Genomic DNA, 45,301 nt, shown 5'->3' with positions numbered 1-45,301 from the left:
AGTGACTTTCATTTGCTTGTCCAAATGAAAGTAACCAAAGCAAAGGACACCCTGTCTTGCGCCGATGCTGCGCATCGGTTCACTGCGCGGCTCCGGCCGAACGCGGGCCAGCCGGAAACTCGCTTCGCTCAGACATCCGGCCGGCTTTGTCCGCGTTCGGCCTCCACTGCTCGGCGCTACGCCCAAGGGACTGAATACAGGCAAGCGTCGCGGGCGCTCGCTCAAGGTCATGTCTTTTGTAGGTCGGATTAGCCACGGGCGTAATCCGACAAGAACGTAGGCACCTGTGCTGATTCCGGCGTGTAGCCGTCGCGACTCACCGCTATGGGCTGGGTGCCTGCTTTGACTCTCGGGTGGAGCGAACGCGAAGCGCAGGGTGGAAGCGTTGCCGGTGCACTGCGCCGCTGTGGCCGGTTTTAGGTGTTTTGCAATCGCTGAGCGGCGTGGTTTTTTAACACTAAGTGTTTGCGAATCAACGGTGCGGGTGAATTTTGGCTTGGGGTTTCGCACTGCTGTGCGAGTGACTTTCATTTGCTTGTCCAAATGAAAGTAACCAAAGCAAAGGACACCCTGTCTTGCGCCGATGCTGCGCATCGGTTCCCTCCCATCACGAATCGCGAGCGGGACGGCCGGAAACTCGCTAACGCTCAAACATCCGGCCGTCTTATTCCGCTCACGATTCGTGCTGCTCGGCGCTGCGCCCAAGGGACCCGAATACAGACAAGCTCGCTGTCGCTCGCTCAAGGTGATGTCTTTTGTAGGTCGGATTAGCCGAAGGCGTAATCCGACAAGAACGTAGGCACCTGTGCTGATTCCGGCGTGTAGCCGTAGCGACTCAACGCTATGGGCTAGCTGCCTGTATTGAGCCCCGTATGGAGCGAACAAGAAGCACTGGGCCGAAGGGTTGTCGGCGCACTGCGCCGATGTGGCCAGCCTGTTCGAGGATCGCCAAAGCGATCCGAGTTCTGGCCACACCCTTCGGCTCGCGCATCGCAGTGGTTCGGCGCTTTGCGCCGACGCGTAACCTGGGTGTCTTTTCTTTTGCCCACTTTCGTTTGGACAAGCAAACGAAAGTGGGTCGCGCTGCAGTGCGAAACAGTGGGTTCGACAAACTTGTGAGCGTCGAAGGGGAAGTAGTCCGAGACTGGCGAGTTTGGAATCGACTGCGTTAGTGAGGTTTGGCTTGGGGTTTCGCACTGCTGTGCGAGGTACTTCTCTTTGCTTGTCCAAAGAGAAGTACCCAAGAGAAAAGACACCCTGTCTTGCGCCGATGCTTCGCATCGGTTCCCGCCCAGCGAAGGCCGCAAGCGGGGCAGCCGGAAACTCGCTGCGCTCAAACATCCGGCCGCCTTGTTCCGCTTGCGGCCTTTGCTGCGCGGCGCTGCGCCCAAGGGGCCCGAATGCAGCCCAGCTCGCTGCCGCTCGCTTGAGCTCGAAGCGAATTGTTTGTATTGGCTCCCGTTGCGCAGCGACGCAGGCGCGCAGCGGCGACGGGTGTCCGGCGCACTGCGCTGGTGCGTGCAGCATGTTTGAGGATCGCGAAAGCGATCCGAGTTCTGCGCGCATCCCGTCGGGGTGAGCATCGAAGTGGACCGGCGTTAGCCGGCGCTGTGCCGGGCGTCTTTTCCTTTGCTTACTTTCGTTTGGACGAGCAAACGAAAGGGAGTCGCGCAGCAGCGCGAAACAAAAGGGCAGATGAACTCGTGAGTGCCGACGGGCGCCTGTTTCTCGCCGTGGCTCCCTGTCCGCCGTAGCTCGTGAGCTGCGGTTTTCTCGGCAGTGAGCGCCGAGCGCGACGGCGGAATGTCGGCTTACGGCCTGCGGCCTAAGCCGACCTACGTGGGCTACGGGTGGTTGCGACATCATGCCGTCAAACTCTGATCCGGCTGTTCGGCATCGAATAACGCGTCCAGCGCTTCTACCAGCTCGACCGGCGGTTTATCGATGAACACGCCAGCGCCAGTTTGGCCGTCCATCGCCCGTACGAACAGATACTGCACGCCGCCCAGATGCCGGGCGGGATCATAGGCGTCGCCTAGCGCCTGGCGTAGATGCCGGTGTAGGGCGACGGTGTAGATGAGGTATTGCAGGTCGTAATGGGCCCGGCCCATGGCCTGCGTCAGGCCGGCGGCGTTGTAGGCGGCGGGGGTGTCGCCAAGCCGGTTGGTCTTGTAGTCGAGCACGTAATAGGCGCCGTTGTGTTCGATCACGAGATCGATAAAGCCCTGCATCAGCCCGTAGAGTGTTTGCTGCGGCGCGCCGCCGATCGCGGCGGGTAGATAGCCGGCCTCGCGCAGCAGGTCGACCAGCGCGCCGAGACGGTTGCCGCGCAGACGCAGCATGAACTCCATCTCGGCCAGCGCCTGGCGTGGGTTCAGCTCTGCCAAGGGCCCAAGTTCGGGCAACGGGGTATGCACGGTACGCGCGATGAGCGCGGCGGTATCGTCGATACGCGGGTCGCGTTCTTCGTCGCCGATGAGGCCGTACTGGCGCAGCGTTTTGACCAGAAACGCGTGCTGGTCGTCGGTAAGGGCCTGTTCCGGCTCGGGCCAGGCATCGCGCTCGGCGTTGCCCACCCATGCCTCGAGCACATCGTGCACGGCGGAGCCGAAACGTACGCCCGACAGGCGTTCGTCCAGTCGGGGCAGCATACCTTCGTCTTGCGCTTCGAGCGCTTCGACGCCGGTGCTGGCCAGTTCGTCCTGTGCACCGGCTTCGGGCAGTTCGGCCGGGCGGTTGTCGGCCGGCGCATGGGCGAGCCGCGAGAAACTGTAGGTGGACCAGCGCAGGCGCGGCTTGGGCAGGTCGTTGCGGGCATCGGCAAGCGTATCGGCGGCCGAAGGCGCCCGGCGTTCGACGGCCGGGGCGGGCGCTTGTGCGTCTATCGTTTCCAGGGTGATGGGCTGTTCGGCAGCGAGCTGGTCCAGGGCCCCGTCGGCGCTCTGTTCGCCGCGAGCAAGCAGGTTCGCGAGCGCGCTGCCCCGGGTCGTGTTCGCATCGCGCCAGCCCACCACCAGGGCCTGTTCGGCGCGGGTAAGGGCAACATAAAGCAGCCGCAGCGCTTCCGAGCGGGCCTCCAGCACGGCCTGGTCGCGGTGGGCATCGTCGTCGCCGACGAGGTCGATGAGCGCGTGGCCGGCCTCGTCGTGAAAGATCAGCGGCGGCTTGTCGGGCGCGCCGGCGGTGCCGAGCCACAGCGCAAAGGGCATGAACACGATGGGGTATTGCAGACCCTTGGCCGCATGCACGGTGGTGATGCGTACCAGATCGGCGTCGGATTCCAGCCGTAGCTGGCTGTCGTCGTCCACCGCACTGGCCGTGCCTTCGATGGCGGCCGCGATGCGTTCGTCCAGCCAGCGCACAACGCTTGCCATGCCGAAGCATTCCGCCTCGGCGTTGGCGAGCAGTTCGCCGAGTTGCAGATAGTTGCTCATGCGCCGCTCGCCGTCGGTCAGCGCGAGCAGTGTGGGTGCACAGTCCACGAACAGCCGTTCCAGGGCGGTGAGCACGCCGCGGCTGGCCCAGGCTTCGTGCAGTACATGAAAGCGTTCGATGGCCTGCTGCATGGCGTGGTCGTCGTCCGCCAGGGCGATGAGATCAGCCAGGCGCTTGCCGATGAGCGCGGTGGGCTGGGCGGCGCGTACCGCCATGGCATCGTCGGGCGCGGCCATGGCCCGCAGCACGAGACGCAGGTCGTCGGCTTCTTCGGTGGCGAATACCGAATCGCGATGCTGGCAGACGGCCATGATGCCCTTGGCGGCCAGCGCAGCCTGAATGGCGGTGGCCTCGAGATGGCTGTTCACGAGCACGGCGATATCGCGTGGCGCGATCGGCCCGGTTTCGCCGTCGGCGTATTGCCAGCGGGTGGTGCCGTCGAGCAGCCGGGCGACCCCGGCCACGGTGTGGTCGATGAGCAGGGGCCGGTCTTCGCCTTTCGTTCCCTTGCCGCCGGCCAGCTGCCAGACGGTCAGCGCGGAGAGCTGCTGGCCGTTGCCGTCGACGATGCGTTTGTCATCGGGTCTGCGCCCGGCCTCCACGTGCGGGAAGTCGATCTCGTCGACGAGAAACGGCGCCTCCGCTGGGACCGAATACAGCGCTTCGATCGCATCCAGTACGTGCTGGGTGGAGCGAAAGTTGGTGGTCAGGGTATAGCGGGCCTCGCCGGCTGCCCGGGCGGCGGTCAGATAGGCATAGATATCGCCGCCGCGAAAACCGTAGATGGCCTGTTTCGGGTCGCCGATGAGCAGCAGGGCGCCGCGTTCGCGCGGGGTTTGCAGATAGATGCGCGACAGGCTGGCGTACTGCAGCGGATCGGTGTCCTGGAATTCGTCCACCAAGGCATAGGGCCAGCGTGCATGCAGGGCGTCGGCAAGGGTGTCGCCGGTACCGGGGGTGTTGAGCGCGTCGTGCAGGGCGGCGATGAGGTCATCGAAGCTGTACTGACGGCGCTCGATCTTGCGTTGGGCCGCCCGGGCACGCGCGGCTTCCGCGGCGGCCTCGATGGCCACCAGTCGGGCCAGCGGCTGCAGCTCGGCCAGAACGGGCAGCACGGCAAGCTCGGCCAGCGGTTCGGCCAACGCCTGGTGCTTGGCGGCCTTCTTGAATTGCGGCGCGGGCTGGGCCAGTGCGCGTAGCCATTCCGGCAGGGCGGGGACGGTGCCGGCCGCAATGGCATCCTGAATACGCTGGTCGATTGCCGCGATCTCGGCGGCGATATCGTCGAGCGTAGCCAGCTGTTTGTAGAGGGCGGCGCTTTTGAGCAGCGCGTCGGATTCGAAGGCGTCGACGAGTGCTTTTGAAAGCCGGTCGGCCGTGCCCGGCCAGAGGCGAGCCAGCTCTTGGCCAAGCGTGCTCAGGCGATCGGAGTCGATGCCGGCCAGGCGCACATGCGGGCGGGCGAGCAGCGGCGCCAGCGCGACGTAGAGCGCATCCGGCGACGGCCAGAGCGCGAGGGTGTCGCCGGCGCTGGCATGCGCGCCGAAGACATGCTCGCGCCAGTAGTCGGTCGCGGCTTCGCGATAGATGGACGGGTCGTCGATCGGTTCGCCGCGATCGAAGGCCAGGGCAGACTCGAACGCGTTTTCGCTGGCCGCGCGCTGGGCAAAGCCGTGAATGGTAACGATGGTGGCCTCGTCCACCCGCGCGGCCGCGTCGGCCAGCCGGCGGGCGAGCGCGGCAGGCTCTTCGTCGCTGTTTTCAAGAACACGCCGGGTGAAATCGTGTTCGGCGTTGCCGGCCACGGCGTGTTCCGGCGCGTGGGCGATCCGTGCGGCATCGGCCAGGCGGGCACGGATGCGCTCGCGCAGTTCCTGGGTGGCCGCGCGGGTGAACGTCATCACCAGGATCTCACGCACGCTGGCCCGCTCTTCGACGATCACGCGCAGGTAGAGCCCGGCCAGGCTGAAGGTCTTGCCGGTGCCGGCACTGGCCTCGATCAGGCGCAGGCCGTTGAGCGGCAGGGTGGCGGCATCGAAAGGCTGGCTGGTGCTCATTCAGTTGTGATGGTGGCGGGAAACAACGGTGGCACGGGCGGCGGCTACGTTTCCGTAGGCTAGCCTTTGGGCCGCAGGCATGGCGAGTGCGGCCTTAACTGGAAGCGGCCGTTGTGTCCTGATTGCGCGCGCGTTCGATGGTATCGCGAGCGTTCTGCAGCGTGTCTTCGTCCGGTCGATTACGGGTTTCGCTCTCGCTCTGTTCGACCCGGCACAGCCGTGCGACATAGGGAAAGTGATCGGAGCCGAAAGCCTCGCCGCGAATGAGCTCGAGCGCATCGAAGCCGGCTTCGTAGAACACATGGTCGAGCGGCCAGCGCATCCACCAGGATTGGGCGTCGTAGGTCGGCAGAAAGCCGTAGCCCGCGCGCGGATCAACCAGCCGCCCGATTTCGCGCATATGGGTGACGGCCCGTTCCCAGGGCGTGGCGTTCAGGTCGCCGGCGACCACGCCGGGACGGTCGCTGTCGTGCAAAAGCAGGCCGGCCTTGAGCAGGATCGCATCACGGCCCAGCGCGGACTGCGACGGATGCGGCGGACGCGGGTGAATGCCCAGAAAATCCACGCGCTCGCCGGTGCGCAGTTCGACTTCGGTGACAATCTGCGGCGTGTCCTGCCCGGCGAGATAGCGTATCTCGGTTGAATGCAACGGCAGCCGCGAATACAGGGCAATGCCGAAATACGAGCCGGTGGTCCGGTGGACGGTGTGGGGCATGGACTGTTCGAGCGGGGCGAGCGCGTCCAGCCACTGGTCGTTGACTTCGAGCACGACGAACACGTCCGGCTGGTAACGGCGAACCTGTTCGATCAGGCGCCCGTCCGGGTCGTTGCTCAGACGTACGTTGGCGACCATCACGGCCAGGCGTTTATCGCTCGGACAGGCGCTGTCGGCGAGCGCGCCTTGCAGGGGCGTATAGGGCAACAGCACCGCGGCGTGGTAGATCAGCGTGGCGAGCATGAGCGCGATCAGCGCCATGCTCGCGTAGCGGTAGCGTCCCAGAAAACAGGCCGCGGCCAGCGCCAGTAATGCCAGAGCGGCGGCGCTCTGCAGGCGAGGGAAGTCGGTAATGCGAATCCACCAGATATCGCTGGGAATCAGCGACAGCAGGTTCGCGATGACCAGCGACAATCCGGCCACGCCGATAAGCCCGAACACCAGAAGACGAAGATATTTCACGCGTGCTGTCGCTTGTCGTGCACCACCCAACGGGGCGTACCTTACCAACCCCGCTTGAAAATGGATGATTTTTCGGCGTGATGACGCGCGTGCGAGAAAGCCGACTCGATCAGCATGTCGGAGTTTCTCGTCAGTGGGTTTCCAGCGGGCGAAGCGCGTCGTTCATCGGCCCGCTGATTGCTTCAACGGCCTGAATGAAAGGGCTGGTTTCGGCGCTTTCGCCCAGCGGCGCGTCTTCGTCGCCCAGTACGCGCAGAAAATACGGGTCGCGCATGAGATGGTGCGGTGAAAACGCCTCGGGTTTGAAGCGATAGCTGACGTTGTCGAAGGCCTTGTTCTGGTCGGGGTCGTACTCGTCGTCGAGGTCGGGGTGATAGGCCAATGGTCGACGCTGGCCGGCGCGATAGAGGGCAATCAGCTCGGCGAGCACTCTTTCGGCCGCTGGCTGATCGATACGGCCGGCGTAGCAGGCGACTTCCAGCGTCTTTTTCTTCGGCGCAAAGCCGGCCATTTCCAGCGCCACGTCGTGGCCTGCGGCAACGACGGCGAGATAGTCGATCCAGTAGCGCAGCCGAAAACGCGTCTTGAGCTTGCCGGTTCGAAGGCGGCGTAGTGCCTGCGGCCAGAGTTGGGGCACGCGACCGGTCACACGCACGCCGTCGATGGCGAGATCGATATCCACGGTCGTGGGCGTGGCCTCGGCCTTCCATGCCTGCCAGATCGGCAGCAGCGTGTTCACGGCATCGGCCTGATCGGCATAGTTGAGGTCGGCCAGCGGGGCCGGCGGCAGGGTGCCGCGGGCGCGTTCGAGCGCGGTGGGTTCGAGGTCGATGGCGTCGAGCGTGGTGGCGTCGGCACTATCGAACAGGCGCGTGCGCAGGCCGGCCGCGGCGAGCGGGTCGAGCGCGATCGGTTCGGCATCGTCAACGCGATGATCGTCGATATCCAGATCCAGCTTGATGCGTTCGCGAAAGAAGGCGCGTGGCGGGTGGTCGAAAAAGCGCTTGAGGCTTTCCAGGTCGATCGCCTCCAGTGCCTCGGCTGGCGGTGCTTCGCTGCCATCCAGCAGCGGCGTCCGCGTCGCGCGCGGGCTGATCGCGGCGCGGGTGGCGTCGCGCCAGTCGCCGGCAAAGGTGAACACCCGCGCATCCCGCTCGTCGGCGCTGAAATAGCGGGGCGAGAACGGCTGCATCGGCTGTTCGTGAACGAGGCAGGCGCTGAAGGCCTTGGCGCTGTAGTCGCGAAAATAGGTGCGATGCACGAATTCCAGCGTTTCCCCCACGATCGGGGAGGGCGGCAGGCTTTCGCCGCTGTGCATGTCCTGGCCGAGATAGCTGATATAGAAGCTGTCGCGCGCGGCGGTAAGTGCCTGCAGGAACAGCAGCCGGTCGTCGTCGCGGATATTGCGATCGCCCAGGCGCGGGGCGTCGAACATCACGTTGAACGCGCGGCCGGTGTCCTGACGCGGGAAGGCGTCGTCGTTCATGCCCAGCACGCAGACCATGCGAAACGGCACGGCGCGCAGCGGCACCATGCCGCAGAAGGTGATGCCCCCGGCCAGAAAGGGCTGGCGTTCGGCAACGGATTCCAGCGTGGCGCGCAGCATGTCGCGTACCGCGGGCCAGTAGATGCGGCGGTCTTCGGCGAGCGGACGCGCACGGGTACAGCTTTCCGCGATTTCGAAACGGGCGAATACGCTGCGCAGGCTGTCCACGGCGCGCTGCTCGTCGGGCGCGTCGGCCGCCGGCAGGATGAGCGCGTCCAGCAGGGTGTTGAGCCGGGTCTGCCACTGGGCGGGCGTAGCGGCTTCAGCGAGTGCGTCGGCGGTATCCGCCAGGGTGCGTTCGAAGCGCCAGAGTTTGCCCAGTGCGGCGGTGATCCCGCCTTCCAGATCGGCCCAGGGGGCTACGCCGGCGGTGAGCGTCTGGTCGTCGGACTGGGCCACGCCGAGCAGCAGGCGGTCTAGGCCGAAGCGCCAGCTGTTCTGTTCGAAAGCGCCCGCGCCCAGTTCGGCGCGATGGGCAGCGTCGCGGCCCCAGCGGATGCCGGCTTCGCCCACCCAGTCGGTGATCGTATCCAGCTCCCCCGCCGACAGGCCGAACCGGCGCATGACCGCGGGCACCGCGAGCAGGTCGAGCAGGTCGCTTGCCTGCCAGCGCGACAGCGGCAGGTCGAGCAGGGCCGACACACAGGTCACGATGGGGTGGGCCGCCGAGCGGGCGCGGTCGGCAAGGCCAAACGGTAGATAGCGGTCGGCCGGTGCACCGCCGAATACGGCCTGAATGGCAGGCGCATAGGCAGCGACATCCGGCAGCATGACGATGATGTCGCGCGGAGCTAAACGATCCGCGGCGTCGATCTCACCGTTGGCTACGCGCTTGTCGTCGGCGGCGAGGCGGTCGAGCAGTTGATCCTGCAGTACCTGTATTTCACGCAGTGGGCTATGGCAGGCATGTACTTCGAAGGAGGTGTCGTGTTCGGCGATGCCCTGCGTGGCCTCACTGCAGTCCAGACGCACGATATCCGCCTGAATGCGGTGCAGCAGGCTGTCTTCTCCGGGTACGTCGTAGGCCATCAGATCGCCCAGTTCGGGTTCGATCATGCCCGCGAACTCGTCGGAATAGAGCACGCGCACGGTATCGCGCGCCATGCGGCCCAGGGCCGATAGCAGCGGATGGCCGGCTTCCACGAGTGCCTCGCCGGGCAGCAGGGGTACTTCACCCTCGGCCTGCGTCGAGGGCAGGGCCAGCGGCAGGCGCCCGGCGGTGATATCGCCCCAATACGCTTCGCTCGGGTTGGGCAGCAGGAAATACACGTCGATATGCTCGGCCAGCGCATAGAGCAGGCGCAGGTGATCGGCCGCGAGTGCGACGAGCCCGAAGCAGTAGAGCGGATCCGGACAATGCTCGATCACGCGCTGCTGCAGGGCGCGATCCCGGCCGAGGCGCTGAATGAAATCGGTCAGCACGCGTGCGCGGTGACGCCGGCCGAGCCGATGGTCACGCGTAAGCCAGCGCCAGACCTCCGACTGCCAGCGGCCCGGGTTCGCGGTGGGCGTCTCGCCGGTTTCCCAGCGCGCGAGCATATCGGCGCGATAGACGAGGTACTGGTCGAAGACGTCGGCCAATTGCTGGGCCAGCTGGTAGCGGCGCACTTCGTCGATCGGCGTACCCAGATAATCGGCCACCGCCGGTATCTCGCTGGCCATGGCCGGCAGCGCCACATACAGATGCCAGGGTAGGCGATCGGCTTCGAAGTGATCGCCCGCGTCGGCGTCGTCGATCACGCCATGCAACAGCGCCCAGATGAATTCGCCGGGCAGACGGCCGTCGATGTTCGCGGCAATGCCTTCGCTCTCGGCGAGCTGGATACGCAGCCAGCGGCCGATGCCGGCGTTGGGTGCGAGCACCGTGTCGCGAGACAGCGGCGGCACAGGGCGGTGCCGGCGAAGCGCACCGAACAGCTCGGCCAGACGGCTCAGATCGTTGTGATGGTAGAGATAGAACATGGGCCGGGCACGGCGCGTGTGCACAAACCGGAGAGTCTAGGCGCAACGCTGCCCATGCCCAAGCGGCCGAGCAAGCCGCAAGCGCTATCCGACAGCTTGCGCCCTTCGCCCGGATTGAACTGGTGTAAATGGCCAGCTGTTACGAAAAGCGAGCCGATCTTGGCGTGGTCGGGTCGACTTTCCATGGGTTTGGGCAGCCGCTTTGCCGCCCATGCTTTTGCGCATGCTGCAATGCACATCAGCGCCTGTATGTAGCATTCGATTAAAGTCGAGTGCGCCGTTGCAGTGCGTCATTTCTGCTCCGTTTAACCTTATTTAACAGCGGCTTGAAGTGCCTCTGGCGAGATCGGAAAAGATGCCTTTCAGTTTGCTGGAATAAAAATGAAATACTCGTTCATGAACGGCTTGCACGGTAAAAAAAAATACTATAAACAGACACTCGTGACTTATGACTCACGAGTCACCCAGGGGGAGTATTCAATATCGAGCAAGTTGGGCACGCGCCTGCCGGCCACCGAGACGGCGCTGGCGCGTGCGACGACGAGGGTGCAACCGATAAGGACAGGGCGGGCCACGGGGCGCGAACCGGTCGATCGATACCCATGCCAGTGTGCGAGTACTCGAGAACACCAGCCATGCGTTCCCGTAGTAACGAAAGGGGAGAAAAACAAATGATCCGCGATATCAATAAAGCAATCGAGGCGAAACAGCCGGGCCGTCGGGGTCATCTGACCCGCGTGATCGGGCTTTCCGCACTGGCCGCGCTGGGCTTTGCGGGTACGGCTAACGCCACTATGAAAACAGATGTTGGCGTTGACTACCGAGCCACGGGCTTCTATGTCGAATCCGAATCTTTCGGCGTCGATGCAACCGACACGGACACCGACAGTGACAATGGCTTTGCGCAGTACCTGCGTGTGAAGGCCGATTTCAAACATGAAGAAACCGGCGTATCGGTGCATACCCGAGTCGAATTGGCCGGCGACCGCTGGAGCGGCGACGCGCGCAACTACGACACCACGTCCGGTACCGCTTTCAACGCGGACAACAACGGCGACAACGTGCGTCTTGACCTGGGTTTCGTGCAGATCCCGTTCAAATTCGGTCTGCTGCGCGTCGGTCGTCAGGAAGCCAACTGGAACAACTGTTTCCTGGTCTGCGACGACCGCCGCGACCGTGCGCTGTTCCTGACCAAGCTGGGTAACGTCAACGCCTTCCTAAGCTACGATCGTCGTCAGGACAACACGCCGTTCAACAACGAAGACAACGGCAACCAGATTTTCCCCGGTTTCGTGGCGCCGCTGGGCGAATCCGGCTGGTCGCTCGGTTTCCTCTACGTGCACTGGTTGAACAACTACAACGGCGACCTGATCGGGCCGACCGGCGCGCCTCGTAACGCGTACGTTCTGTCCAACACCAACATCTATTCTCCGTACATGCAGGGCAGTCTCGGGCCGCTCGATATCTCCTTCGGTGGTAACTGGCTGGAAGGCGGCAACGTCAATGCGAACCAGACCCCGGAAGGTGGTGACTACTTCAACGACGACGCATATTCCGGCTACTTCCGTGTCGGCGCCGACGTGGGCATGTTCGAGCTCAAGGCGCAGTATGTGGCCACGCGCGACGGCGGCCTGATCTCGACGGGCTTCGATACCTACTCCAGCCTCATCAACTCCAGTCCGGAATCGACGGCGAACCCGACCAGCCTCTACCAGATGGGGCGTTTCCTGGGCCGCGAAGGCTTCGACGAGTCGCTCTACATCGCCAGTATCGGCATGAACGTCACCGAGAAGTTCGCCTTGCGCGGCGCGGTGGGCTTCCTCGATATCGAGGTGCCGGATTCGGCAGCGGTCGCGGGCGAAACCAGCGATACCAGCACGGTCTATGATCTGCAGGCCAGCTATCAGCTCAACGAAGCGGTACGCACCTGGGCGACGCTGGGCATGCTCAAGGAGAACGATGTCGGTATTCTGCGCGGTAACAGCCTCGTCGGGGCCACCCCCAATGAGGGCAGTTTCGCCGATGATCGTGTGATCGCCGGCAGCGTGAACCTTGGCGTACAGTTCTAAGGCGCCGTAAGCTGTCAGGGGTCTTCGCCGGGTGGCGAAGACCCCTTCTTTTTATCTGGAGTTGCTGTGTTGTCGAATCGTTTCAAACGCTTTCAATCGATGGTGCTGGCGGCGACCGCCGTAACGGCAGTGGCGGGTTGTGCCTCCGGGCCGGCCAATCCGGCGGGCGGCAACGGCGATGCGCCGCTGGCGGATTCAGAGGCCGCTTTCGGCTACGAGCAGACCGATTGGGGCAGACCGTTCTGGGATAAATGGCTGGACAGCGCCCGGGAAGAAGGGCGTGCCGAGGCGGTACGCTCGGGCCAAGCACCGGCAGCGGCCGTGGCAACGACGTCGGCGGCAACGTCGGTGGACTCGACCGGCCTCAAGCCCAAAATCGGGCTGTATATCGCAAAGGATGCGCGCGAGTCGATGACATCCTATCGATTGATCTCGGCGCTCGAGCGTAATGCCGCGCGTCATGGTCTGACTCTGATCAAGCCGAACGAACTCGATGAGGCCGTGGGCGGTTCCGATGCCTGCGGCTCGGAAAGCCCGCTCGATTGCCCGCGGCTACTGGCGATTTTTCCGGGCATTCGCGGCCTGCTGGTCGTCGATCAGCGTGGCAGCGGCGACACGGTCACGCTCGAATCGCGCATGATGGATCCGGATTTCGATATTCGCTACGAGCCCCTATCCACGCGTGTACAGGTTTCAGACGGCACCAACTCCGATGTTGATATCTGGAGCGACCGTATTCTGGATACCGCAGCCGATCGTATCGGCGTAGCACCCTGGTTCACGCATACCTTCGCGCTCAAGGGCAAGGATATGTACATCAACGCCGGCAGCGCCGCCGGCCTGAAAATTGGCGACGAACTCGCGATTCATAGCGAGGGTTCGCTGGTGCGTTCGCCCAGTGGTCAGGTCATTGCCTGGGAACCGGGCCCAGAGGTGGGCCGCGTACGGGTCAAGGAATTCGTGGGCGAAAATATCGCGCTTGCGGAACAGGTGTCGGGCGAAATGCCCAAGCCGAAAGATCGACTCACCTACGTGGATTGAGTTTGCGCTGACTTCAGCAAGACGCCGGCCTCGCGCCGGCGTTTTTGTTTGGGACCCGGCACGGGCCGACCGCGGCCCGAGTGGGTTTTCTCAACGCGGGGGGTCGCATAAAAAAGCGCCGGAAGGCTTTCGCTTTCCGGCGCCTTGAATCCTCCGATCCCGTTTCGGGTGGGTGGACTAGTTCTCGTTGTTGTTGTGTTCGGTCACTTCTTCGTCGAGCTCTTGTGCCGTGGGGCTTGCGCCGCCGTGCTCGTGCTGCGAAGCAGGCAGGTCGTCGTTGACCTGGCTGTCGGCCGCGCTGTTGCTGTTGAGTGAGCCGCCGCTGCGATTGAAGTCTCGTACTTCGTTCGCGAGTTCGTCGGCGCGCGGGTGCTCGGCCGGCAGGCCGTCCGGGGTCTGGCTGGCATTTTTAGCGGCATTGTCGCTGTTCAGCGAGCCGCCGCTACGATTGAAGCCGCGAACTTCATTTGCCAGTTCGTCGGCTCGTTCGTGATCCGCCGGCATAGGCTGGGTCGGATTCCCGTCAGCGTCGATATGGGCGGTCGGCGTGCCGGCACTAGCAGCACTCTCTTCTTTCAACGAAGCGTGGTTCTTATTGAATTTTTCGATGTCCTGTGACAATTCCTGTGCACGCGACGTTTCGTTGTTCATGTCCTGTTGCGCATGGGCAACGCCAAAGCTGCCCGCCGCGCCGGCGAGAGCGAACCCGCAGAGCAGTGCGTAACGTGTTTTTCCCGGTCTGTGCATTTGCTTTCTCCTGGATGGTCGGCGGGTTCTAGGGCCGCCTTTATTATGCTTCACGCTCGTGTACGGCGGTTTTCTGTACTGTGCCGTTGAATTCGAAATAAGCGCGTACTCGATTATACCCATATCGGCCACAAAAAAAGCCGGAAGCAATGGACTTGCTTCCGGCTTTCTTGCTGGCAGATGCCCGCCTTGCGGGCATAGGCCCGGGTTAGAAGCTCAGCGCGTTCAGGTTGCCGCCGGTTTCGTTGTAGCGGGTCAGATCGGCGGCCAGCGCCTCGGTCTGCGGGTAGCTATGCGGCGTGGCATCGGCCGGCATGCTGGTTTCCGGCACCAACCCCTGGCTGGCCTGAGCGTTGTAGTTTTCGATCGCATCGCTCAACTGCATCGCGGTCTGCGAAACCTCTGCCTGCTCGCTGCCGGCCGGCAGGTCGTGGCCGACGACGCGGCCCTGCGTGTCCTGGCGATTGAAAGCATCCAGATCGGCAGCCAACTGGTCGGCCATGGGATGCGTTTCCACCTGGCCGCTGGTCTGCGGCTGAGCGTTCTGGGCGTTATAGGCCTCGATCGCTTCCGACTGGGCGAAGCCAAGCGACGAGAAGCCGATCAGGCCGGCGATCAGGGTCGCGGAAAGGGTGGTCTTGGCAATGGCGTTGTTCATGGCGCGTTCCTCGTTAAGACGTTGTCGCGCTGGAAAGCGCGTTGTTAAACCAAAGTCGTATTGCTATTCAGCGATGGAGTAATCGTATGTCCAGATAGCTGTATATTCAAGGAATGCAGTGCAACATTTTTGAGAATCGCCGCTAACCCTTTCATTAACGGTGAAAAATAGTTTCGTGAAAGGTGCGTGGTACATGCAGACGTAAAGCGTAGAGATGTTCATCGCGCCAGATCGGCCGAATTTGGCTGCGGCGTGAAGAGGGCTGCGAACCGTAGTTGAAGCCCGCGTGCGGGTCGGCGACAGATCCAGGCCCGTTTTAACGTGGGTTATACCGACCGGCCTGGTCACCCGGTGCGATCGATGGCGATGCGAGTGCTAGAGCTAGCTTGTATATGTTGGGTGGTGGCGGTGGTTGCTGATTAGAAGGGCTGCCTGCCATGGCCCGGACCCGGGTCGTCCGGTTATTCAGCGAACCTCACTCGCGTCGTCGGGGCGCACCGCGATTCCGTTACGAATGAAATCCATGACGGAATCGAGCTCCGCCTCGTTCAGCCCGTCGTTCTCCCACAGCCCGTAGCGCAGTCCGAGAAAGTGCGCGGTCCCCATGAGGATCCATACCCAGACGTCCAGGTCGCCGTCGCGAATCTCGTATTTCTCGACCGATTTTTCCAGGGCGCTGATATAGCCGCGGGCGAAGTCCGTGTAGTAATCCTTATAAATCTGTTCGTCGACAAACATCGATTCCTGGACGACTCGATAAAGATTGGGACGAGCCGCAACCAGACGAATGAACGCCGCCATTCCTTCGCGTTCGGCATCGAGCCTGGCCATGCCCGTGGGGATGGCATGGCTGAGCATGCGGCGCAGCTCGCGTCCCATATGCCTTACCAGTTCTGCGAGCACATCCTCCTTGTTCTTGAAATAGATATAGAAGGTGCCCTGGGCCACGCCCGCGCCGCGGGTAATATCGCTTATCGAGGCTCGGAAGAATCCGGTGTTGCCGAAGGCTTCCTCCGCGGCGGATAAAAGCTTCTGGCGGGTGGCCTCGCCACGCGCGGTCGTAGGCTTGAGCGAAGGCTTTTGCTTAGCAGCCACGGCAATCTGGAGGGTGGTTCATAAGTCATGCATGCTAGCTGCGCCATACAACTTTAGTCAATGCGCTGGCGAAGTCGGGTTATGGTTCGCAACAGGTCGATAATGAAAGTTACCGTAACTCAGTTCAAGGAGAGGTTGCACTGTGGCGACGCGCGGTCGAGATATGCGGCGTGTTGCGGTAATCTAGCGCGCGGCGCAACGCCGCCCGAATGCCCCGGTAGCTCAGTAGGATAGAGCAGCCGCCTCCTAAGCGGCAGGTCGCAGGTTCGACTCCTGCTCGGGGCACCATTATTAAACCCGGCGAGTGCCGGGTTTAATAATGGTCTTGAATAAGGGTCGAACCTGCGACAAGACAAACAAGCATGGTTCGACGGCTTCGCGCCGCGAAGCCGAATCGTCGCGCAGCGACGAGCCCGTAGGGTGAGCGGCGCCAACCGCGAATACTCCTGCTCGGGGCACCATTTCCAAACCCGGCCTCCCGCCGGGTTTGGAAATGGTCTTGAACAAGCGTCGAACCTGCGACAAGACAAACGAGCATGGTTCGACGGCTTCGCGTAGCGAAGCCGAATCGTCGCGTGAGCGACGAGCCCTTAGGGTGAGCGGTGTCAGCCGCGAATACTCCTGCTCGGGGCACCATTGCAATAACCGGCCGGAGCGCCGTTTATTGCAATGGTTTTTGAACGATGGTCGAACCTGCGACAGGACAAACAAGCATGGTTCGACGGCTTCGCGCAGCGAAGAGCCCGCAGGGTGAGCGGCGTTAGCCGCGAATACGCCTCCTCGGGGGCGGCATTCAAACGTCGCCGGCATTGAGTGGTCGCGCGACTGTCGTAGTGGACTGTGGATGCCCGTTTTGCGCAGCGCGCTGCTTCGCCCGGTCGTTAAAACGAGGACCCCGGCTCGCGCAGAAACGCCTTTTCGGCCGGGGTACTCTGCCGCCCCAGCAGCGCATTGCGATGCGGGTAGCGACCGAAGCGTTCGATGATGGCGTAGTGCTGACGTTCGGCCTTGAGATGGCCGGCGAGACCAAGCGACTTGTACAGGCGCAAGGCGACCCCGTGATCGACCAGCGCTTCGCTGTGCATGAACGGCATATAGAGGAAGGCACATTGCTGACGTGTGAGCACGTTGTCGTCGCCCGCGGCAATCGCTTCACGTGCGAGCGCGAGCGCCTCCGAGTCGTTCGCGAAAGCCTGCGGTGTGTCGCGATGGATATTGCGGGAGAACTGGTCGAGTACCAGAATTTCCGCCAGGCGGCCGATCGGCCTCGTGCGCCAACGTTTCAGCCCGCTCTGGGCTGCGACTGTGAGTGTTGCCCCGAATCGTTCGGCGATGCGGCGATCCAGCGCGGTCGATTTTCGAAACCAGTCCCGCGGCGCCAGCTCGTCGAACCAGAATGCGACGATCTCGTCGGGGCTGGCAAGATCGGCCGGCTGGGCGTCGCGGGGTGTGTCTGCTGGGTTCGTCATCGCTCATCATTATCTATGAAACGCGGTTGGCTTCGCTTAAATCGGCAAGCTTGTCCGCCAACGAATGCAAAGCTACACCAATAGGGCAAGTGTCCGCAGATCGACACAGATCGACGCAGATTCAGGCCGGATAGCTCGCGGCGCCGGTTTCGAGCGGTTTCTGAGTTGTCGGCGAGCGCTGGCGATGTTGCCCTTATTTTCATCTGCGTGAATCTGCGTCGATCTGCGGACGGTTTTTGAATAGACCCCGCCGCATCGGCGTCGCCCGAAGCCCGCCTTCTGCATGATGACGTGCGAAACTCGGTGCGCTGCGCTTAAGGCGGCAGGTTGTCCGTCAATTAATGCGAAGACACGCCCATAAGCCGAACGCCAGAACGAACGAAGGCCGAGTAGTCTTATATCCACGCGACAGGCTGAACTATAGGTAATCAGGTCGTCGCCAGCTCGATGCGCGGTGCGGTAATAGCTATGCGGGGATTGCGCTAGCCCGTGCCTTTCAACGGGCTCTTGTAGTCGCGCGAGGGGATTTCGACGCGCACGCTGCTGGCGTCGTCGAGCGAGCGTTTCACCTTGAAGCCCAGGCTGCGCGCGAGCTGCAACATCGGACGATTCTGGGCCAGCACATCACCGTAGACGACCTCGGTACCGCGTGCACTGGCCTGGCGTAGCAGACAGTCGAGCAGGTGGCGGCCCAGGCCCACGCCGGTATGGTCGCGATGCACGAGAATGGCGAACTCTGCCTCTACGTTGTCCGGGTCGGCGATCAGCGTGCCCATGCCCGCCAGCGCGTCCGGGCGGTCGTAGGGGCTGACCACGAGCGAGACTTCGCGATCGTAGTCCACCTGGGTGATACGCGCCGCCATATCGTGCGAAAAGTGACGGATGAAGTTAAAAAAGCGCAGCCGGATTTCTTCCGGGCTGAGGCTTTCCAGCAGGTCCAGCACCAGCGGTTCGTCGGAGGGGCGGATGGCGCGCACGATATAGCGCGTATCGCCGCGTAGCGACACGATATGGCGCATGCGGGCCGGGTAGGGCGACATGGCCAGGCGGTCGCGTTCCGCGATCGGCTTCGCGGTAATTTCGATCAGGCTGTCGGCGGGCGCCTGCAGTCGGCCACGCGGGCCGGCCGCCACCCGGATATCCAGGCCGGCAAGCTGCGGCAGGTCGACCACCATCTTGCCCAGACGCACCAGCGCCTGGGCCAGTGCCTCGAAGGCGGCACGGGTACCGCGCAGACGCCCGGCGCTCGCACCTTCGAGCATGCGCCGCGCCAGCAGCGCATCCAGCGGTGCGAAGCCGTAGGCGGGGTCGATGCCGAGCGCTTCGTCGCGCACGCTCATCACCATGCCGAACTCGGCATGTCGATAAACGCGGACACGCACGCGCACGGCGGTTTCGGCCGGGGTTTCGCCGGCGATGCCATAGGCGCTGAGCAGATGGCTGGCCTCGTCGCTGGAGAGCCATTCCACGCCGCCGCTGGCCAGCATGGTCAGACGCTCGCGCAGGCTGTCGACGTCGGCGGTGACGGTCGGGTCTGGCGGCGGGGTGGCCGTAAGCAGCTCGCGGGTGAACTGGTAGCGCGCCCGATAGCGTACCGCGCGTACCGCGTCGTCGGCCGAGGCGAAGGTGGCCAGGCGTGCCTGTGCGCTGGCCGCCCGCGCCGGCAGTGCCGTATGCAGGCCCAGCCACACGGTCATGATGCGGTGCGAGAATTCGGCTTCGGCTATCGCCTTGACCATGGGCTCATGCGGTTGCCCCGCGATCGGACTGTGTACGAACAGCACGGCATCGACGTTGTCGTCACGGCAGATATGCGCCAGTGCGCTGAGCGTATCGTCGAGGTCGGAGCGGCCGATGTCGATGGCCACGCCCAGGTCGGCTGCCTGCGGCGCTTTTGTGGTCAACGCGTCGCGGCTTTCGCTGGACAGGCGCGCCGGTTCGATCGCGTGTCGGAACATGGCATCGGTGCCCAGCGCACAGGCGCCGGCGCCGTTGCCAACGACCACGACACGATGGCTGCCGACGGTGGGCAAAAGCTCCATCGCCGCCAGGCCGTCGAACAGCCCGCCCAGGTTTTCGCATTCCACCAGCCCGGCACGAGCGAACGCGGCCGAGCGCACGGGATCGGGCCCGAGCGGTCCGTCGTCGACCGCGCGCCGGGTCTGCAACACCAGCACCGGCTTGACGCGCGCAGCCGCCCGCGCCGAGGACATGAACTTGCGCGGCGATCGGATCTGGCCCACCTGCAGCACGATGGCACGAGTGCGCGGATCGAGCGCGGCATAGTCGAGCAGATCGGCGATATCGATATCGGCTTCGGCGCCGCTGCAGGCGAGCCAGGAAAAGCCGATGTTGCGCCCCAGCGCCCAGTCCAGCGAAGCCGCCGCCAGCGACTGCGACTGGGTGATGAGCGCCACCTTGCCGGGACGCGGCTCCAGGGCGAGGGTGCTGAAATTGTTGCCCTGGCGGGTCTGTACGATGCCAGCGGTTCGCGAGCCGAGAAGGCGCAGGTTGTAAGGCTGTGCGGCGCGCAGGACCTTGCCGGATATACGACGGTTGGCGGCCCAAAGCACGGCGCGGCAGCCGCGTGCGCCGAGCGCGTCGATACGCGACTCCGTGCCCCAGCTGGCGTCCATGATCACCGCCAGCCGGGCTTCGAAATCGTCCAGCCGGGCCAGATCCGCGCGCGTGGTGACGTGGCGGTAGTCGTCGGCCCCCACGCTGGCCTGGATATTGCGCAGCAGCTGCGATTGCGCCTCGCCTTCGGGGTGGCCGTAGATCACCACGCCGCGCGGGTGAAACAGCGCGTCGATATTGCGCAGCGTCATTGCATGTGCCCGCCGCGGGCAGCGGCGTCGTCAAGTTGTACGAATATAGCCCTCATCGGCGACATCACAGCAGGGTTGAGCCTCGCGCTCAAGCAAAGCCGCATACGTTCGATGCCAGAATGGTCGTATTGCGACGCCATCAACAGGGGCTTATGGCCGAACACGGCGGTGCCCGACTCGAACAGATCTGGATCGCGCCGAGCCGCGGTGCGGCGATGCAGGCCCGCGAACGCGTGCAGGCCGAGGCGGGGCGTGGCCTGGTCGGCGATCGCTATCATGCCGGTACGGGCACGTTTTCGGGCCGCTACGCGGTCAAGCCCGGCGTGCGCGAGGTTTCGCTTATTCACGCCCGGGCAATCGTCGAATGCAGCCGGCGGCTCGCGCAGCCCATGGAAGCGGGCGCGCTGCGGCGCAATCTGGTGATTAGCGGCCTGCCCGATACCGATCTGCGAGGGCGCATGCTTTGCATCGGAGAGGTGCGGTTGGAAATTCTGGCCGGCTGCCCGCCCTGCGGGTATCTGTCGCGTCTGCTCAATCTCGACATGCGCCGGGGCCTTTCACATATTGGCGGTATGCGTACGCGTATTGCCGTGGGCGGCCGGCTCGTGCAGGGTGAAAGCGTAACGGTCGAGCCGCTCACGCGGCCGGGGTGATCATCCCACGAGGCCGATCGCAAAAAAAGTCAAAAAAATATCAAGTTGCGGGGTCTAGTCAGCGATCTGTCGGCCGATAGAAAGCCCTATCCACCCACGCCCGTCGACGGGCCTGAGCTTTTTCAGAGCTAGAATGTCCCAATGTCTCCGAGATGATCAGGGCCACTGTCGCCGCTGTGACAATGGTCTTGAATTCGATTTCACGATGGCGTTCCAGCCGATCGTGGATATCGCTACGGGCGAGGTCTTTGCGCAGGAAGCACTGGTGCGCGGCGTCAACGGCGAGTCGGCCGGCGAGATTCTCTCGCGGGTCACGCCGGCGTCCTTGTATCGATTCGACCAGGGCTGTCGCACGCGCGCGATCCAGCTCGCCCACGATCTGGGCTGCGAACAGCTGGTTTCGATCAACTTCCTGCCGAACGCGGTCTACGAGCCCAGCGCCTGTATTCAGGCGACGCTCAAGCTGGCGGATGAACTCGGTTGGCCGTTGCAGAACATCATGTTCGAGGTCACCGAAACCGAGTACGTGCGCGACCGCCGTCATCTGCAGCGAATCGTCGAAGCCTATCGTGCGATGGGTTTTTTGACCGCCCTGGACGACTTCGGCGCCGGCTACGCCAATCTCGAGCTGCTGGTGGATATTCGCCCGGACGTCATCAAGGCCGATCGCAATCTGATTATCGACGTGAACCAGAACGAGCGCCGCCAGGCACTCATGGAAGGGCTGATCACGCTGACCAACCGTCTGGGCATTCGCCTGATTGCCGAAGGGGTGGAGACGCTGGCCGAGGCGTGCTGGCTGTACCAGCGCGGCATCAAGCTCCAGCAGGGCTATCTGTTCGCGCGGCCGGCAATCGAAACGATGTCGCTACCTCCGAGCGATCTCATCGAACAGATTCGGGCCAGCGCCTCCGCAAGCGTCTAGGCAACGGTTCGCCACTGCGCGGCGTACTTCACGCGCGCATGTAGGCCCAGCCGTCGCGCTGGCGCTCGGCAATATGCACGACGGCAGCGGCCACCCGGACCAGCGTATCGGGCGCCGCGATCTGCTTGTTCTTCAGCGTGTTGGCACAGACGCGCAGATGCGCGTCGGTGTCATGCGGGCTGTCGACGGCCGCCTCCACGGCATCGGCATTGATCACGATTTCCACCTGGGCATCCGGCGCTGCGGCGAGGAAGTTGGCGGCATTGCTGCGAGCCCGGGCGAGTGACGCCGCATCGGCGGCATGAATGATCAGGCGAAGCGGTTCATCGGACATCGAGGCGGCTCCAGCGTGGTCTACAAGGCGTCGGCAACGCGTTGGGCAAAGGCGTTGAGGTCCGCGTCGTCGCGCTGGCGCGGATAGGGCGAGGGCACGCGCTCATCGAAGACCACCCGCGCCGGCGTGCCGCGCATCACGCAGACGCGCTCGGCCAGATAGGCCGCTTCGGCGATATCGTGGGTCACGAACAGTACCGCCATGTTCAAGCGCTGCCAGATCGCGAGCAGTTCGTCCTGCAGGCGCGTGCGCGTCAGCGCATCCACCGCCGAAAACGGTTCGTCCATCAGCAGGATTTGCGGGCGCACGGCCAGTGCGCGCGCCAGGCCCACGCGCTGGGCCTGACCGCCGGAAATCTCGTGCGGCCAGCGCTTGCCCAGGTCCGCCATGCCGATCAAGTCCAGCACCTCGTCGATACGCGCATCGCGCTCGCCGCGCGACAGGCCGAGCCCGCTCAAACCGTAACCGACGTTCGCTCGGATGCGGCGCCAGGGCAGCAGGCGGGTGTCCTGGAATACCACCGCGCTGGGCCGGCTACCCTTGCCGGTACGAGGCGGCGTTTCGATATGGCCGGTAGCGGGCTCGATCAGCCCGGCCACGCAGCGCAGTACGGTGGATTTGCCCACGCCCGAGCCCCCGACCAGCGCCACGAATTCGCCGGCGCCGATGCTGAAATCCAGCCCTTCGAATACGAATCGCTCGTTGCCCGGATAGCGATAGCCGACATCGTCCAGCGTCAGCAGGGCATCGCGGCGCTCGCTCATGGCCGCCACCGCAGGGCCCGGTTCTCGACCAGCGCGAATAGCCCGTCGGAGAGGGTGTAGATCAGCGAAATCGCCAGCATATAGACCACCACCGCATCATAGGCGCCCACACCGGCGGCGGAGTTCATCTCCTGGCCCATGCCGGGTACACCCAGCAGCTCGGCGGCGATCAGCGTCATCCATGCCTGGCCCACGCCGGTACGCATGCCGGAGAGAATGCTGGGGGCGGCACCCGGCAGGGTGATGCTGGTAATCCGCTTGAAAAAGCCGCCGTGTCCGAAGGCGCGCGCCAGCTCGTAATAGCGCGGGTCCACGTCGCGCACGCCTGAGGCGGTCGCGAAGTAGTTCACCCAGAACACGCCGATGGAAATCACGAAGGCCGCGCCGGCGTGGCTGACCTGAAACCAGGCAATCGCGAACACCACCCAGGCCAGCGGCGGGATCGGGCGCAGAATGCGCGCGAGCATGTAGTGGGCTTCGTCGAACACGCGCAGGCTTGCTGCAAGCAGGCCAACCACGAAGCCCAGCAGCGTACCGATGCCCAGGCCCCATACGTAATGAACGAGACTGGAGGCGATCGCGGGAAGCAGGCGCCCGCCGCGATATTCGTTCAAAAGCGCCACGGGCACGGTGAACGGGTCGGGAATCGTGCCGCGCGGTGCCCAGTTGAATATATAGGCGAGCTTCCACAACGCGATGAACGCGGCAACGCCCGCTAGCCCGAGCACGAGACGCCGCAGCCGCGACGCCCCGGCACGCAGAGCCAGCGCGTTGGGGTGCGCACGGTTCGGGCGCCCGAGCATGTTCTAGGGGCTCGCGGATGCTTCGCCGGCGCGGTCGGCCGATTCGAGCGCATCGTAGAAACGGGTATCGAACAGCGCCTCGATATCGGTATCTGCACCGAGCGTGCCCTGCGCCTGCTGAAAATCGCGCATGCGGCGCGTGCCGTCGATGATGCGGTTGGGGTCGGCCACGAAGTTGTCGCTCGACTGGGCCACGGCTTCGGCCACCACCTCACGCGGCAGGCGTCCGCCGCCGACGTACTGGTGCACGGCGTCGATCGCGGCCTCGTCGCCTGCTTTCAGTTGTTTTGTCGCGCGGTCGTGCGCGGCGACGAGCCGTTCGACAACCTCCGGATGCGCTTCGATGAACTCGGCGCGCACGGCGAGCACGGCGCCTGGCTGGCCGGGGAACATGGCTTCGCCCTTGGCCACCACCCGGGCATCGTCAAGGCGGTTTTTGACGATGCTCACCACTGGCTCGAGGATCGCCGCGCCGTCGACCGCTCCGGTAAGCAGCGATTGCTGTACCTGCGATGCGCCCTGATGGATCACGTCAATCACGCCCGCATCGACGCCCAGCTGCTTGTCCAGCCAGTAGGCCAGCACCGTCTGCGGTACCGAGCCCACGGGGAACGTCGATATGCGCGCCTTGCGGCCGTTGTCCTGCTGAAAACGGGCAAAGGCGGTGGCCGGGTCGCCGTCCTCGAAGTAGGGCGCGAGATTGCCGAGCGCCACGAAGCTGATCTGTTCGATGATGTTGGAGGCCACGACCTTGATATCCGCCCCCTTGCCGCGGGCGACCATGGTGGGCCCGATGCCGAAGTAGGCGATATCGAGCTGGCCGCCCAGCAGGGCCTGCACCATGGCCGGGCCGTTCTGAAACGACACCAGTTTGGGCTCGATACCGGCTGCTGCGATCGAACCGTCCTCAAGGCCCACGAACAACGGCGCATCCGGCAGAATCGGCATATAGCCGATCTCGGCCGGCACGGTTTCGGCGGGCTGTGCGGCATTGTCGCTCTCGGCGCCATTGTCGGATTCCGACGAGCAGGCCGACAGGGCGGCGAGGGCGGCCAGTAGTACAGCGGCGGTGCGCAGGCGGGCAATGAACCGGGTTCGATACATGAGAGTGTCGCTGGCTTGGATTAAGGCTGGCGATCGCCGGCCCGCGCCACGAGGGGCACGGAAAAGGGTTGCCGCGGCGATCGACCGCGTGAACAGGCTCGGACCACGTCTGTCGATGATCATCCTGCGCTCGTTCGCAGGCGGGCCCGCAGTGCGCGCGAATGGTGCCATAGCGCGCCCGCGAGCAACAGCCGCGCACGCGGACGGCGGGCCGCCTCATCGCGCTTGAGGCGGCCCACCGGGTTGGGTAAGGTCGCGCTCCAACACTGCGGTGGGGCTAACCCGCCGTGCCGGCGCGGCAACCGCGTCGTCCCGTCCGACCATGGATTATCTCTGGCTATGTGGATACGTAATCTCTGTGTGTTTCTCGGTACCGAATCCTTTCCCTGGAGTGCGGCCGAACTCGACGAAAAACTCGCCGACGCGCTGTGCCCCGAGTGCGGCGACCAGGCCACCCGGGTCGACGGTTTCGTGCCGCCGATCAAGGGAGAACACGCCATGGTGCATGCGGTCGACGGGCTGGCGATCTGTGTGCATCAGGAGATCACCCGCGTGCTGCCCAACGCGGTGCTGGCCGAAGAAGTCGATGATCGCGTCGAGCGCATCGAGACTTCCGAAGGGCGCAAGGTCAGCCGCCGCGAGAAGGCCGATATCAAGGACGAAGCGCACTTCGAGCTGCTGCCGCGGGCGTTTACCCGCTCCAAGCGCACGCCGTTGATCATCGATCTGCGTGCGCACCGCGTGTGGGTCGACGCGTCTTCGGAAAAACGCGCCGAGGACGTGGTCGCCCGCCTGCGCGAAGCGCTGGGCAGCCTGCCGGTGGCCCGACCCGATGCACGCCTGCGCCCGCCGGAAGAAATGTCGCGCTGGCTCGAGGACGTCAATGCGCTGCCCAACGGCTTCGAATGCGGCGATCGCTGCGTGTTCGAAACCACCGACGAGGTTAAATCGAGCGTGCGTGTGACCGCCATGGATCTGCAGCGCGAAGAAGTGCTCGCCCATCTCGCGGCCGGCATGCAGGTGGTCAAGCTCAACGTGGCGGTGGACGATGCCATCGAGTTCGACCTGGACGAAAACCTCGATCTCAAGCGCATCCGCGCGCTGGACCTTATCCAGGACGATCTGGATTCACTCGACGCTGGCGATGCCGTAGCCGAACTCACGGCCCGGGTCGCGCTTCAGGGCGAGGCGCTGCGCGGCGTGCTCGACCGGCTCTACACGCATTTCGGCGTGGCCGGCGAGGCCGACACCCAGGCCGCCTGAGCGGTTCTCGCATGTCGTTCGACACGACCGCTGCCAATCGCAAGGCCGGACGCTTCGAGGATCGCGACGAGCTGTGGCTGTTCGGCTATGGCTCGCTGATCTACAAGGCCGGCTTCGACTATATCGAGCGTCAGCCGGCCACTATCACGGGCTGGCAGCGGCGGTTCTGGCAGGGCTCGCACGACCATCGCGGCACGCCCGATGTGCCGGGCCGTGTGGCCACGCTGGTCGAAGCGCCGGGCGCGATCTGCATTGGTATGGCCTATCGCATTACGCCCGCCGTGTTCGGCCATCTCGATCATCGCGAAAAGAACGGCTATCTGCGTTTCGCCACGGAAATGCGCTTTGCCGACGGTCGTCGTGACGAAGGGCTGGTGTATATCGCCACGGCCGACAACGAAGCCTGGCTGGGCGACGCGTCAATCGATGCGATCGCCGGCCAGATCGCCGTCTCGCACGGCCCGAGTGGGCCCAACCGCGACTACCTGCTCAATCTTGCCGAGGCACTACGCGCGCTCGATGCCGACGACGCCCACGTGTTCGCCATCGAGGCACGGCTGCGCGAGATCGAAGCCGAACACGGGCGCTAAGCGCTAAATCGAGGCGGCGCGGCCGCGCCCCGCAGCCTTTCCAGCCTCGGCGTAGATGTTCGTGCGCAGGCGAGGTTCCTCAAGCATTGTCCGCAGATCGACGCAGATCTACGCAGATGTATCTCGACCATGCGCCGAAAGACTTTCCCGATCTGTGCTGATCGGCGTCGATCTGCGGACGCATAAAGCGCAATCGCGTCTGTGCCCCCCGCACGGCAGGGCCGGTAATGAGTCAGCCCGCGCAATCGGCGGTTCTGCCTCTAAAGAATGCGAGCCACAACCGGTCGAGGCATACGGCCCGTTCCTGCGGTGGCTGCGTTCCTCAAGAATTATCCGCAGATCAACGCGGATCTACGCAGATGGCTCTCGACATTGAGCTTTGGCCAACAGGATTTCCCGATCCAAAGAACGCGCCTAGCGCCGTTCGTTCGGCGGCTACGTTCCTCGGCGGATTATTCGCAGGTCAACGCAGATCTGGCGATACATCGCGGTCGCATCGCCGGTATCGAAACGGGTGAGCTAGAGCAGTGTTAGCTAGCCGCGTCCGGCGCGAGAACTTTGCGCACGGCTACTATGTCGCGCTCGGAAGCGCCTTCGGCTTTCAGCCACGAGAATATATCCACGAGGTCAACCGCGTGACGCAGCGCGATTTCGCCCGCTTGCCGAAGAGCCTGGAAATCCCGCCAGTGGACATAGGCGGCTAGTCGATCTTTGACCGACTGTGTCGGCGACAATATCTGTATCGTTCCGTACGCTGTACGCAGTTGGTGCCATTCGCGCACGAGTTCTCGGCCAAGCGCTAGAGGGGCCGACGGGAACTCCACCAGATACTCCGTACCTTCGCGCTGGTACAGTCGACGGGAGGTCGTCGCTTCAAAACCCAGACGGCCCAATACAGTGCCGATTTCCTTATTCGACGCGGCGGTTACGAAGTCCAGATCCTTCGATACGTAGATGCCGTCGGAGTAAATTTGTACGGCAGCACCACCCGAGAGTACGGCCTCGATCTCTTCGCGCGCCAGGGCTTCGGAGATGGTCGCAGCGAGCTGTGTGAGCTCGTTCACCGCGTCCCCGCGTTTCACGAGATCGGTGTCAATGGTTTGGCGCGTGATCGCGGGCGTCGTCTCGGTATCTCGTAGACGCTGCGTTCACGCTCCGGCAAGAGTTCGTAAGTTCGGGAAAGCAGGTCACGCAAGGGGGAAACCAAAGCGTTGGACGGGTTCCACACATACAAACGCGTCCGTCCGGCAGGCCTTGCCTTGATCAGGCCCGAGTCTTCGAATTTCGCGAGCTGCTTGTTGACCTGGCTCGTGCTCAAGCCGCTGTAGCGAGCGATTTCGCTCGCATACCCCGTCTCGAAACGATCCAGCCAAAGCAGCGTTTTTTCTGCCGCTACACTACCCAGAATGGATTCAATCATAGTGCTTTAAGTAGGCATAATAGACTACATAGTAGTCCAACAAAACTACTTTCCGCTACTCTTGGATTGAATCTTTATTGCTGGGCCGGCCGTTTGGTGCTCGTCACTAACGGCGATCAACTCGGCTCGGCCCAGCTTGGCTCAGTCGATTTCGGAGAGCGCGATCTCGATCGCCTCGTCCACGTGCGACACGTAGCGGATATCCAGGGCGCTGCGCACGTTCTCCGGAATATCCTCTTCGTCCTTGCGGTTGCGCTCCGGCAGCATCACGGTGGTGATGCCGGCCTGATGGGCGGCCAGCGTCTTTTCCTTGACGCCGCCGATCGGCAGTACCTGGCCACGCAGGCTGATCTCGCCGGTCATGGCCACATCCGCGCGAACCTTGCGATCAGTGAGTAGCGATACCAGGGCCGTATAGAGCGCCACGCCCGCGCTGGGGCCGTCCTTCTTGATTGCGCCGGCCGGCACGTGGATATGGATATCCGACTTGTCCAGACGCGTCTGTTCGATCGCCAGATCCTCGGCACGGGCCTTGACCAGACTCAGCGCGGCCTGAGCGGACTCTTTCATCACGTCGCCGAGCTGGCCGGTGATGGTGAGCTTGCCGCTGCCGGGAGCGCGCGAGGCCTCGACGAACAGGATATCGCCGCCGGCCGGGGTCCAGGCCAGGCCGGTGGATACGCCGGCGATGCTGGTACGCATGGCGATTTCGTTATCCACGCGCTTCGGGCCCAGGATGTCGGCTAGATCTTCTGGCGCGATCTTGCCGGGCCCGGCTTTGCCCTCGGCGACCTGGACCGCGGCATGGCGCACGATCGCACCGATCTCGCGGTCGAGGTTACGCAGGCCCGCCTCGCGGGTGTAATCCGAGATGAGCGCTGCCAGCGTATCGTCGCCGATCGTGCACTGTTCGGGCGTGATACCTGCCTGTTCGAGGGCCCGGTCGATCAGATAGCGCTTGGCGATCTGCAGCTTTTCCTCGCGGGTATAGCCGGGCACTTCGATGACTTCCATGCGATCGCGCAGCGGCCCGGGAATGGCGTCGAGCACGTTGGCGGTGGCGATGAACATCACCTTCGACAGGTCGAAGGGCACGCCCAGATAGTGGTCGTTAAAGCTGTCGTTCTGCGCCGGGTCGAGCACTTCCAGCAGCGCGGACGCCGGGTCGCCGTGGGCGGAGGCGCCGAGCTTGTCCATCTCGTCGAGCATGAACACGGGGTTGCGGGTACCGGCCTTGCGCAGGTGGGTGATGATGCTGCCCGGCATGGAGCCGACATAGGTACGCCGATGGCCACGAATTTCGGATTCGTCGTGTACGCCGCCGAGCGACGCACGCACGAACTCGCGATTCATGGCGCGCGCAATCGAGCGCCCGAGCGAGGTCTTGCCCACGCCCGGCGGGCCGACGAAGCACAGAATCGGTGCCTTGCCCTCGGGATTGAGCTTGTGCACCGCCAGATGTTCGAGAATACGACGCTTGATCTTGTCGAGGCCGTAGTGGTCTTCGTCGAGAATCTCGCGCGATTCGTCGATATCGATACGGTCCTTGGACAGCTTCGACCAGGGCAGTTCGGCCATGAGCTCGAGATAGGTGCGTACCATCGAGTATTCGGCCGAGGCATCCGACATGCGCGACAGTCGGCGTAGCTCGCGCTCGGTCTGCTCGGCGGCTTCTTCGGGCAGCTTGGCGTCGTCGAGGGCTTCCCGCAGGCGATCAACTTCCTCGGCCACGGTCTCATCTTCGCCGAGTTCCCGCTGGATCGAGCGCATCTGTTCGCGCAGCATGGCCTTGCGCTGGTGCTCGCCCATGCGCTGCTGGGTCTGCTGGTTGATCTCGCGCGACAGGCGCATGACCTCCAGCCGGTAGTCGAGAAACGACTGCACACGGTCCAGGCGCGCCTCCAGATCCACCGCGTCGAGAATCTGCTGCTTCTCCTTGGCCTTGAGGCCGAGATAACCGGCCACAGCATCGGCCAGCAAGGCCGCGGAGGTGATCGAGCGAATGGCGTGGGCGAGTTCGCGCGAAGGTTGATCCATCAGTTCGATGGCTTCCAGCGCGCTGTTGCGCAGGTTGTCCATGCGCGCGTCAACGTGCTTGTCGCCTTCGGGCGCCGGCTCGTCGAGCCAGGTGACCTTGGCACTCAGCCGGCCTTCGTCATCCTTGATGAACTCGCGTACGCGAAAACGCGCAATGCCCTGACAGATCAGGTGGTGTTCGCCATCGCCGCTGGTGACGTAGCGCATGATGTTGGCGCCGGTGCCGATACGATGCAGCCCGCCACCGGGCGTATCACCGTCGCCGTTCGATTCGCTATCCGTGGTGGCCAGCAGCAGGCCGACGGGCTGCTTGTTGCGGGTCGCATGCTGGGCGCTGGCAATCGCCCCCGGCTGGTCGATGACCACCGGCATGACCAGCTCCGGGAAGAGCACGGTTTCGCGCATCGGCAGGATCTGGATCACCTCCGGCTTGGGCGCCGGGCCGCTGTGTACCAGCGTATGGCTGATTTCGTCGCCGTGGTGGCTGCGCGTTTCGTTCGGCTCGGTGGCTGCGTTGGTTTCGTCGTTCATAGCGTTATCGTTTAGAGCCAGACGGGCAAACGCCGCGGGGCTTGCGAACCGTCGGGTTGGCAAGGCAGGCGCGCGTCGATGGGGTGGCCTGGGGCGCTAGCGCCGTGGCCGGCTCGTACTGGCGTGGGTCGTCATATCAACGAGCATGGGTACAGCTACGGGCCCAGACAAGACCGCCCGACGAGGGAGGCCTTGCACAATCTGTAACGGTCGCGCCGGCCGTTCAGGTGTTCGGCCTCCCGGACGCCTCGGCTGCGAGGCCAGGCTTGCCTTGCCAGCGAGGCTGGCGCAGCGCTTAGGCGTCTTGCCGCACCGTCTGCGAGTGCTCGAACGCGAACCGCGAGAGGTTATGCAGAGCGTCCCTAGAGTCCGAACAGCCACACCAGCAGCGGCACCAGAAGTGCGGTAAGCGCGCCGTTGAGACCCATGCCGAGGCCGGAATAGGCGCCGGCACGTTCGCTGTGTTCGAATGCACGGGCGGTACCGATGCCATGGGCGGCCACGCCCATCGCGAAGCCCTTGGCCACGGGGTCGTGTAGGCCCAGCAGTCGCAGTAGCGGGATGCCAATGACCGCGCCGGTAATACCGGTAAGGATGACCAGTACGGCGGTCAGCGAAGGCAGCCCGCCAATCTGTTCGGCCACGCCCATGGCGATTGGCGTGGTCACGGATTTGGGCAGCATCGACAGCAGCGTCTGCGAATCGAGCCCCAGCGCCCAGCCGATGGCCATTGCGCTGGCCACCGCGGTGATCGAGCCCGCGGTCAGAGCCACCGTGATCGGCAGCCAGTAGCGGCGCAGTTCGGCCGCCTGTGCGGCCAGCGGTACGGCCAATGCGACCGTGGCCGGCCCGAGCAGGAAGTGGATGAACTGGGCGCCGTCGAAATAATCCGAATAGGGCGTGCCGGTGACCTTGAGGATGATCACCAGCACGACCACGCTCACCAGTACGGGGTTGAGCAGCGCAAAGCTGCCCAGCCGCTTGTAGATCTGCTGGGCGAGCCAGAACACGCACAGCGTGAGGGCAAGCCACAGCAGCGGCGTTTCTTCGATATAGACCCAGATTCGTGTGAGGCGCTCCATATCAGCTTTGCCCCTTGCGGGTGAGCGCACGCAGCGTGAACGCAGTAACCACCACGGCGAGCGCGGTGCTGGCGACGAGCGTGACGGTGATCGCCAGCCATTCGTCGGCCACCCGGGCCAGGTGGCTGATGATGCCGACGCCGGCGGGCACGAACAGCAGGGCCAGATAGTTGAGCAGCCCGCGGCTGGTATCGGCGAACACCTGTGGCGTGCGCCCACGTACAGCAAGCGCCAGGAACAGCAGGATCATACCCAGCACCGGGCCGGGCAACGGCGCGCCGGTCAGGCGCACGATGATTTCTCCCGCGAGCTGGAAAAGGAGCAGGGCGGCGAGGCTACCGATCATCGATGGGGGCGCCGCTCGGCGCCTTACGGCAGAAAGACATCGAAATCACAAGTGTCGCTTAATCGTATAGCCGTCTCTGGCGTAGCCGAACGGGCGTTTACCACTACGCTCGGTCGAGTGCCGATAGGCTGGCTCGACCGCCATAATCTGAACGCGCGCGATGATGCAGACCCCGGTCCGCCCGGAATCTTCTGCAACACCGCGCCCGCACTGTCTGCCCTAGTCGAAGTAGCTGAACGTCGCGCCGGATTCCATGCTACGAACCGATTCGTAGATCAGCCGAATGACGTTCTCGACGTCGTCGCGGTGCACCATCTCGACCGTGGTATGCATATAGCGCAAGGCCAGCGCGATCAGTGCCGAGGGTACGCCCTGGTTGCTGTAGGCGAAGGCATCGGTATCGGTGCCGGTCGCCGGTGCGCTCACCAGCCGCTGGAACGGAATCTCGTGTTTTTCGGCGGTGGCAATCAAATGCTCGCGCACGCGGTTCTGCACCGCCGGCGCGTAGGTGATCACCGGGCCGGCGCCGATCTTGGCCACGCCGGTTTTCTTCTTCTCGATCATCGGCGTGGTGGTGTCGTGGGTCACGTCGGTGCAGATCGCCACGTTCGGCTTGATGCGCTCGGCGATCATGCCCGCGCCCTTGAGGCCGACTTCTTCCTGGACCGAATTGACCACGTACAGGCCGAAGTTCGGGCGCTCGCCGGATTCATGAATCAGGCGCGCGACCTCGGCCACCATGAAACCGCCCATGCGGTTGTCGATCGCGCGGCAGACAAACTTGTCGCCGTTGAGCACGAAGAATTCGTCCGGGTAGGTGATCACGCAGCCGACGTGAATACCCAGCTTTTCGACCTCTTCCTTGGAGGTGGCCCCGACGTCGACGAAGATATTGTCCTTCTTGGGCGTCTCTTCCTTCTGCGGGTCGCGCAGATGAATGGCCGGCCAGCCGAACACGCCGTCCACGATTCCGTCGCGGGTATGGATGTTGACCCGCTTGGAAGTGGCGATCTGGTGATCGGAGCCGCCGTTGCGAAGCACGTAGATCAGGCCGTCGTCGGTGATGTAGTTCACATACCAGGAGATCTCGTCGGCATGGCCTTCGATGACGACCTTGTACTCGGCGTCCGGGTTGATCACGCCCACCGCGCTGCCATAGGCATCGGTGATGAACTCGTCGACATAGGGCGCCAGATAGTCCATCCAGAGTTTCTGGCCGGGCGTTTCATAGCCGGTGGGGGCGGCGTTGTTCAGGTAGCGCTCGAGAAAATCCAGCGAATCCTCGGTAAGGATGGATTGAGTCTTGGCCATGGGAAATCCTTGTGCGCGTCGGCATCGAAAGTTGAGCCGGTGATTATCGGGCCCGTGCAGGTCCCCTTCAAGCTTTGTGCGCGGTCGCGTTCAACCGTCTATTAGTCCAACTTAAACGGTTGATTTAAAATGCCTATGTTTTGGCACTTATGTGCCTTGAGAAATTGTTGCCGGACCAGCGCGCCGGCGCCCGCAGATTGTGCGGCCTCACGTTTTTTCGACGGGTCGTCGCAGACCGCACCCCGGCTTGAAATACGATTGGATAAAGGAAAACCAGCGATGAAACGACGGACCCGAGCGATGGCTGCCGGCTTGTTATGTGTGGCCGGTTGGTCGGCCTCGGCGGCCGACCTTGAGCGCGGCATGGATGCTTACCAGCGCGGTGACTATGCAGCGGCGCTGGCCGAGTTCCGGCCCCTGGCGGAACAGGGCGACGCCCGGGCCCAGGCTCAATATGCCCGCATGATGGCGCTTGGGCAGGGCATGCCGACGGATCTGGTCACCTCGCTGAACTGGTACGAGAAATCGGCCGCCCAGGGCGATGCCGAGGGACAGTACGGGCTGGCCTATTCCTATGCGCATGGCGAGGGGGTATCCCAGAACGTGGCCCGGGCTGTCGAACTGTTGAAAAAAGCCGATGCCCAAGGCTACGACCGGGCCACGGCACTGTTGGGCGAAATCCGTGCCGGCCAGTTCGATGATCGTCACAGGGATCCCGCGCGAGCGCGCGCATTGTTCGAGCGCGCAGCCCAGGCCGGCAACGACGGTGCCAGGCTCAACCTCGGCCTGATGCTCATCAATGGTCAGGGTGGCCCGGCCGAGCCCGAGCGTGCCATCGACCTACTCAAGGCGCAGGCGTCCAGCTACCCGGAGGCGGCTGGCGCACTTGGCCTGGCGTATGAGCACGGCCAAGGCGTTCCTGCGGATATCGATCAGGCCGCGCGCTGGTACAAGATCGCGGCCGACCGGGGCTACGGGCCGGCCCAAATCAATATCGGCAAGCTGTATCAGACGGGCAAGGGCGTCGAGCGCGACGGCGCGGCCGCCGCCGACTACTATCGAATGGCCGCCGAGCAAGGCTACGCCACCGCCCGTTACAACCTGGGCCATCTCTATGCCGAGGGCGAAGGCGTGCAACAGGATGATCAGCTCGCCGTGCTCAACTATGCGATCGCTGCGATCGATGGCGTATCGGGCGCGCGCAACGCTTTGGACGAAACGCTCGATAGGCTGAAAAAACGACGTGTCGAACGCGCCACCGCCTTGCGCGAGGCCGCTGGCGGGCAGGCACCCGCCTACGCAACCCTTGCGGCCGGCACCACGGTTTGGCCCGTACAGGCACCCGCTGACGGCTGGGTCGCGGTGTATGCGGCGCCGGACGGGCCGCGGCTGGGCTATGTCGAGGTCGCCGATCTGAATTGAGCCGGCGGGCGCGTCTCTCGCGGGTTAGATCTGCTGGCAGGTCTGGGTGGCGCTCTCGTCGCCGCGCGGGGAGAGCAATGCCGTGGAGCCGACGCCATTGCCCTTGGTCCACCACTGCAGCGTGTCGCCCACATAGCGTACGCCGCTGGCCGCGCGTGCGACGTGCAGCTGATAGGTCTGCTCGTCGTAGCGCAGCAAGGCCACGGAATCGGTCGGATAACTGGCCTTGACCTGCATGCCGTTTTCGCAGCGATACGACAGCAGCTTGACGCCGCTGCCGGTCGTTTCGGCGTCGTCCGCCGTGGACCCGCCGGTCGTGCTGCAACCGGCGACCAACAGGGCGGCGGCCGCCAGCGTGGCGAACAGATTGAGCGAACGCGAGATACAGAACATGACAGGCTCCATCGATTGACTGTAATAGCCTCGCATATTTCTCGGGTGATCGGCGCGCGGCGTCGACACATTCGATTCGCGTTTAGCGCCATAATCAGCGCCTTGGCATCGTGTCGGGGCGCGGCGTACGGCCTGCGCTCAACAACGTCAGCCCCGTCGCACCTGCGACGGCGCAGGTTAGCGCATCGACGGCAACATATCGGGTTGTACCGGGCCGGTGTGGCCGGGGCGTATTTCAGCGACGCGGTGTTTATCAGACAAGGCCAAGGGGCTTTGAGGAGATTGCGATGAAACGTGCGCCAAAGATCGGAATCGGTATCGTCGGCGGGCTTGTCGCCCTGGTGCTGCTGCTCGTTTTATTCGTTCTGCTGTTCGACTTCAACACTCTCAAGCCCACCCTCAATGAACGGGTGTCGGCCGCGCTGGGACGCGATTTCGCTATCAATGGCGATCTCGGCCTCGACTGGGATCGGCCCGAAGATGAGCAGGGCCTGGCCGCCTGGATTCCCTGGCCGCATGTGCATGCCGAAGACATCACCCTGGCCAACGCGGAGGGTTTTGACGGCGACACGATGGCGAAAATAGAACGCGTGGATGCCTGGCTGGCGCCGTTGGGGCTGTTCGCCAAACGCGTATCGCTGCCGCGAATCGCCTTCAACGGCGCCGATGCCACGCTCATACGCCAGGCCGACGGGCGCGATAACTGGACGTTCGATCTCGGCAGTGATGCCGCCGCCGACGAAGGCGATACCGAAGCCAGCGGCTGGTCGGTGAACGTCGAAGAAATCGCCTTCGACAAGGGAGAAGTCCATTACCGCGATGCCACCCTCGATGCCGATATCGACCTCGCGGTTGAACCGCTCGGCAAGGCGATACCGTTCGCCCAGGTCACCGGCGACGACAGCGCCGTCGAGACCGACCCGGGCGCGGTACGCGACTACGTGTTCGGCTGGACCATCGACGGACGCTTCCGCGGCGCGCCGCTGTCCGGCAAAGGCAAGATCGGCGGCGTGCTCGCGCTCAAGAGCGACACCACGCCGTTCCCCGTCCAGGCCGATGTGAGTTCGGGCAGTACACGTGTCCAGATCGCCGGCACGATCAGCCAGCCGTTAAATTTCGGCGGCGCCGACCTCGATGTGTCCTTTTCCGGCGCCAGCCTGGACAATCTCTACCGGCTTACAGGGGTAACGTTGCCGCCCACGCCGGCGTATTCGACGCGCGGCCATCTCACCGCCGAGATCGATCACGAGAAGGGCTCGACCTTTGCCTACCGCAACTTCGCCGGCCAGATTGGCGACAGCGATATTGCCGGCGACCTGACCTTCGATCAGAAGGGCGAGCGTCCGAAGCTGAGCGGTGAGCTGGTCTCCAAGCAGCTGCTGTTCGCCGACCTCGCGCCGTTGATCGGCGCCGATTCGAACGAGCACAAGGCCGAGCGTGGCGAATCCACGCGCCAGCCGGCAGACAAGGTACTGCCCGTGGAGGAGTTCGATACCGACAGCTGGGCCGCCATGGATGCGGATGTGAAGTTCACCGCCAAGCGTATCCAGCACGGCGACACGCTACCGCTGAGCGATCTGTATACGCATCTGGTACTCGACGGCGGCGAGATTCTGCTTGATCCCCTGCGCTTTGGCGTAGCCAAGGGCGAACTCAATACCACCGTGCGGCTGGAAGGAAACAAGTCGCCGCTGGCCGCCCGCGCCGATCTGCATGCGCGCCGTCTGCAGCTGGACGAGATCGTGCCGGCCGTGGAGGCGCTGGATGGCAGTCTGGGCGAGATCAACGCCGATGCCAGCTTCACCGGCACCGGCAACTCGGTGGCGGCACTGCTCGGCAGCGCCGACGGGCGGCTGACGGTGCTCATCGATCGGGGGGCGATCAGCCGGAACCTCATGGAGCTGGCCGGCCTGAACGTCGGCAACTACGTGGTCGGCAAGCTGTTCGGTGACGAACTGGTGAAGATCAACTGTGCGGCCGCGGATATTCCCATCGAGCAGGGTCTGGCCACGCCCAACGTGTTCGTATTCGATACCGAAAACGCCATCGTTAACATCACCGGCGATATCGACTTCGGGCCCGAGTCGCTGGATTTGACCATCACCCCCAAGAGCAAGGGCCCGCGGCTGTTCACGCTGCGCTCGCCGCTCTACGTGCGCGGCAGTTTTGCTGATCCGTCGCCCGGGGTGAAGGCGGGCCCGCTGCTCGCACGCGGTGCGGCGGCCGTGGCTCTCGGCGTGGCGGCGACGCCGGCGGCATCGCTGCTGGCGCTGGTCTCGCCCACCGGCGGGGAGGAAAACCAGTGCGGGCCGGTGATCGAGCGTATCCGTAATGCCAGCGAGGACAACGGCGCCGACGGCGGCCAGTAACCGCGCTCTCAGCCCGGCCGGCGCATGCGAAAGCGCTTGTCGGCACCGATGGTGAAATAATCCGCCGGCCCGCCCGCGCGTAGAATCGGCTCGCCCGCGGCGGTGTCGTACACGCCGTCGACGAGCAGCCGCCGATCGATATGCACGCCGACCACTTCGCCGAGCACCAGCCAGGTATCGGTCTGGCTGCCGTCGGCGCCGGTCAGACGCAGCACCTGGCTGAGCCGGCATTCGAAGGAGACCGGCGTTTCGGCAACGCGAGGCACGTCGATCACACGCGACGGCGCAGGCGTGAGGCCGGCCAGTTCGAATTCGTCCACCTCGGGCTCGACGGCCGCACAGCTTTGGTTCATCGGTTCGGCAAGCGATCGGGTGGCGAGATTCCAGCCGAACTCGCCGGTGTCCTGAATGTTGGCCACGCTGTCCTTGTAGCCCACGCTGGCAAAGCCGATGATCGGCGGCCTGTAGTTGAAGGCGTTGAAGAAGCTGTAGGGGGCGAGGTTGAGCACGCCGTTCGCGCTCTTGGACGAAATCCAGCCGATCGGCCGCGGCGCGACCAGGGCGTTGAACGGATCGTGGGGCAGGCCGTGGCCGTTGCGCGGTTCGTAGAAATGAAAGGCGTCGTGATCGCTCATGGATTTTCCTTGGCGCGGGCGTAGCAGGCGATGCTAACCGGAAGTGCTACGGGTGCAAGACCGCGGGCGGCTCAATCGCGTGCGAGCAGGCGATCCACGATATGCGCGGCGATCGGCAGCGCCGACGTCGCGGCCGGCGAGGGGGCATTGCCGACATGAAGAGTGCGCGGCGTATCGACGAACTGAAAATCGCCGATGAGCGTGCCGTCGCGGGCGACCGCCTGGGCACGTACGCCGGCCGGGTGGGCTTCGAGGTCGTCGAGTTCGAGCTGCGGGCAGTAGCGCTGTATCCGTGCCAGATAGGCGCGTTTGGATAACGCGTTGCGCAGCTCGTGCAGGCCGGGGCGGACATGGCGCGCGAGCATGCGTCGTACCCCGGTAAAGGCGAGCATTTCGCCCGCGTCGCGGGCACTGAAGTCGCGGCCGCGATAGCCTTCGCGGGCGGTGGCGAGCACGGCGTTTGGCCCGACGGTGATCGAGCCATCGATCATGGGCGTAAGGTGCACGCCCAGAAACGGCATGGCCGGGTCCGGCACCGGATAGATCAGATGCCGCACCAGGTCATGACGGCTTTCGCGCAGGCGGTAATACTCGCCGCGAAACGGGCAGATGACAAAACCTGGCTCGATATCGAGCATGCGTATCAGCCGGTCGGCCATCAGTCCGGCGCAGGCCACCAGTTGGCGGGCATGCAGGGTGTCGGCATCGGTCTCGACCACCACCTCGCTGGCATATTCCTGCAGCGTGCGTACGGGCGCGTTGCAGCGGATCTCGCCACCGGCGGCTTCGATATCGGCGGCCATGGCGTGGCAGAGCGCACGATAGTCGACGATGCCGCTGCTGGGCACATGGATGGCGGCCACACCGTGAACCGCGGGCTCGCGCTCGGCCAGTTCATCCGCGTCGAGCCAGTGGCGCTCGATGCCATTGGCGCCCATCCGGTCGAACAGGGCCTCAAGGCCCGCGCGCTCGGCGGCGGCTGTCGCCACCAGCAGCTTGCCGGGCGTGTCGAAGGCGATATCGTGCGCCGTACAGAACGCCTTCGTCGCCGTATTGCCGGCGATACAGAAACGGGCCTTGAGCGAATTCGGCGCGTAATAGACGCCGGCATGGATCACACCCGAATTGTGACCGGTCTGATGGGCGCCCAGCTCGGGCTCCTTTTCCAGCACCAGCAGGCGTTGCCCGGGCTCGCGGTCCAGCAGCTCGCGGGCGGTGGCCAGGCCCACGATACCCCCGCCGATGACGATACGATCGTACATGCAGCGATTGCAGCAGATTGGGGCCGTCCATGCCAATCGCGAACGCACTGCCCGGGTGTCGGGCCTGTCGCGCCATGCCGCGTGCATCGTATGATCGCGGATCGAGAGCCAAAGAGTGAAAGCGATGGAAGACTGGGTAGAACGCGCGATGGCGCGCATGCCGAACGTGCCTGCACTGTTCGGCTGGCTGGGGCTGAACCGGCGTGGCGAATGGCTGATTCAGGGCGAGGTGATCCGCCACCGGCGAATCGTGGATACCATCGCGCGCAACTACGGCGTGGACGAACACGGGCGCTGGTTTTTCCAGAATGGCCCCCAGCGCGGCTATATCACGCTGGAATACGCGCCGCTGATCGCGCGCGTGCAGACCGACGACCGGCTCGTGACCCATACCGGTCAGCCGATCGACAAGGCGCGCGCTCTGTATCTGGACGAAGACAGTAACGCCGTGCTCGATAGCGACGCCGGCGCGGTGCTTATCCAGGGCGCGGATCTGGCCTGGGTGCTGGAACACCTGCGCGCCGACGGTAGCGACGCCGAGGTGGAAGAGGCGGCGCTTGCCGAGGCGATGGAAGCCGCGCCCGGTAGCCGAACGGGTCTGGAGCTCGTCTTTGCCGGTGAACGCCTGCCGGTTCATCGCTGCGACCGGGCCGACATGGGCGAAACTCTGGGTTTCGTCGCCGAGCCCGCCCCGCGCGAAGGCGAAAACAGCAACTAGCGCCTGTTTGAAGCGACGAGCCGCCATGAATCGACCGATCAACCCGTTCGACAAACCCACGCGCCGGCCACTGCACGTGGCCGAGGCCTGAGCATGGCCTGGTACTACTGGCAAGACCTGACCGGCCCCGAGCTGGCCACGCTGGCCGACGACGCCGCTCTGGCCGTACTGCCGGTGGCGGCGGTCGAGCAACACGGCCCGCACCTGCCGCTGGCGACCGACGTCACCATTGGCGAAGGCCTGCTGGGCGCGGCCCTGGAACGGCTGCGCGGCGACGGCGCGCCGGTGTTCGTACTGCCCACGCTGGCCATCGGGGCGAGCCTGGAGCATACGAACTTTGCGGGCACGCTGAGTCTCGCGCCCGAAACCGCGATCACAACCATCGAATCGATCGGCGCGGCGCTGGCCCGCGCGGGTGTGCGTCGGCTGCTGTTGTTCAACAGCCATGGCGGTAACAAGGCGGTGCTCGACCTCGCTGCGCTCAAGCTGCGTGCGGCCCACGACATGCTGGTGGTCAAGGCCAACTATTTCCGCTTTGCCGCGCCTGCCAACACCCTGGCCGCGCAGGAGATGGCCCATGGCCTGCACGGCGGCGCGCTGGAAACCTCGCTCATGCTGCATTTCGCCCCGGAGGCCGTACGCCGGGCGCATATCGCCGATTTCAAGCCGATCGGCGCGCGCCGTGCCGAGGCCGGGGCGACGCTCTTGCCGGAAGGCGACGCGGGCTTTGCCTGGATGGCCGAGGATCTGCATCCGGCGGGCGTGGCCGGCGATGCCCGAATGGCGAGCGCCGAGCACGGCGCGGCACTGGCCGCCCAATTTGGCGCGCGCCTGGCCGAGATCATCGCCGAAACGCTGGCCTTCGATCTGAATACGATCGGCCCCCCGCGCTAAGCACCTGAAGTCCACTAAAGACATAAGGCGGGTTGTCCGCAAATGAACGCGAATACGCGCCAATGGGAATTATCCACAGATCACACAGATCAGCACAGATTTAGACAGACTTTCTAGAGGCGGCGAATTTTCGAGGTGTCAGCGTTCTGGGCGAGCGCCAACGTCGCGGCCCGGACTTGCATCTGTGTGGATCTGCGTTGATCTGCGGACAGCTTGAAAAACGCAGCCCGATCGCATGGAACTGTGACTGCCGGGTCGACTCGCCCAGCCGCGTCTTCTCTTTGCATTGTGGATGAAGCTGAGTTCACTTCGCTCAAGCGCGGCTCGTTCGCGAATGAACACCGGCATACGCCCCAGGGCGAGAGGCCGCTGCTTTCGATCAGCGATCCGCGGCTTTGGCGTCTTCCGGGGCCGCGCCGAGTACCTGGTCGAGCCAATGGCCGGCGCGGGTGGCCTTGGCGGTGAGATAACGCCGGTTCTGGTGGGTCACCCGGCCGTAGACGCCGCTGCGCTGAACCACCGTGACGCCGCCGCGGCTCATGGCCTCGATCTTGGTCGGATTGTTGGTGAGCAGCTCGATACGCCGGATTTCCAGCTGTGCAAGCATTTCCAGCGCGACGTTGTACTGGCGTTCGTCGTCGCCGAAGCCCAGCACGTGGTCGGCATCGACGGTATCCAGGCCTTCGTCCTGCAGGCTGTAGGCGCGCAGCTTGTTGGCCAGGCCGATGCCGCGGCCTTCCTGGGCCAGATACAGCAAGACGCCGCCGCCGTGTTCGGCGATCTTGGCCACGCTCGAGCGCAGCTGTTCGCCGCAGTCGCAGCGCAGGCTGCCGAACAGGTCGCCGGTCAGGCAGGCCGAATGCAGGCGAACCGGCACGGCGTCTGCCCATTGTTCGGGGTCGCCGATGACAATGGCCAGATGCTCGCGCATGCCGTCGGCTTCGCGAAACAGCACGAAGCGCGAACGCGGCGCATCGTCCAGCGGCACGTCGGCCGCACTGATGCGCTTGAGAAAATAGGGGGCGTTGTGTTCGTAGTCGCCGACCGCATCGGTATCGATGGCCAGCAGGCTGCCGTCCTTGACCCGGGCCTCGATCGCGGCCAGACGTTCCTCGGTCACCGGCGCGGTAATCGCGGCAGGGATGAGCAGGCCACGACGCATGAGGGCGAGCCCCGTGGCGTCGGCGTCGCCGGCGTTCTGTAACGAGCCGGCCGGCGGCTGCGACTGCGGGTGGCGTGCACAGGCCCAGTCGATGACCTGCGTCGCGCTGTCATGTTCGCCGATCGGCAGCGCGGCGGACTCCTCGTCGGTATCGATGCCCAGTACTTCCAGGCGGTGGCGGGTGACGATCAGCGAACAGGGGTTGCCGGCATGCTCGGCCAGGCGCTGGAGCGTCTCGTCGTTCATGCCTTCCAGCGGCGCGACCAGCGTGGCCGGATGCGAGTCATCGGTCTGCGGGTCGCTGCTGCGAATGAGTACGGGCAAACCGCGCCGCAAATCGAATATCGATCGTTCCACCTGTCGCATACTGTCTCTCAATCCGGTCCCGTTTCGTAAAAATCAACCCGCATGCCGGGCATGCCGTAATCGTCGCTCGACAGGCGTTCGCATAAGGCGGCGCGATATCCTAGAGTCTTTGACCCGCGCGTTCCCCGCGCCGCGTTATACAACACCGCGACGAGCAAAAATGCCTGTGATGGACGACGATTACGCCTGGCGGTTGATTCAGGATGTACGCAGTTCGGCGTGCATGGCGCCGACAACGCTTGCCGATCGCAAGGCGCAACAACCGCCCATATTAATCGATGAACGCCATTCATGGCAGTTCGAGGGCGACTGTTCGGCCTCGGCCGCGGCGCTGCTCGACGCGCTGCTGCCGGTGGCGCTGGGCGGTTCGCGCTTCGTGATCGCACAGCTGGGCCAGAGCCTGGACGGACGCATCGCCACCGACAGCGGGCATTCCCACTATGTGACCGGCCAAGCCAGTCGTATTCATCTGCACCGCCTGCGCGCACTGGTGGACGCAGTCATCATCGGCGCGGGCACCGTCGCCGCCGACGATCCGCAGCTGACCGTGCGCCATGTAGACGGGGCGAATCCGGTACGCGTCGTGCTCGACCCACGGGCCCGGCTTGGCACGGATCGCGGCCTGTTCGCCGATAACTCAGCGCCCACCTTGCACGTCGTCGGCCCCGACGCCGGACCGAGCCCGCCCGGCGTGGAGCGCGTGGTGCTCGATTGCCCGGCCCAGGCCATGGACCCGGCCGCCGTGCTCGCGATGCTGGCCGAACGCGGCCTGACTCGGGTTCTGGTCGAGGGCGGTGGCGTGACCATCTCGCGTTTTCTCGACGCCGGCCTGCTGGATCGCCTGCACGTGGTGGTGGCCCCCATGCTGATCGGCTCGGGACGCCCGGCGTTGTCGCTGGCGCCGATCATGCGGCTCGACGCTGCACTGCGCCCAGGCTGTCGGCACCAGGTCATGGGCGACGATATGTTCTTCGATCTGGATTTGCGCACGTCCGCGGTCGGGTAAAGATCAGGCCGCGAAACGCCAACAAGCGCAAAGTGATAGGCGGCTTGCGATAGGTGCCGGCATCGTCTCTGCTTGGCTACGGGCCAAGGTACGGCCTGCCATGGGCTTCGTACTTATTTGCGCGTATTCGCGTTCATTGATGAAGCGCCACGCGCTGATCGAACGCCGCTAGAACAGCCGAGCACCACGGCACCCGGCAGGCTGGAAACGAGTACTACCGCGCCGTAGCACAAAGACAGAGCCACGCCCTCGTGGGCCGGCAGCCCGGCCAGCGACCAGACCACCGCGGCCGCGCTCTCTCTAAGCCCCCAGCCGGCAATCGACAGCGGCAGGGCCATGGCCAGCAGCACGGGCGGAATCAGCCACAACAGCGTGCTGGCCGGCGTCGACAGACCGATGGCCGGGGCACAAAGCAGGAACACGCCGGTATAGCTGGAGACCACTGCCAGCGAACTGGCGAACTGCGCCGGCCAGACACGGCGGGCGAGCAGGCTGCGCCACAGATTATTAGCGAACGAGGCGATCGCGTTCGCAGCACGGGTATAGCGCCAGACGAGCACGATACCCAGCGAAGCCAGAAGTACGAGCGCGGCGACCACGGCCATTCCCCACGGGGTGGCAAGTTCCGCAGCAGCAATTCGGGCGGCGATACCCTGGACCAGCGACGGCGACTGCCAGAACGCAACCACGGTAACGAGCGCAAGCGACAGCTGGCCGGAAAAGCGCTCGATGAATACGGCATGCCAGGCGGCCGCCGTGTGGACGTCGCTGCGTGCATGGCGCCAGGCGCGGTTGGCATCGCCGAGTACGCCGCCGGGCAGGACCTGGTTCAAAAAGGTGGCCAGATAATATTCGCGAATCGCGGCACCCATCGACAGGGTCAGGCCCATGCACCGCGCGGTCAGACGCCAACGCCAGGCCGAGATCACGACCTGGGGCACGGTCAGTGCGAGTGCGGCAAGCAGCCAGGGGTAGCGCAGGTCATGTAGCTGCCGGGCCACCGCGCCCAGGTCGATCTGCCAGAGCAGACAGGCCAGCAACGCGCCGGTGGTCAACGCACGCAGGCCGAAACGCCAGCCGGGACGGCTCATGGCATGGGCGTGGCGAAAAAGTCCTGATGGCCGACCGTGATCGACAACGCCCCGGCCATGAGCGCACGGGTACGGGCTTCGGCCCAGGCATCGATCCGGGCGGTGGCCTTGGGCGCCTGTTCGCAGGCGGCGCTGCGCCAGCCTTCGATCAAGGCCGTGCCGAGCGCGGCGTTCCCGGCATCGATATGCCAGGGGCTGTTCGCCAGACATACGTCGTAGCCCTGGGCTTCGAACGCCTTGCGCAGCACGGCTGGGGCTTCGGCACCGAGAGCGGTGCCGAAACTCTTGTCGCGGCGCTGATGGGCGGCCAGTAGATCGGTTACGAAGTCGTCGTCCTCGCCTGTGGGTGCGAAGTCGATCGTCCCGTCGATGCTCAACACGAAGAGCACTGCGGCCGAGCGTGCGGCACAGGCACGGGCCAGACGTTCGATCCATTCCCGGGTGACCAGATCGAACAGCGCCGAGGCGGTGACAAGATCGGCCCCGTCGAGGCCGGCTTCGAAACGCGCTGCGTTGAGATCCAGCGTCTCGGTTTCGAGCGTGATCGGCATGCCCGCGGTATCGACGAGTCCGGCTTCCTCGCGTTTCACTGCACGAAGCAGGTCGGGGTCGTGATCGATAAGGCGCCAGCGTTGCGATCGGGTCAGGCGCGGCGCCAGATAGCGCAGGTTGGAACCGCGACCCGCACCCAGGTCCACAATGTGGTGTTCGTTCGACATACGCTGCGCGAGCCAGC

At 64.4% G+C, this 45,301-nt stretch carries 35 protein-coding genes and 1 tRNA gene (1 of these 36 only partly in view); 12 read left to right on the top strand and 24 right to left on the bottom strand.

Going from position 1 to position 45,301, the window contains the following annotated elements:
• Positions 1 to 1,862: 1,862 nt before the first annotated feature.
• From recB to recC, 3 genes are all read right to left on the bottom strand, one after another.
• Positions 1,863 to 5,492, bottom strand: a complete 3,630-nt coding sequence (recB, locus tag CMN27_RS11390) for an exodeoxyribonuclease V subunit beta (RefSeq protein ID WP_293626539.1) — start codon at positions 5,490 to 5,492, stop codon at positions 1,863 to 1,865.
• A gap of 94 nt (positions 5,493 to 5,586) precedes the next feature.
• On the bottom strand, positions 5,587 to 6,669 hold the full coding sequence (locus CMN27_RS11385) for an endonuclease/exonuclease/phosphatase family protein (protein WP_293626538.1): 1,083 nt from the start codon (positions 6,667 to 6,669) through the stop codon (positions 5,587 to 5,589).
• Positions 6,670 to 6,799: 130 nt separating this feature from the next.
• The gene (gene recC, locus CMN27_RS11380; protein ID WP_293626536.1) at positions 6,800 to 10,177 is read right to left on the bottom strand and encodes an exodeoxyribonuclease V subunit gamma; all 3,378 of its coding nucleotides are present in this window, start codon (positions 10,175 to 10,177) and stop codon (positions 6,800 to 6,802) included.
• Positions 10,178 to 10,812: 635 nt separating this feature from the next.
• On the opposite strand from recC, the gene CMN27_RS11375 reads away from it, so the two are divergent.
• Both CMN27_RS11375 and CMN27_RS11370 read left to right on the top strand, forming a co-directional pair.
• Positions 10,813 to 12,246, top strand: a complete 1,434-nt coding sequence (locus CMN27_RS11375; protein ID WP_293626535.1) for a hypothetical protein — start codon at positions 10,813 to 10,815, stop codon at positions 12,244 to 12,246.
• Between the two features lie 66 nt (positions 12,247 to 12,312).
• Positions 12,313 to 13,287 (top strand): hypothetical protein, encoded by a 975-nt coding sequence (locus CMN27_RS11370; RefSeq protein ID WP_293626533.1) that lies wholly within the window; start codon positions 12,313 to 12,315, stop codon positions 13,285 to 13,287.
• Between the two features lie 177 nt (positions 13,288 to 13,464).
• Here CMN27_RS11370 and CMN27_RS11365 read toward each other — a convergent pair whose 3' ends face one another.
• The 3 genes from CMN27_RS11365 to CMN27_RS11355 all read right to left on the bottom strand — a co-directional run bounded on the left by CMN27_RS11365 (position 13,465) and on the right by CMN27_RS11355 (position 15,787).
• Positions 13,465 to 13,938: a hypothetical protein gene (locus CMN27_RS11365; protein ID WP_293626532.1), complete on the bottom strand. Its 474-nt coding sequence runs from the start codon at positions 13,936 to 13,938 to the stop codon at positions 13,465 to 13,467.
• A 304-nt stretch (positions 13,939 to 14,242) separates the two neighbouring features.
• The gene (locus CMN27_RS11360; RefSeq protein WP_293626530.1) at positions 14,243 to 14,692 is read right to left on the bottom strand and encodes a hypothetical protein; all 450 of its coding nucleotides are present in this window, start codon (positions 14,690 to 14,692) and stop codon (positions 14,243 to 14,245) included.
• Positions 14,693 to 15,157: 465 nt separating this feature from the next.
• Positions 15,158 to 15,787, bottom strand: a complete 630-nt coding sequence (locus tag CMN27_RS11355) for a TetR/AcrR family transcriptional regulator (RefSeq protein ID WP_293626528.1) — start codon at positions 15,785 to 15,787, stop codon at positions 15,158 to 15,160.
• Between the two features lie 211 nt (positions 15,788 to 15,998).
• On the opposite strand from CMN27_RS11355, the gene CMN27_RS11350 reads away from it, so the two are divergent.
• A tRNA-Arg gene (locus tag CMN27_RS11350) sits at positions 15,999 to 16,075 on the top strand.
• Between the two features lie 593 nt (positions 16,076 to 16,668).
• Here the strand turns inward: CMN27_RS11350 and CMN27_RS11345 are convergent.
• Positions 16,669 to 17,256 (bottom strand): DUF924 family protein, encoded by a 588-nt coding sequence (locus CMN27_RS11345; RefSeq protein WP_293626527.1) that lies wholly within the window; start codon positions 17,254 to 17,256, stop codon positions 16,669 to 16,671.
• Positions 17,257 to 17,738: 482 nt separating this feature from the next.
• The gene (locus CMN27_RS11340; protein ID WP_293626526.1) at positions 17,739 to 20,084 is read right to left on the bottom strand and encodes a GNAT family N-acetyltransferase; all 2,346 of its coding nucleotides are present in this window, start codon (positions 20,082 to 20,084) and stop codon (positions 17,739 to 17,741) included.
• A gap of 152 nt (positions 20,085 to 20,236) precedes the next feature.
• Between CMN27_RS11340 and CMN27_RS11335 the strand changes: the two genes are divergently transcribed.
• The gene (locus CMN27_RS11335; protein ID WP_293626524.1) at positions 20,237 to 20,737 is read left to right on the top strand and encodes an MOSC domain-containing protein; all 501 of its coding nucleotides are present in this window, start codon (positions 20,237 to 20,239) and stop codon (positions 20,735 to 20,737) included.
• 133 nt (positions 20,738 to 20,870) lie between these two features.
• Positions 20,871 to 21,662 carry an EAL domain-containing protein gene (locus CMN27_RS11330; protein ID WP_293626522.1) on the top strand — a complete coding sequence of 264 codons (792 nt, stop codon included), beginning with the start codon at positions 20,871 to 20,873 and terminating at the stop codon, positions 21,660 to 21,662.
• A gap of 28 nt (positions 21,663 to 21,690) precedes the next feature.
• Here the strand turns inward: CMN27_RS11330 and CMN27_RS11325 are convergent, their stop codons facing one another.
• The 4 genes from CMN27_RS11325 to CMN27_RS11310 are packed head-to-tail and all read right to left on the bottom strand — an operon-like array spanning position 21,691 to position 24,667.
• Entirely contained in the window at positions 21,691 to 21,996 is a 306-nt protein-coding gene (locus tag CMN27_RS11325) for a hypothetical protein (RefSeq protein WP_293626520.1), read from the bottom strand.
• A gap of 20 nt (positions 21,997 to 22,016) precedes the next feature.
• Positions 22,017 to 22,760, bottom strand: coding sequence for an ABC transporter ATP-binding protein (locus CMN27_RS11320; protein WP_293626518.1), 744 nt, complete (start codon positions 22,758 to 22,760; stop codon positions 22,017 to 22,019).
• Complete coding sequence (locus tag CMN27_RS11315; RefSeq protein ID WP_293626516.1) at positions 22,757 to 23,563, bottom strand: ABC transporter permease; 807 nt, start codon at positions 23,561 to 23,563, stop codon at positions 22,757 to 22,759. The genes CMN27_RS11320 and CMN27_RS11315 overlap by 4 nt, the downstream gene beginning before the upstream one ends.
• Positions 23,564 to 23,566: 3 nt before the next feature.
• Positions 23,567 to 24,667, bottom strand: a complete 1,101-nt coding sequence (locus CMN27_RS11310) for an ABC transporter substrate-binding protein (protein WP_293626514.1) — start codon at positions 24,665 to 24,667, stop codon at positions 23,567 to 23,569.
• A 339-nt stretch (positions 24,668 to 25,006) separates the two neighbouring features.
• Between CMN27_RS11310 and CMN27_RS11305 the strand changes: the two genes are divergently transcribed.
• Together CMN27_RS11305 and CMN27_RS11300 are read left to right on the top strand one after the other, a co-directional pair.
• Entirely contained in the window at positions 25,007 to 25,930 is a 924-nt protein-coding gene (locus CMN27_RS11305; RefSeq protein ID WP_293626512.1) for a recombination-associated protein RdgC, read from the top strand.
• A gap of 11 nt (positions 25,931 to 25,941) precedes the next feature.
• Positions 25,942 to 26,520, top strand: coding sequence for a gamma-glutamylcyclotransferase (locus CMN27_RS11300; RefSeq protein ID WP_293626511.1), 579 nt, complete (start codon positions 25,942 to 25,944; stop codon positions 26,518 to 26,520).
• Between the two features lie 530 nt (positions 26,521 to 27,050).
• Here CMN27_RS11300 and CMN27_RS11295 read toward each other — a convergent pair.
• From CMN27_RS11295 to CMN27_RS11270, 6 genes are all read right to left on the bottom strand, one after another.
• Positions 27,051 to 27,584: a hypothetical protein gene (locus CMN27_RS11295; protein WP_293626510.1), complete on the bottom strand. Its 534-nt coding sequence runs from the start codon at positions 27,582 to 27,584 to the stop codon at positions 27,051 to 27,053.
• Positions 27,585 to 27,598: 14 nt separating this feature from the next.
• On the bottom strand, positions 27,599 to 27,940 hold the full coding sequence (locus tag CMN27_RS11290; protein WP_293626509.1) for a winged helix-turn-helix domain-containing protein: 342 nt from the start codon (positions 27,938 to 27,940) through the stop codon (positions 27,599 to 27,601).
• Between the two features lie 141 nt (positions 27,941 to 28,081).
• Complete coding sequence (lon, locus tag CMN27_RS11285; RefSeq protein ID WP_293626508.1) at positions 28,082 to 30,508, bottom strand: endopeptidase La; 2,427 nt, start codon at positions 30,506 to 30,508, stop codon at positions 28,082 to 28,084.
• Positions 30,509 to 30,870: 362 nt separating this feature from the next.
• A complete protein-coding gene (locus tag CMN27_RS11280; protein WP_293626506.1) occupies positions 30,871 to 31,590 on the bottom strand; it encodes an LrgB family protein in 720 nt (239 codons plus the stop codon).
• Between the two features lies 1 nt (position 31,591).
• Complete coding sequence (locus tag CMN27_RS11275) at positions 31,592 to 31,936, bottom strand: CidA/LrgA family protein (protein ID WP_293626504.1); 345 nt, start codon at positions 31,934 to 31,936, stop codon at positions 31,592 to 31,594.
• 219 nt (positions 31,937 to 32,155) lie between these two features.
• Positions 32,156 to 33,247 (bottom strand): M42 family metallopeptidase, encoded by a 1,092-nt coding sequence (locus tag CMN27_RS11270; protein ID WP_293626502.1) that lies wholly within the window; start codon positions 33,245 to 33,247, stop codon positions 32,156 to 32,158.
• A 279-nt stretch (positions 33,248 to 33,526) separates the two neighbouring features.
• Between CMN27_RS11270 and CMN27_RS11265 the strand changes: the two genes are divergently transcribed.
• The gene (locus CMN27_RS11265; protein ID WP_293626501.1) at positions 33,527 to 34,669 is read left to right on the top strand and encodes a tetratricopeptide repeat protein; all 1,143 of its coding nucleotides are present in this window, start codon (positions 33,527 to 33,529) and stop codon (positions 34,667 to 34,669) included.
• 24 nt (positions 34,670 to 34,693) lie between these two features.
• On the opposite strand, the gene CMN27_RS11260 is transcribed toward CMN27_RS11265, so the two are convergent.
• Complete coding sequence (locus CMN27_RS11260; RefSeq protein ID WP_293626499.1) at positions 34,694 to 35,062, bottom strand: MliC family protein; 369 nt, start codon at positions 35,060 to 35,062, stop codon at positions 34,694 to 34,696.
• Between the two features lie 287 nt (positions 35,063 to 35,349).
• Between CMN27_RS11260 and CMN27_RS11255 the strand changes: the two genes are divergently transcribed.
• Entirely contained in the window at positions 35,350 to 37,431 is a 2,082-nt protein-coding gene (locus CMN27_RS11255; RefSeq protein WP_293626497.1) for an AsmA family protein, read from the top strand.
• Between the two features lie 8 nt (positions 37,432 to 37,439).
• On the opposite strand, the gene CMN27_RS11250 is transcribed toward CMN27_RS11255, so the two are convergent.
• Both CMN27_RS11250 and lhgO read right to left on the bottom strand, forming a co-directional pair.
• Positions 37,440 to 38,066, bottom strand: a complete 627-nt coding sequence (locus tag CMN27_RS11250) for a flavin reductase family protein (protein WP_293626495.1) — start codon at positions 38,064 to 38,066, stop codon at positions 37,440 to 37,442.
• Between the two features lie 71 nt (positions 38,067 to 38,137).
• Positions 38,138 to 39,328: an L-2-hydroxyglutarate oxidase gene (gene lhgO, locus CMN27_RS11245; protein ID WP_293626494.1), complete on the bottom strand. Its 1,191-nt coding sequence runs from the start codon at positions 39,326 to 39,328 to the stop codon at positions 38,138 to 38,140.
• 124 nt (positions 39,329 to 39,452) lie between these two features.
• Between lhgO and CMN27_RS11240 the strand changes: the two genes are divergently transcribed.
• Positions 39,453 to 40,046 (top strand): DUF2946 family protein, encoded by a 594-nt coding sequence (locus tag CMN27_RS11240; protein ID WP_293626492.1) that lies wholly within the window; start codon positions 39,453 to 39,455, stop codon positions 40,044 to 40,046.
• Between the two features lie 93 nt (positions 40,047 to 40,139).
• A complete protein-coding gene (locus CMN27_RS11235) occupies positions 40,140 to 40,940 on the top strand; it encodes a creatininase family protein (protein WP_293626490.1) in 801 nt (266 codons plus the stop codon).
• A 379-nt stretch (positions 40,941 to 41,319) separates the two neighbouring features.
• Here the strand turns inward: CMN27_RS11235 and ribA are convergent, their stop codons facing one another.
• The gene (gene ribA / locus CMN27_RS11230) at positions 41,320 to 42,468 is read right to left on the bottom strand and encodes a GTP cyclohydrolase II RibA (protein WP_293626488.1); all 1,149 of its coding nucleotides are present in this window, start codon (positions 42,466 to 42,468) and stop codon (positions 41,320 to 41,322) included.
• Positions 42,469 to 42,637: 169 nt separating this feature from the next.
• On the opposite strand from ribA, the gene CMN27_RS11225 reads away from it, so the two are divergent.
• Positions 42,638 to 43,474, top strand: coding sequence for a RibD family protein (locus CMN27_RS11225; protein ID WP_293626486.1), 837 nt, complete (start codon positions 42,638 to 42,640; stop codon positions 43,472 to 43,474).
• 113 nt (positions 43,475 to 43,587) lie between these two features.
• Here the strand turns inward: CMN27_RS11225 and CMN27_RS11220 are convergent, their stop codons facing one another.
• Both CMN27_RS11220 and CMN27_RS11215 read right to left on the bottom strand, forming a co-directional pair.
• Entirely contained in the window at positions 43,588 to 44,565 is a 978-nt protein-coding gene (locus CMN27_RS11220) for a lysylphosphatidylglycerol synthase transmembrane domain-containing protein (protein ID WP_293626485.1), read from the bottom strand.
• Positions 44,562 to 45,301 carry the 3' portion of a class I SAM-dependent methyltransferase gene (locus tag CMN27_RS11215; RefSeq protein ID WP_293626483.1) on the bottom strand. It continues 106 nt past the right edge of the window, so 740 of the gene's 846 nt are visible here — the last part of the coding sequence; the start codon falls outside the window, past its right edge — the gene reads right to left on this strand; it ends in the stop codon at positions 44,562 to 44,564. Before CMN27_RS11215 ends, CMN27_RS11220 begins: the two co-directional genes overlap by 4 nt.

Origin of the sequence: Salinisphaera sp., from assembly GCF_002729955.1 — a bacterium.
Classification (GTDB): Bacteria; Pseudomonadota; Gammaproteobacteria; order Nevskiales; family Salinisphaeraceae; genus Salinisphaera.
The sequence above is the reverse complement of the archived record's forward strand: the minus strand, read 5'-3'. Positions and strand labels throughout refer to the sequence as shown.

Coding starts and splice junctions, on each gene's coding strand:
- CMN27_RS11275 (WP_293626504.1), bottom strand. CDS start 31,936: ATGATCGGTAGCCTCGCCGCCCTGCTCCTTTTCCAGCTCGCGGGAGAA.
- CMN27_RS11305 (WP_293626512.1), top strand. CDS start 25,007: ATGTGGATACGTAATCTCTGTGTGTTTCTCGGTACCGAATCCTTTCCC.
- CMN27_RS11330 (WP_293626522.1), top strand. CDS start 20,871: ATGTCCCAATGTCTCCGAGATGATCAGGGCCACTGTCGCCGCTGTGAC.
- ribA (WP_293626488.1), bottom strand. CDS start 42,468: ATGCGACAGGTGGAACGATCGATATTCGATTTGCGGCGCGGTTTGCCC.
- CMN27_RS11255 (WP_293626497.1), top strand. CDS start 35,350: ATGAAACGTGCGCCAAAGATCGGAATCGGTATCGTCGGCGGGCTTGTC.
- CMN27_RS11375 (WP_293626535.1), top strand. CDS start 10,813: ATGCGTTCCCGTAGTAACGAAAGGGGAGAAAAACAAATGATCCGCGAT.
- CMN27_RS11335 (WP_293626524.1), top strand. CDS start 20,237: ATGGCCGAACACGGCGGTGCCCGACTCGAACAGATCTGGATCGCGCCG.
- CMN27_RS11290 (WP_293626509.1), bottom strand. CDS start 27,940: ATGATTGAATCCATTCTGGGTAGTGTAGCGGCAGAAAAAACGCTGCTT.
- CMN27_RS11235 (WP_293626490.1), top strand. CDS start 40,140: ATGGCCTGGTACTACTGGCAAGACCTGACCGGCCCCGAGCTGGCCACG.
- CMN27_RS11360 (WP_293626530.1), bottom strand. CDS start 14,692: ATGAACAACGCCATTGCCAAGACCACCCTTTCCGCGACCCTGATCGCC.
- CMN27_RS11260 (WP_293626499.1), bottom strand. CDS start 35,062: ATGTTCTGTATCTCGCGTTCGCTCAATCTGTTCGCCACGCTGGCGGCC.
- CMN27_RS11280 (WP_293626506.1), bottom strand. CDS start 31,590: ATGGAGCGCCTCACACGAATCTGGGTCTATATCGAAGAAACGCCGCTG.
- CMN27_RS11220 (WP_293626485.1), bottom strand. CDS start 44,565: ATGAGCCGTCCCGGCTGGCGTTTCGGCCTGCGTGCGTTGACCACCGGC.
- CMN27_RS11345 (WP_293626527.1), bottom strand. CDS start 17,256: ATGACGAACCCAGCAGACACACCCCGCGACGCCCAGCCGGCCGATCTT.
- CMN27_RS11300 (WP_293626511.1), top strand. CDS start 25,942: ATGTCGTTCGACACGACCGCTGCCAATCGCAAGGCCGGACGCTTCGAG.
- CMN27_RS11265 (WP_293626501.1), top strand. CDS start 33,527: ATGAAACGACGGACCCGAGCGATGGCTGCCGGCTTGTTATGTGTGGCC.
- CMN27_RS11315 (WP_293626516.1), bottom strand. CDS start 23,563: ATGCTCGGGCGCCCGAACCGTGCGCACCCCAACGCGCTGGCTCTGCGT.
- CMN27_RS11250 (WP_293626495.1), bottom strand. CDS start 38,066: ATGAGCGATCACGACGCCTTTCATTTCTACGAACCGCGCAACGGCCAC.
- CMN27_RS11270 (WP_293626502.1), bottom strand. CDS start 33,247: ATGGCCAAGACTCAATCCATCCTTACCGAGGATTCGCTGGATTTTCTC.
- CMN27_RS11310 (WP_293626514.1), bottom strand. CDS start 24,667: ATGTATCGAACCCGGTTCATTGCCCGCCTGCGCACCGCCGCTGTACTA.
- CMN27_RS11340 (WP_293626526.1), bottom strand. CDS start 20,084: ATGACGCTGCGCAATATCGACGCGCTGTTTCACCCGCGCGGCGTGGTG.
- recC (WP_293626536.1), bottom strand. CDS start 10,177: ATGTTCTATCTCTACCATCACAACGATCTGAGCCGTCTGGCCGAGCTG.
- lhgO (WP_293626494.1), bottom strand. CDS start 39,328: ATGTACGATCGTATCGTCATCGGCGGGGGTATCGTGGGCCTGGCCACC.
- CMN27_RS11240 (WP_293626492.1), top strand. CDS start 39,453: ATGGAAGACTGGGTAGAACGCGCGATGGCGCGCATGCCGAACGTGCCT.
- CMN27_RS11320 (WP_293626518.1), bottom strand. CDS start 22,760: ATGAGCGAGCGCCGCGATGCCCTGCTGACGCTGGACGATGTCGGCTAT.
- CMN27_RS11365 (WP_293626532.1), bottom strand. CDS start 13,938: ATGAACAACGAAACGTCGCGTGCACAGGAATTGTCACAGGACATCGAA.
- lon (WP_293626508.1), bottom strand. CDS start 30,508: ATGAACGACGAAACCAACGCAGCCACCGAGCCGAACGAAACGCGCAGC.
- CMN27_RS11325 (WP_293626520.1), bottom strand. CDS start 21,996: ATGTCCGATGAACCGCTTCGCCTGATCATTCATGCCGCCGATGCGGCG.
- recB (WP_293626539.1), bottom strand. CDS start 5,492: ATGAGCACCAGCCAGCCTTTCGATGCCGCCACCCTGCCGCTCAACGGC.
- CMN27_RS11225 (WP_293626486.1), top strand. CDS start 42,638: ATGGACGACGATTACGCCTGGCGGTTGATTCAGGATGTACGCAGTTCG.